Below are 57107 nucleotides of genomic sequence, written 5' to 3'. Positions count from 1 at the left end.
TTTTCCAGACTTCAGGCCCGAGCGATTCTTTCAGCGTCGTTAGCGCAATGGTCAAATCCTTGACCGTGCGCGCAAACTGGCCTTTCTGGCCCGCATGCGTATCCCAGCCATCGACCGAAAAGGCGGCGATACGGTAGTCCTCGCGCAACAGCCCGCCTGCAAGCTTGGCGACATCGCGAACGCCCTCACCGCGCTTCTGATCCTGAAACAATTGTTCGGCAGACATGTCCGTGCGCAAGGCTTCCGCCAACACGCGGTTGAAATCCGGATCGTTGGCGTAGAGCCGTTTGAAGAAGGCAACGTCGTCAGCGCCCATGGTCATATCGGAGGTGGATGCCCAAACATCGGCTTCGTTCGGACCTGCCAGGAGGAGTTCCATGGACGTGTTGATATCGATGGCCTTGCGGTCGTTGGAGCGGGGAATGGTGGATAGCGCCCGGTTCAACCAGCCCGTTCGTTCACCGTGAACGTGGTTGGCGCCGCTTTCGAGAATATCCTGCCCATCGAAGTGGCTGCGTTCATCCCGGTATGGCGTGGAAACTGCGTGAACGAAGGCAAGCTCCTTGCTCTGCCAAAGTGGCATCAAGGGCTGGGCTGCCGGGTTGAGGCCGAAGTAACCGTCGAGATCGATAAGACCAGTGTCCGGCGTCAGTGCGAGCGTCGGGCGAAAACCGGAAAAGGCTGTTTCACCATAGGGCTGAACCAGATCGAGCCCATCCATAGCACCGCGCAGAATGATCGTGACGAACCTGTTATCGCCAGGCATGGCGGCAAAACTGACGGGAGAGAACGCTGGCAATGCCGCCGCGCAGCACGCCGTCGCCAGAAAACTGCGGCGACTGATCAGCATATCCTGAGACAAAGCCATCGTCCTATCTCCTGTTGAATTCGGGCGAAGACAGCGCAAGCGTCATGCCGCTGACGCGGCTGGGGGCCTGACTGACGACGCGAATGGTATCGTCACGCGCCATATCCGCCATTGCCACTTCCAGAAGCCGCTTCGGCTCCATGTCACCACCTAGTGAATTTGACGCTTTGCGGGCCCAAAGAATACGCTCGCTCATCTGACTGGGGGAAAGCCAGGATGCGACACCCTCTTCGAAACCTGCCGGGCTGGGCGGCTGCCACACCGGCTGACCCATGCGCCTGAGGGAGGCAAGCGTCAGAGTGCGCGCGAGGCTCTGCTTGGGTTTCGGCTTTTGTGGCGACGGCTGAGCGTCCATCTTGATTTCGGATGCGGGCCTGTCCATCGTCATCTGGCTGCCGTCCGCCATCCCCGTGCTGCCTTCGGCTATCGTCGCCGGTGGCATTGGCACAGCAGCCGAAGCAACTTCGTCGTCACCGACTGGAGACAGTCTCTCCTGCCAGTTCTTCTGGGTGATACCAAACGCCCGCAGCCCGGACACGACATAGTCGAACGGCAACTTCATTTTCCGGCCTGGCTCGGCCCATGCACGGGGATGGTTGAGCATGGCGGCATAGACTTTGACGAGATTGCCCTTGCTTGCCTTCCACTCGTCCACCATCACCGAGAGCACATCCGGCGGCACGTCATCGGCGATGAAATGCGCCGCCAGCTTGCGGCAGACATGAACCGCCGTCTCCGATCGCGTTGCCAGATCATCCAGCATATCGAGACAATCATCTGCCGTGCGCGTGTCACCGCCATAGGAAACGCCGAGAACCTTGATCTGGCCCGGTTCTGCCATGCCGGGACGAAACAGCATCTCGTTTCGGTCATCCACCGTCATGCCCGTCAGAACGAGTGCCGCAGAGCGCACATCGGCCTGGGTGTAGCCGCTGCCTGCCCCCATCGTGTGAAGTTCAAGCAATTCCCGACCGAGATTTTCATTGAGGCCGCGCTTGCCCTTTGCGGCCGCCACCGATCCCGGGCCCGTCGAGCGGTTCTGGTCCAGATAGATCAACATGGCGGGATGCAGCACCGCTGCCTGCAAGAGATTGCGGAAAGGGCCAGCCAGATGTGGCCGGATCGCCTCAACCTCGTAAAGTGGGGTAACAAGGCGCATCGGCACCGCCTTGCGGGCATTGACGGAGAAGTGGTCCACCCAGAACGAGGCGAGCCGCTCGTGGAAGCCGTAAGGAGAGAAGACGGCCTGCATGACCCGCGCCATGCTGTCGCGCTGAAAACTCTGCTCGGCTTTCTGCTGGATCAGCTTGCGGCCATCGCGATCCAGTTCGCCACCATTTTTACCGGCGCTGGTCGCAACAAGCCTGTCTGCAAGGTCGTCGGATCGCTGTCGCGCTTCGAACGCGCCTCCGACGGGGAAAAACGGTTCTTTCAATGGTGCATCAGCAAGCTGCACCAACAGGTCGTCCAGATTCCGGTTCAGTACCTGGCCGGGTGAAAGCCCATAGCCATAGCGGATCGCCGCCATCGTTGGAGAAAAAGAAGCCATTTCCGGCACTCCTGCCAACAATAAGATGGTGCGAAAATCCCCTCCAATTCCGGCAAAAAAGCCGCGAAAGAATGGTCATTTTCAGACATGGACAATTTGTAATTCACGGTACGAGCAGAATGCCGCGGTGACAACGCAATCGAACTGTGGCACTCAGTTTCGCCATGACGTTCGTTCGCAAAATCATGCAGGATCGCAGTTCGGCTGGCGCTGTCGCCATGCTGGCGCTTCTCCTGTTTTTGCTGCAGGGGCTCGCCAACGGTGTCGCGAGTGGCGGCATGGCCGCCATGGCACTGTCGGCAGACGACGTCATCTGTTCCAGCCACACCCCTGCGAGCGCGACCGACAAAAAGGATTCCGGTACCAAGACTGCGGATAATTGCTGCGGTGCGCTCTGTCGCCTTGCTTCCGCGTCTACCGTCGCCCTGCTGGTCACATCGACCGAGCTCATTGCCAGCACCGTTCCGAAAGCGGACGTCGCCTCGCTTCGTCACGATGCGGGCCTTTTGCCTGCCGCGCCCAATCGCGAATCGCAACCGCGCGCCCCGCCGTTCACCCCGCAGTCCTGAGAGTACGAAACCGGTTTGAGACAGGCGCCGCGACACCGCGCGTCAGTTCTGGCCAACCATCTCATCGTCTTGCGGAGACATCTCATGTCCGTGACAACCTCTTATCAGGCGGAGCGCACGCTTTCGCAATCTGCGTCCGTCAATCTCTACCGCGCTGTCTGGCGCTGGCATTTCTACGCTGGCCTTTTTGTCCTTCCTTTCATGATAACGCTCGCCATCACCGGCGCTCTCTATCTGTTCAGGGACGAACTGGATAACGTCATCCATTCCGATCTCAAGCGCGTCGAAATGGTCCAGAACACACCCTCCGCCCGTCCGTCGGACATCGTTGCGAGCGCACTTGCGTCCGTGCCGGGCATAGCGGTCAAATACACCACGCCAGCCGATCCCGGCGCATCGACGGAAATCACGGTCACCACGCCTCAGGGCAAGCAAGCGGTCTATGTGAATGGCTATACGGGTCAGGCCCTCGGCTCCCTGCCGGATCGCGGCACCGTCATGTGGACGATCCGCTATCTCCACAGCCTGAAATATTTCGGCACCTATGCGCGCTATCTCATCGAGATCGCGGCTGGCTGGTCCATCCTTCTGGTTGCGACCGGCATTTACCTCTGGTGGCCGCGCCAGCAGAGCGGTGGCGTGATCACCGTGCGCGGAACGCCGAAAAAGCGTGTTTTCTGGCGAGATATACACGCCGTCACCGGCCTCTTCGTCGGCGCCTTTATCGTCTTTCTCGCCGTCACCGGCATGCCCTGGTCAGGCGTGTGGGGCGGAAAAGTCAACGAATGGGCCAATGGCAGCAATTACGGGTATCCGGCTGGCGTGCGCACCGATATTCCGATGTCCGGCGAAAAGCTCGATGATGTCTCCAAGACCTCGTGGTCGCTGGAACAGGCGAAAATCCCCACCTCCGCTGTTCATGATCACGGCCAGCACGACGACACCATGAACATGGCGGGTATGGACATGAGCCCGATGTCGATCGGCATCGACAAGGCCATTGCCCGCTTCAATGAACTCGGCCTTTCCGCCGGTTACACCGTCGCGCTGCCCACTACCCCGCAGGGCGTCTATAGCGGCTCTGTCTATCCTGACGATCTGTCGAAACAGCGTGTTATCCATCTGGATCAATATAGTGGCGAGCCGCTGATCGACATGAACTATGCGGATTACGGTCCGCTCGGCAAAAGTCTGGAATGGAGCATCAACGTCCATATGGGCCAGCAATATGGGCTGGCAAATCAGATCGTGCTGGCGCTCGCCTGCCTCGGCATCATGCTTCTGGCCGTCTCCGGCGGCATCATGTGGTGGAAACGCCGTCCGAAGGGCTCGCTCGGCGTGCCGCCCATGCCGCAAAGAAGGCGCACGCTTTACGGCCTCGCCGCCATCCTCGCCATCGGAGGTATCCTCTTTCCGCTGGTGGGAGTGAGCCTGTTGGTCATGCTTATCCTCGATCTCTTCGTCCAGAAACTGACGAAACGCCGCGCGGCATGAAGCGAGCGGGCCGGGAGAAGAATCCGGCCCATCCCGTCCGCACATGAACCATCAGTCCTGCTCGTAAACGACCCAGGCCTTGTCGAAGCGTTTTTTTTTCAGATCGTCCTTGCGCATCAGCACATAAATGCCGCCCGGCAGATCATGCCCTGCGGCCACGTCGGTTCCTATCTGAAGGACGAGTTGCCAGTCACCGGCATGTTCCAGTAGCGCCTTTGCGGCATCGGTCTTGTAGGCATCGGATGCTCCCGCATCGATGCCGTTCGAGGCCAACTGGCTCTGTGACTGCATGCCGGATTGGATGGCGCGCGGCCAGCCACCAAGCTGATGGTTGCCGCCGCTCGCCGCCGTCGGCCAGTCCAGCGAATAAAGCCATTGATGATAGGCTTGCGCATCGTCCCCGGATAAGGGTCGGAGATCCGTCCATGACGAACTCGCCTCCGGAATGGTGCTGACGATGGCACGCGCATGCACCGCCATGGGCAAGAATGCAGCGCGCGTCGGAAACGCGGTCAGTTCAGATGGAACCTCCACGCGTTTCAGCTTGTCACGCGGCGTCTGGTCGTAGATCACCTGCCAGCCGGGCCGGGATTGCGGCTTGAAACCCGCCGGTATCTGCGGGAGATCGTAGAAGAACAACAGCCGCCCCGTGCGCGGCAGGTCGGCATCGAAACCCGGCACCTTCGCCATGGCTTCAAGATCGATCTGCATGAGGAATGTCAGCGGAAAAGGCTTTGTAACGGCATCGGCCTTTGACCGCAGTTTCCTCGCCTCCATGTTGATATCGGCAGCAGAAGGCTTCGCCAGCTGGATCAGATGACCTCCCTCGATATCGACGCCAGCCTTCTTGAACAGAGCAAGTGTTTTGGCATTCACTTCTTCATTGAGCTTTTTGCGCGCCGTGAGGAACGCCTGTCCCTCCTCGCCCATCCAGGGCGGCACCAGCCCGGCATCGGCATAAAGATTGGCCGCCTCCGTCTCCAGCTCGCGCGCCATATCCGCCCCATCCTCATAGGCGGGCCGCACCGGCCAAAGCATGTTTTCAGGAAGATCGGGGCGGCCGCCGAACTTGCTTGCCCCCACCGAAATCATGTCCTCATCGGCAGGCATCGTATCGAGAACCTGCGCATTCCTCGCCACTGTCACGATGCTTTCGACGCCATCGCCAGAAATCCCGACCCGCGCCAGCCGTGCGGCTAGATCGGTCCGAGATGTCGGAAGTTGAACCGTCTCGGCCATCTGCGCAAATCCTCCATGGGCAGGCAAAATAATGGTCATGACGCTCACCCACACCATCAATGCCCCCAGCCTCATTCCGCCCCTCCATGAACACAGCCCATAGCTGTCAAAACCTGGGTGGAAACCTACGTGCCGAACGGCTAACGGTAAAGTTGTTTTCTAGGGAGTTGCGACATGTTTGGTGGGGCAGGAATGGGCGCCTTATCGATCTTCTTTCTGGTCGGAATGTGGATGCTCCACATGCTCGCGGTTGCCCATATCGGCTGGATCGTGAAATTTTCCATGGAAATCTTGAAACTGGCCGAGCCGACCTGGAAAAAGCTCGCCAGAATATGTGCCGTCATCGTCACACCGATTGTCGGCTTTTACGCGGACGAAGCCGTGCGCCATTATCGCACGCCACCAGCAGAGCGACCGCGACTGGAAAAACGCCGCCTGATCCTGCCCGCAATCGCGCTTTGCCTCCACATTTACTTCACGGTCATCTTGTCCATGCGTCCTGATGTGGCTGGGCAGGGCATCATCGGCATCGTCACCACGTTTCTGATGATCTGGGGCTACTATCTCGCGTTCTTCCTGCCGCATCATATCTTGGCGCGGGTTGTCACCATCAGCAAACACGGACCGATCACAACCTACGTCCACTGGCTCCCGCTGGCGATGATCGCTATCCTCGCCATCCTTCTCTAGACTTGATTGACCCGGTAAACCTTGCAAACCAAGCCGTCCGGCGAACGATACGTCCTGAACCCCATCGCCTCGTAATAGGCCTGCCCCAGCGGATTATCGGCACCAATGCTCGCATCGATGTTCTCGATTCCTGCGGCCTTGGCAGCCACCAGGGTCGCACGAAACAGCGCCTTGCCGACGCCTTGGCGGGCAGCTGTCGGGCTGACATGGGTTCCGATGATGCCCCAACCTTCCGCCACGCCATAGGGGTTGCCGGGTCTGGCATAGGTCAGAGACTGAAAGCCGAGAATTCGGCCTTCAGCACTTTCGGCAACCGTGCATTCGATGTTGTCTTCGCGCTGGAGATAAACCTTCAGGATTGTGTCGATATCCCGGGGCGACTTGCGCAGACCAGCCGCGAATATTTCGTTTTGCACGGCCGTCATCGCTGCGGCGTCTTCCAGTGTCGCTGTCCGGATGATCAGCATCGGTTCAAGACCTGAACAGGAACGACGCACCAAATGCGATCAGCGCAAAGCCGATGACGTGGTTGATCGTCAGGCTTTCCTTGAGCCAGAACACCGAAAACAGCGCGAAGACGGTCAGCGTGATGACTTCCTGCATCGTCTTCAGCTGTGCCGTCGAATAGACCTCTGAGCCCATGCGGTTGGCAGGAACGGCGAGGCAATATTCGAAGAAGGCGATGCCCCAACTCGTCATGATCGCGAAGAACAGCAGGCTGCCCTTGTGCTTGAGGTGCCCATACCAGGCGAATGTCATGAAGACGTTCGAAGCGATCAGCATGACGACCGGCCAGATGTGCGCAGGGGTGATGGAAAAAGGCATGATGCACCTTGGAATTGGGAGAGGGAAAATTGATCAGAAGGGGGAACCAGTCCCGGCTTGCGACGTATTGCTTAGCGCAGGACGCAGCAAACAGGAACAGGATTTTGACGCGCTCTTCACGGAATCGTCAGAGCGCGTGAAGAACGCAGAAGCAGATAACAGGTTCCAACGTGCCAAGACGTTTCCTGTTTGTACTCCTTTTTTCGACCCCGCCTCTTCCCTTTCAACCGGACTCTCTCCATATTCCGACCATGGCCAGATCACCTAAAACACCTTCCGCTAAAACCTCCCGCTCCGATGGCTTTGCCGAAATGCCACAGGCACCTTTCGAAGGCGCGCCGCTGTCCGGCAGCGTTTCGGATTGGGTCAAACAATTGGAAGCGGATGCCGAGGCCTCATCGGTCGAAACGCAGCGCGAAGTGGCCTCAAAGGCCGGCAAGCACCGCAAGAAGATCGAGATCGAGGCCCGTAAGCAGGCTATCGACGAGGCCGCCAAGGCCAATGCCAGCGTTAACAAGAAGGCCACCGCGCAGAAAACCTCACGTGGGTCATCCATCGGCGCCTCCAACGATCCGAAGACCCGCGCCGCCGCCGGTCTCAACCCCGTCGCGGGCATGGATGTCAGCCTTGAGGATGCCGAAAACCTTGCCACCGGCGCGGTCACCGCCACCGTCGAAGCGCTGTCCGCGCTCATCGAAAGCGGCAATCCGCTGTTCAAGGACGGCAAGATGTGGACCCCGCATCGGCCTGCCCGCCCGCCGAAATCCGAAGGCGGCATTACCATCCGCATGCAGTCGGATTTCGAACCGGCAGGTGATCAGCCGACAGCGATTGCCGATCTGGTCGAGGGCATCAATTCCGGCGAGCGGTCGCAGGTCCTGCTCGGCGTCACCGGTTCGGGCAAGACCTTCACGATGGCCAAGGTCATCGAGGCCACCCAGCGCCCGGCCGTCATTCTCGCGCCCAACAAGACGCTGGCGGCACAGCTTTATTCGGAGTTCAAGAACTTCTTCCCCGACAACGCGGTGGAATATTTCGTCTCCTACTACGATTATTACCAGCCAGAAGCCTATGTGCCACGCTCGGATACCTTCATCGAAAAGGAATCCTCGATCAACGAACAGATCGACCGCATGCGCCACTCCGCCACCCGCTCGCTGCTGGAGCGGGATGACTGCATCATCGTCGCCTCGGTGTCGTGCATTTACGGTATCGGCTCGGTGGAAACCTACACCGCCATGACCTTTCAGATGGCGATTGGCGACAGGCTGGATCAGCGCCAATTGCTGGCCGATCTGGTTGCCCAGCAATACAAGCGCCGCGATATGGATTTCCAGCGCGGCTCTTTCCGCGTGCGTGGCGATACCATCGAAATCTTCCCCGCCCACCTGGAAGATGCCGCCTGGCGCATCTCCATGTTCGGAGACGAAATCGACAGTATTACCGAGTTCGATCCCCTCACCGGCCAGAAAACCGGCGATCTGCAATCGGTGAAGATCTACGCCAACTCGCACTATGTCACCCCGCGCCCGACGCTGAACGGCGCCATCCGCTCCATCAAGGAAGAGCTGAAAGGCCGCCTCGCCGAGCTGGAAAAGGCCGGTCGCCTGCTGGAGGCACAGCGGCTGGAACAGCGTACCCGCTACGATATCGAAATGCTGGAAGCCACCGGCTCCTGCGCGGGTATCGAGAACTATTCCCGTTATCTCACGGGCCGCAGCCCCGGCGAACCGCCGCCAACCCTATTCGAATATATCCCCGATAACGCCCTGCTGTTCATCGATGAAAGCCACGTCTCCGTCAGTCAGATCGGCGGCATGTACAGGGGCGACTTCAGGCGCAAGGCGACGCTGGCCGAATACGGCTTCCGCCTGCCCTCCTGCATGGACAATCGCCCACTGCGCTTCGAGGAATGGGACGCCATGCGCCCGCCGACCGTTGCCGTGTCCGCCACCCCCGGCAATTGGGAAATGGAACAGTCCGGCGGTGTCTTTGCCGAACAGGTCATCCGCCCCACCGGCCTCATTGATCCGCCGGTCGAAATCCGCTCCGCCCGCAGCCAAGTGGATGATGTGCTGGGCGAAATCCGCGAGACAGCGCAGGCCGGATACCGCACCCTCGTCACCGTGCTGACCAAGCGCATGGCCGAAGACCTCACAGAATATCTGCATGAACAGGGCGTGCGCGTGCGCTACATGCACTCGGATATCGACACGCTGGAACGTATCGAAATCATCCGCGACCTGCGCCTCGGTGCATTCGACGTGCTGGTGGGAATCAACCTTCTGCGCGAAGGTCTCGACATCCCCGAATGCGGCTTCGTCGCCATTCTGGATGCCGACAAGGAAGGCTTCCTGCGCTCCGAAACATCCCTCATCCAGACCATTGGTCGCGCCGCCCGTAACGTCGATGGCAAGGTCATCCTCTACGCGGACAAGATCACCGGCTCGATGAAACGCGCCATGGAGGAAACCTCCCGCCGCCGTGAAAAGCAGGTAGCCTACAACACCGAACACGGCATCACGCCTGAATCCGTCAAGGCCCGCATCTCGGATATCCTCGACAGCGTCTACGAACGCGACCACGTCCGCGCCGATATCTCCGGCGCATCCGGCAAGGGTTTTGCGGATGGCGGCCACATGGTCGGCAACAATCTTCAGGCTCACCTCAACGCGCTGGAAAAATCCATGCGCGACGCCGCCGCCGATCTCGACTTTGAAAAAGCCGCCCGCCTGCGCGACGAAATCAAACGCCTCAAAGCCGCCGAACTCGCCGCCATGGACGACCCAATCGCCAAGGAAGAGGCGAAATCGCTTGAGGGTGGCGGCCGAGGTAAGCCCGGCAAAAAAAGTGGCCCGAGCACCAACCGCGAGTCGATCTCCGCCCTTGAGGGGGAGATGTCCGGCAGGACAGAGGGGGGTGAGCCAAATCCACCAGCCTCGAAATCCCTCTTCGCCAAACCCACCCTGGACAATATGGGCCCCGGCACCGACACCGCCAAACCCCTGTTCCGCAAGAATGATCTCGACGAAATGACGGTGGGACGCACGGAAAAACCGGTCAAGGGAACCACACCGGCAAAGCCCAAAACCGAAGACGGCAAACGCGTCTCACCCTTGCTGGAAGGTCAATCTGAACGCGCCACCGGCGGCAAAGACGACCCCCGCCCCATCGCACGTGGCAAGGTTGGTGTCGGCTCGTACGAAGATCCCGGCGAGCAGAAGCGGAAGGGCCGCACGAAGGGCAAGACTGGCAGGCCGGGGCGTTGAGACTCTCGTCGCTGTTTTAAATCAAGAACGGATTTTGGGATAGCTGCGACATAACAGGAAGGTGAGAGGTGAGAATGCGCGCTGTCATGTTGGCATTGTCCATAATTGCCGTCGTATCGGCAGCCTCCACCAGCATCGCCGGTACGCTCGCCGATGCCACCTTTCACAGCAAAGCGTTGAACGCTGACCTACCCGTCAACATCTACCGCCCGGATGGCGACCCGCCTGAGAATGGCTGGCCGGTCATCTACCTGCTGCATGGCCATGATGGCGACCAGAACAGCTGGCGCGATCTCGGCAACATCCAGAAAACGCTGGATGGCATGATTGCGTCAGGCATGATCCGCCCCGTGGTCGTCGTCATGCCGGGCGTGAAAAACAGCTGGTATGTCGATTCCGCCGATGTCGGAGGCCCCGGCAATTACGAGACGACGCTGACCGGCGATCTGCGGGTGCATATGGAAAAAACGCTGCCCGTGCGCAAGGACAGACAGGGACGCGCCATCATCGGCTTGTCCATGGGCGGCTTCGGCGCGCTGCATCTGGCCTATGCGCATGAAGACCTTTATGCCGCCGTCGCCAGCCTCTCGGGCGCGATTTGGCAGAACGTCCCCGCCACCGATCTCGACAAGTCGCCCGCCGAACTGAAGCTCATCCAGGACAGCGCCTTCTTCCACCGCCTCGACCGCACCACCATCACCAGCGGCATCGTGCTTCCCTCCACCGGCGATCACTTCTCCGGCTCCTTCGGCACACCCTTCGACGCCCGACGCTTCAACGAGCAGAACATCTTCACGACCGTCGCCCAGCATGTCGTCAAAAAACAGGACCTCCCCGCCACCTACCTCACCGTCGGCGACGATGACGGCTTCTCCCTATGGCGCGGAGCCATCGCCCTCCACGAAACCCTGCAAGCCGACAACCGCAAATCCGAACTGCGGATCACGGATGGGGATCATGTCTGGGATGTGTGGAAGGTGTCGATTATCGATGCGCTGAAGTTTGTGGATGGGGAGTGGGAGTGGAAAAGCAGGCGTTGAATTTGGGATCAAAGAGACAATTGGCTCCACAATTCACCGTATAAATGAACTAATTTAGAGCTATGATCAAAAGTTGTAGAAATTTAATAAGCACTTAAATACTATAGAAATGCGAGGGGAAATTTAAAAGGGAACGCAATGGAAGACAAACACGATTTGTCCTTGATGACATTGAATACGATCGACATAACAGCGATATTTATATACTATTTTCTATTGATGATATCGGCTTCATTATCGATATTTTACCAAATTATTTCCTCACACAACGTCACCGAGCTGAGTATGTTAGATAACATGTTGGCACTGGCGTCATCTGCAACATGCGGATCTACAATTTATTATAGTCGAAAGCTATACAAAGCATCGATAAATAACGACTATAATATTATACAAGACAATAAGATGACCGCAAGTAGAGTGGGAACGATCGCTTTTTTCATTCTGCGCCCGGCATTTGGAGTGATATTGGCTCTTGTAAGTTATTGCATTTGGAAAGCGTCTATAAATGTTGCAGTAGAAAACCCGTCAGAAAAGGGCAATTTTATCTACATTGTGACATTGATAGGCTTTTTCTCTGGCTTCTCCGTTGGACGCCTTATTGAGCAGTTTCAAGAGAAAAACGTTGATAGTATTACCAAAAGTGAGCATGCAAGATGACCCAAGCGGCAGAAATTGAGAAGAAAATAATTGAGCTGGAAAAACTCGCATCGACGGTGCTTGAAATCAAGCGCCGGTCACGCCCGAGGAGGCCAATAGTAATTGAATTCGCCGGCTCTCCTAAGGCTGGAAAATCTTCGTGCATAAGCTCCCTTGACATTTTCTTAAGGCGAAACAATTTTCGGACAAAAATACTGACAGAGCGCGCAAGTATCTGTCCCATCCCAAATAAATTTGATCCTATCTTTAACGTGTGGACAGCTTGTGCTGCACTCAACCAATTGTCAGAGACATTGGCAAACTCGGCAAAAAAATTAGATGTTATCATCCTAGATAGAGGATTTTTTGACGCTCTCTGCTGGTTTGAATGGCAGCGTGAGGAAAAACTACTCAGAAATGATGACTACGAGCGATTTACCAATTTTTTCACTTCCACGCGCTTTAGAATGACTATCGATTTAGTCCTAGTTTTTGAATCTTCTCCTGAAACATCAAGCGAGAGAGAGTATAAAAATCTCCTCACTAGAAAAGAGGGAAGCATTATGAGAAAAGAAGTCCTCACGTCATATCTTTCATCTATAAAATTGACCGCTAAAAAATACAAAAGTCATTTTCGTGAGATTAATGAGCACAATACCGACAAACAAGACCAAAATGAGGTAAGTTACAATGTCACCAAGGCTACACTTAGCCTTCTGAAAAATATCGCCGAAGAAAAAATAGGCTTCATTAGAAAAAATGATATTAAAAATCTTCCTACGATATTTGACTATACCGAGATAAGCGATTTAATAGACAATACATTGAGTTTTGATGACCGAAGTAAAGTCGAAAATAATGACGAACTACTACAACTAATTCCGATAGCCGTAATAAAAGAGAAAGGCAAGGACGATTTCTTAGTCGGAACTAAAGCACAAAAAGCCACTTCCAGCTCTTCGCCTGAAAAAGGCAAAACTCTCTGTTATTTTGGAGGGCATATTCGCGAAGAGGATTCAAACCTAATGGGGATGAGCAGCAAATTGGATGTGCTCAAACAATGCGTTTATCGAGAAGTCAAAGAGGAAATTGGAATAGACCTCGACCCTTCCGGCTCCAATCCGAAGTGCCTATGGGTTCGTGACGGGACTAAATCAGAACATCACCTTGCCATCGTATTCGTAATTGAACTCTCATTGTCTAGAATCAAATTGAGTGTCGATGGTGAAGAATTTGCGCGTTACGAGAAAAAGGGAAGAACTGGAACTGGTGACATCGTTTCGGCATATGACTTGGTGAACTCGAAAATTGATTCATGGACCGAAAACATCGTGAAGAAAATCACGAACGTGAATTATAATGAGCGTTTTCCGTCTCAACCCAGTTTGTTTAAGTAATTGCGTCAAACTAGCGAGTTAATCGTCTGGTCGCTTTCGGAACCAAATCCACCCCCACCCGTTCTTTCCCCGAACACCATGTTCAGCATACAAAGGGAAGAAACATCATGAAAAACAAGATCTTCGCACTGGCTGCCGTTGCAGCCCTGACGTCTTCTGTTGCCTTCGCACAGACAGCAACGACGGCTCCATCTGCCGCACCTGCTGCTGGTGCAGATGCTATGCTTTCGGGTCCTGGGATTACCATGGGCACCAAGGCCAACGGCCCTTTGAAGTTCGTCAACGTGCAGAAGACCGACCTCACAGCTTCGCAGCTGGATGGTCTGGATATCTACAACGCAAAGAACGAGAACATCGGTGAGATCGAAGACGTCGTGATCGGCGATGGCAAGTCTGTCATCGGTCTGGTTGCCAGCGTTGGTGGCTTCCTCGGCATCGACAAGAGCTATGTGGTTCTCGATCCGGCATCCGTCGCCATCAACAACGACAACGGCACATGGAAGGCCTATGTCGACACGACCAAGGAAGCGCTCGAAGCTGCTCCAAAGCTCGACTACGACAAGATGGACGACTAATCCCGTGAGATAGGCGGGTTTATCCCGCCGGTCTTCAAGCCCACCGATTGTTGGATTGCTCCATCAGTCGGTGGGCTTTTTTGCGGGTGTTGGTGGGGCTGCACCGGCAGAGGGTATCTGCCCCGTTCTGCTCGTGGTGATGGGGTTGGATCCTCGGCACAAGGCCGAGGATGACGTCGAGAGGCGGTTGCCGTCGCGAGATACGGCGTCCCTGCCCTTACCCGCCGAACTTGCCGCTACGCGGAAAACCCTTGGGCACGCTGCGGCCAGCGGTGGCGCGGTCGGCCATCCATTCCAGCAGCTCGTCACCCACCTTGGAGAAGGAGCGCCCGGCGCTGTCTTCCCATGTCAGGCCGGTGGCCAGCGCAAAGCACTTGATGTCCGAAATGCCGCCGTCCTTGTAGCGTTGCAGGCGCACGCCCTTGCCGCGTGACATCTCAGGCACTTGCGACAGCGGGAAGGTCAGCATCTTGCGGTTTTCGCCGACGACGGCGACGTGATCGCCCGTCACAGGTACCAGCAGCTTCATCTCGTCGGGCATGGCAACATTCATGATCTGCTTGCCCTTGCGGGTGTTGGCGACCATTTCCGTTTCCGCGATCACGAAGCCGTTGCCAGCAGTGGAGGCCAGCAACAGTTTGCGTGATGGGTCGTGGACGAAGGCGCTCAGAATATCCTGATCGTTTTCCATATCCACCATGATCCGCACCGGCTCTCCATGGCCGCGCCCGCCCGGCAGCTTGTCGGCACCCAGCGTGTAGGCCTTGCCACCTGTCGTCACCAGCAGCAGCTTGTCGGTGGTCTGCGCCGGGAAGGCCAGCTTCGGGCCGTCGCCTTCCTTGAAGGTCAAAGCAGACGTGTCGGTCATGTGGCCCTTCAGCGCCCTGATCCAACCCTTTTGCGAGATGACGATGGTGACGGGTTCTTTCTCGATCATCGACTGCTGGATGGCATCCATATCGGCCGTCGGCGCCATGGCAAACAGGGTGCGACGTGCGCCCAGCTTGGTCACCTTGGCGTATTTCTTTTTGACCTCTTCGACTTCCCAGGCCACCGTCTTCCACTGCTTGTCCGGCGACGCCAGCAGCGACTCGATCTCGGCCTTCTCGCTGCTCAGGCCTTCGAATTCCGTGCGGATTTCGAATTCTTCCAGCTTGCGCAAGGAGCGCAGGCGCATGTTGAGAATGGCTTCGGCCTGAATATCGGTCAGCTTGAAGCGCGCAACCATCACCGGCTTCGGCTCGTCCTCCTCGCGGATGATGGCGATGATCTCATCGATGTTGAGATAGGCGATGAGGAAACCGCCAAGAATTTCAAGACGACGGTCGATAGCGGCCAGACGGAAACGCGAACGGCGCAGCAGCACGTCGCGGCGGTGGTCCAGCCATTCCTTCAGCACATCGTTCAGCGCCATGACCTTGGGCACCCGGCCCATGGACAGAACGTTCATGTTGAGCGGAATGCGGTTTTCCAGATCGGACAGGCGGAACAGCGATTCCATCAGCAGCGTGGCGTCGACGGTGCGGTTCTTCGGTACCAGCACGACGCGCACGTCTTCGGCGGATTCGTCACGCACGTCTTCCAGCAGCGGCAGGCGGCGCGCCAGCAGAAGCTCGGCAATCTTCTCGATCAGCCGTGATTTCTGAACCTGATAGGGAATTTCGGTGATGACGATCTGATAGCCGCCACGGCCCAGATCCTCGATTTCCCACTTGGCCCGCACGCGGAAGCCGCCACGACCGGTCTTGTAGGCATCGATAATGCTTTCGCGGCTCTCGATGATGATGCCGCCTGTCGGCAGGTCAGGCCCTTCGATACCGCCCTTTTCGGGGTGGGCGGGATCAAACATCAGATCCTCGACGCTCGCCTCGGGGTTCTTGATCAGGCGCAGCGCGGCATCGCACAGCTCATGGGCGTTGTGCGGCGGAATGGAGGTCGCCATGCCCACGGCAATGCCGGAAGAGCCGTTGGCCAGAAGGTTGGGAAACGCGCCAGGCATGACGACCGGCTCGTTATCTTCTTCATTATAGGTCGGGCGAAAATCGACGGCGTCCTGCTCGATGCCTTCCAGCAAAAGCGCGGCGACATCGGTCATGCGCGCTTCGGTGTAACGATACGCGGCAGCGCCATCGCCATCGATGTTGCCGAAGTTGCCCTGCCCGTCCACGATGGGATAGCGCTGGGAGAAATCCTGAGCGAGGCGCACCAGCGCATCATAGACCGACTGGTCGCCATGCGGGTGGAACTTACCGATGACGTCACCAACGATACGGGCGCATTTCTTGAACGCGGAGTTCGGGCGAATCCCCATCTCGCTCATGGCGTGAATGATGCGGCGGTGCACCGGCTTCAAACCATCACGAACGTCCGGCAGCGCACGGTGCATGATGGTCGATAGCGCATAGGCCAGATAGCGCTCTTCCAACGCCGCCTTCAGATCGATCGGCACAATATTGTTGTCGTCTCCGCCGGACGGAGGAAGAAGATTTTTTCCCATAGCGCTTGACTAGCGGAAAGGGTGATTCCCAGCAAGGAATCACCGCTCTTCCGCTGTGGATGACGGGTGCCAAGCGTATATTTTTTGTTAATCTTGTTTTTATGCCGCAATTCGGCCATTCGTTGCAAAGTACGAATGCAGTAGACCGTCGCTATGCCTCGGATATAAATGCATGATTCCAGTTTTCGATAAGCCAACGTCCACTATCCATCAGGGAAGAGACATAATGAGACTTCAATCCACACGGCATTTTCTGCTCGCAGGCGTTGCGGCCGTCGCGTTCGCATCACCCGCTTTTGCACTCGATGGTGCAGACGTGCTCAAGAAGATCAACGATTCCTATCGCGTCCAGGGCGCTGAAATCGGTGCGAAGTCGATTGCCGTCGATGGGTCGACCGTCACGATGAGCGGCGTGACCTTCAACGCAACAACAGCCAAGGAACAGGTCATTCCCCTCGGCAACGTCAAGCTTGAGGGTGTCGAGGAAGCCAATGGTGGCTACACGATCGAGAAGATGAGCTTCGACAACGTCAAGTACGCTCAGGAAAATGTCGCGATCGATGTCAGCGACATCTACGTGTCCGGCATTGTCGTGCCGGCAGACGCAACCACCGGCAAGGTGGATTCGATGTTGCTGTACGATGAGGCCCACAGTGGTCCGGTGTCCGTCAAGATCGATGGCAAGGAAACCTTCGCTCTCGAAGAAACAACGACGACGATGACCAAGAGCGAAGACGACAACACCATCAGCTTCGATCTGAACGCAACCGGCTTCAAAGCCGATCTCAGCAACGTTCAAGACCCGAAGTCGAAGGAAGCCATCGACAAGCTGAAGGTTCAGTCGCTGAGTGGCGAAATGAACATGAGCGGCTCCTGGGAAATCGCACCAGGTACGCTGACGATTGATGAATATGCCCTCGATCTGAAAGATGTCGGTCGCCTCAATATGGCCTTCAGCTTCTCCGGCTACACGCTGAACTTCATCAAGTCGATGCAGGATGCCGTCAAGGCGCAGGCGGCCAACCCGAACAAGGAACAGGCCGACCAGGCGGCCGGTCTCGCGATGCTCGGCCTCATGCAGCAGTTGAGCTTCAATAGCGCCGAAATCAGCTTTGAAGATGCCAGCATCACCAAGCGCGCCATCGATTATGCGGCCGGTGAGCAGGGCATGTCCGGCGAGCAGTTGGCGCAGACCATCAAGGGCATGGTTCCGATCATGATGGCACAGCTCAACGTGCCTGAGCTGCAGAACGCAGTTTCAGCAGCCGTCAACACCTATATCGACGACCCGAAGAACTTCACCATCTCGGCAGCACCGGCAAAGCCCGTGCCTTTCCCCATGATCATGGGTGCGGCCATGGGTGCACCGAACACCATTCCGCAGGTGTTGGGCGTTACGGTTTCGGCCAACGAATAGTCTCACCCTTTCAGAACGACGAAAGCCCCGGATCGCTCCGGGGCTTTCTTTTTTTCAATCGAGGTATTGTTGTTAATGCAGCGCCTGTGGTGCCGCATCCGGCTTGTCGTGCAGAGCGAAGCGGTCGATCATGTGGGCGCTTGCGTCATTGGCACCGATGACCTCAACCTGTTTGCCCGCCTTGCGGAATTTCAGAACGACCTTGTCAAGTGCGCCAACGGCGGAAATATCCCACAGATGCGCCTGGGTCACATCTATGACCACCCGCTCCACCGGCTCGGCAAAATCGAAGGCTGCGACGAAGCTCTCCGTCGAGGCAAAGAAAATCTGACCATCGACACGATAGACACGCTCGTTGTCATCCACACCTGTCGCGCTGCGAACATGGAACAGTTTTGCGACTTTGCCGGCAAAGAAAACGCCCGACAGCAACACACCCGCCAGAACACCCTGCGCCAGATCATGCGTCGCAAGCACGGTGCCGACCGTGACCAGCATGACGATGCTAGACGACGGCGGGTTGCGGCGAAGATCGAGGATCGAGCGCCATGAAAACGTGCCAATGGATACCATGATCATCACCGCGACCAATGCTGCCATGGGAATGATGCGAACCACATCATCCAGCACCAGAATGAGGAACAGCAGGAACGAACCCGCGACGAAGGTGGAAAGCCGCCCTCGCCCACCGGACGAAACGTTGATGACCGATTGACCGATCATGGCGCAACCGCCCATGCCGCCAATCAATGCCGACGCGATGTTGCCAGCGCCCTGCCCGATGCACTCCTGGCTCTTGTTGCTGGGCGTATCCGTCATGTCATCAACGATCTGCGCCGTCAGAAGCGATTCCAGCAGACCGACGGCAGCAAGCGCAACGGAATAAGGAAAGATGATCTGTAGCGTTTCCCACGTCAGCGGCAACTGCGGCAACGCGAAGATTGGCAGCGTGGACGGCAATTCGCCAAGATCGCCGACAAGGCGGATATCCATGCCGAAATACATGGACGCAATCGTCAGAACTGCAATTGCAACCAATGGAGATGGAATGGCGCGAGTCAGCAGCGGGAACAGGTAGATGATACCAAGTCCGGCAGCGATCATGACATAGGTCGCGACGGGCACACCGATCAGCTCCGGCAATTGCGCCATGAAGATGAGGATGGCCAGAGCGTTGACGAAACCCGTCATGACGGACCGCGACACAAACCGCATGACACGGCCAAGCTTCACGATACCGGCCAAAATCTGCAGCACGCCCATCAGGATGGTGGCTGCAAAGAGATATTGCAGGCCATGTTCCTTGACGAGCGTGACCATCAGAACGGCCGTTGCAGCCGTTGCCGCTGAGATCATACCCGGCCTGCCGCCCGTAAACGCCGAGACGCAGGCGATGGCAAAGGAGGCAAACAGTCCGACCTTGGGATCGACACCTGCGATGACGGAAAAGCCGATGGCTTCGGGAATGAGAGCGAGCGCCACGACGATACCGGAGAGAACGTCTCCGCGGATGTTCGAAAACCACTCACGTTTGTAAGTTTGAAATCTGTTCATGGGGATTTTTCGCAAATCTATGCGCACCGGCCCGGCATATCTGTTGAACAGCCTATGCAGCTAAACGAAAAGACGAAACGGTGCTTTGCGTTGTCTGGCGGATCGGCGGCCAGAAGAGCCACCCGGGTTTACACCGGGTCCGTGGTGAATGCGTTCTCTATAAAGATATAATGCTCCTGTCGCAAGGCAGAATGCCCAAGACGGCAGGATCGGCACAAAAGCAAAGGGCGGCAGCCGAAGCCACCGCCCTTTTCTGTATGAGTCTCGAGAGAGCACAATCGCTCAAGGCGACGTTCTCAATCCTTCTTCGGCGTAGGCACCACGCGTAGCGCCAGTTCGCGAAGTTGCGTTGGCGATGCTGGCGCTGGTGCGTTCATCAGAAGATCCTGCGCCTGCTGGTTCATCGGGAACAGCGTGATTTCACGCAGGTTCTTCGTGCCGGTCAGCAACATGACGACGCGGTCCACACCGGCTGCCATGCCGCCATGCGGAGGCGCGCCGTACTGGAAGGCACGGTAGAGGCCACCGAAGCGGTCTTCCACGTCCTGCTGGCTCAAGCCCACCTTCTCGAATGCCTTGACCATCAGTTCAGGCGACTGGTTACGAATGGAGCCGGAGGCGATCTCGTAACCGTTGCAGACCATGTCGTACTGGTAGGCCTTGATGGTCAGCGGGTCCTGATTCTCAAGCGCATCCATTCCGCCCTGCGGCATGGAGAACGGGTTGTGGGCGAAATCGATCTTTTTTTCTTCTTCGTTGTATTCGAAGAACGGGAAATCGACGATCCAGCACAGCTCGAAACGGTCGCGGTCAACGAGGTTCAGCTCCTCACCGGCGCGGGTGCGGGCTTCGCCTGCGAACTTGTAGAACTTGGCAGGATCACCAGCGACGAAGAAGGACGCATCGCCTGCTTCAAGACCCAGCTGAACGCGCAGCGCTTCGGTGCGCTCTTCGCCGATGTTCTTGGCCAGCGGGCCGGAGCCGACGACCTTGCCGTCTTCTTCCTTCCAGAAGATATAACCGAGGCCGGGCTGGCCCTGTCCCTGCGCCCATGCGTTCATGCGGTCGCAGAATGCTCTGCTGCCGCCGGTCTTGGCTGGAATTCCCCAGACTTCAACCTTCGGGTTGGATGCGATCATGCCCGCGAAGACCTTGAAGCCGGAACCGGCGAAATGGTCTGTGACGGCCTGCATTTCGATCGGGTTACGCAGGTCCGGCTTGTCGGAGCCGTAAGTGCGGAGCGCGTCGTCATAGGCGATGCGGCGGAACGTCTGCGTAACTGGCTTGCCTTCGGCAAACTGCTCGAACACGCCGCGAATGACCGGCTCCATGGTTTCCCAGACGTCTTCCTGCGTGACGAAGCTCATTTCCAGGTCGAGCTGGTAGAATTCGCCCGGCAGACGGTCCGCACGTGGGTCTTCATCACGGAAGCAAGGTGCGATCTGGAAGTAACGGTCGAAACCGGCCACCATGAGAAGCTGCTTGTACTGCTGCGGCGCCTGCGGCAGCGCGAAGAACTTGCCTTCGTGGATGCGGCTCGGCACGAGGAAGTCGCGTGCGCCTTCTGGTGAAGACGCCGTCAGAATCGGCGTGGAATATTCTGCAAAACCAATATCGCCCATGCGGCGGCGCATATCGGAGATGATCTGCGTGCGCTTGACGATGTTCTTGTGCAGGGTATCGCGGCGCAGGTCGAGGAAGCGGTACTTCAGGCGCACATCTTCAGGATAGTCAGGCTCGCCGAATACCGGCAGCGGCAGTTCCTTGGACGCGGCCAGCACTTCGATTTCCTGCGCGTAAAGCTCGATTTCGCCCGTTGCCATGGTCTTATTTGTGGTCTCGTCCGAACGGGCCTTGACCAGACCGTCGATGCGGATGACCCATTCGCCACGAACGACTTCCGCAGATTTGAACGCGGGGCTATCAGGGTCTGCGACCACCTGCGTGATGCCGTAATGGTCACGAAGGTCGATGAAGAGAACGCCGCCGTGATCTCGCACACGGTGAACCCAGCCAGAGAGGCGGACAGTCGCGCCAACGTCGGACTTGCGGAGAGCGGCACAGGTGTGGCTGCGGTAACGATGCATTTTGTTATCCTGAAACATAGCGGCGATCGCCAAGTGGATCGCGTATTCTAAATCGGGCGGAAAAGCGCATGACAGACCCGATTTGTCAAGGCGAAGCGCAATAATGTCCCGAATAGCGCCGCGTTTAAGCGTATTCGTTCAGCGAGAATCGGTTATCGATAGTCTCAGCTTCCAAAGCCCTCCAGACACGCGATGTATGCCGCATGAGCCAAATAAGACCCCTCATTCCACTGCTGCTGACGGCGGGTATTCTGATCGGCGGAAATGGCTTGCAAGGCACATTCATCGCACTTCGTGGATCGTCGGAAGGTTTTTCGGCCAGCACCATCGGCCTCATCAGCGCCGGTTATAGCCTGGGGTTTGCCGTAGGCTGCGTCAACGTCACGCGCCTGTTGCGAAAGATCGGCCACATCAGGGCCTTTTCCACCATGGCCGCCGTCGCGTCCGCAGCCTCCATCACGATGATCCTGATTACGGATCCGTTTTTCTGGTTTGCGATGCGCTTCGTCATCGGCATTGCGGTGGCGTGTCTGTTCGCCACCATCGAAAGCTGGATCAATGCACAGGTCACGAATTCCAACCGTGCGAAAACGCTGTCTATCTACCGTTTCGTTGATCTCGGTTCGGTGACGCTGGCGCAATACGTGATTCCGGCTGTCGGCATAGAGGGACCTGCGATCTTCTCGTTGATCGCCATGGCCCTGACGCTTTCGCTGGTCCCCATTTCGCTTGCCGACAAATCGAACCCGGCCCCTCCCAAACAGGTGCCGTTCGATCTCTTTGCCGTCTGGCGCATTTCGCCACTCGCGGTCATAGGCTGTATTGCCGTCGGCCTGAGCATGTCGGCCTTCCGCAACATCGGCCCGATCTATGCCGAACAGATCGGTATGTCTGTGACCTCGATTGCCACCTTCATGAGTGCTGGCATCATCGGCGGCGTGGTGTTGCAATATCCGCTGGGTGCCTATTCCGACCGGTACGACCGGCGCATCGTCATCGTCGCGACCACCGCCTGCTCCGTCGTGACGGGCCTGTTTCTGTCTTTCTTTGCTGGAACTGACGAGTTCAGAAACGTCATCGGCGTCTTTGTCTTCGGCGCTTTCGCGCTGCCGCTTTATTCGCTCAGCTCGGCGCACGGCAACGACCATGCCAAGGAGGGCGAGCACGCGATGATGTCGGCCGGGCTTTTGTTCTTCTGGTCGATGGGGGCAACGGTTGGCCCGCTCCTCGCTTCGCTTCTCATCGATCTTTTCGGCCCCAAGGCGCTGTTTGCCTATACGGCAGCCATCCAGGTCGTTTTCATGATCTACACCCTTTACCGCCTAACCGTGCGGGCGGCAGTGCCCGTGGAGGAACGCGACTGGCGCTTCCGCTCGCTCTTGCGCACGTCTGCCTATTTTACCAGGCTTGCCGCCCCACCTGCTTCGGAACGGGACAAAAAAGACGGATAGCCGTCTTCTCCACCCGATAAAGATGTGACAGAGAGCCAAGAAGAGCCGTGCCTGTATTGACACGGGCGCTTCAAAGGGAAAGTAAGTTTGATACTTTCCATGAGCGGCAAAAAGATAATGATTGAGACGACAACAGCACTCGCCGAAGCCTGCAAGGAACTGGCGAAATCCGATTTCATCACCATCGATACGGAATTTCTCCGCGAAACGACTTTCTGGCCTCAGCTTTGTCTCGTCCAAATGGCCAGCACGACGCTCGAAGTGCTGGTCGATCCTCTCGCGAAAGATCTCGATCTGACGCCGCTGTTCGAACTGATGGCAGATACCAGTGTCATCAAGGTTTTCCATGCCGCCCGCCAGGACATCGAAATCATCCATCATCTCGGCGGTCTCATCCCGCACCCGATCTTCGATACACAGGTCGCGGCGATGGTCTGCGGCTTCGGTGATTCCATTTCCTATGATCAGCTTGTCCAGCGCATCAAGAACGTGCAGATCGACAAATCGTCGCGCTTCACCGACTGGAGCCGCCGTCCGCTGACGGAAAAGCAGCTGGATTATGCGCTGGCCGATGTCACCCACCTGCGTGACGTCTATCTGGCACTGCAAGCGCAACTGGACCGTGAAGGCCGCTCTTCCTGGCTGAAGGAAGAAATGGACGTGCTCGAATCGGTGGAAACCTATGACATGCATCCCGACGATGCCTGGCTGCGGTTGAAATCGCGGCTTCGCAAGCCGACCGAGCTCGCAATTCTGAAATTCATCGCCGCCTGGCGTGAGCGCGAGGCGCGGTCGCGCAACGTGCCGCGCTCGCGCGTGTTGAAAGACGATGCCATCTTCGAAATCGCGCAGCAGCAGCCCAAGGACACGGAGGCCTTGTCACGGCTGCGCACCGTTCCAAAGGGTTGGGAGCGTTCGTCCTCCGGCGCTGCCATCATCGATACGGTCAATGCAGCGCTTGCTTTGCCGAAAGGCGACATGCCGCACCCGCCTCGTCAAAGCCATTCGCCGGAAGGTTCGGTGGCCGCTGTTGAACTCCTCAAGGTTTTGCTGAAGCTGACGGCCGACAAGCACGGCGTTGCGGCCAAAGTCATCGCCAACAGCGAAGACCTCGACAAGATCGCATCGGAAGGTGAAGAGGCGTCGGTACCGGCTCTTTCTGGCTGGCGTCGTGATTTGTTCGGCGAACCGGCGTTGAAACTGATTCGCGGCGAAGTGGCGCTTCGCTTTGCAGGCAAGAAGGTCGAAGCATTGGAACTGCCGCAACAGGGCTCATGTGCCAAAGCTGCCGACTGAACCTCCACAACAACAATATTGATCTTCATGGCTGATCGCGACGTGTAACCGATGCAACTCGGTCACAGCTTTCACCCATACACGCTACCTTACCAAAACATCACTTTTTGACCTTCAGTTTCCACAATATGGTCGCAACCGTCGGGAATGAGATGCCCGGCCCGATATAGTCGCAGACCAGCCGTAACGTCCAAGCAAAGAGCCTTCATGAGAAAACTTCTAGCGATGCTGGACTATGTGATGCTGTTTCTGGCGGTGGCCGGAAGCGGTGTGGCATATGCATTTTTAGAATATGGCGGTGGCGCATTGATCGGGGCGACCTACGCCTTGTTCTCCTGCGCGCCAATTCTGGCCTTCGAGCGCGGCTATATCATGCCAGGCCTGTCACGCAGAATCAGCATGCTGCCGACACCCGCTTATATTCTCTCTGCGTTTTCGGCCTATGCCGTTTTGGTGTTCTGCGGCTTCGGTTTCGGCGGCACGATTTTGTGGGCGACCGGCGTGTTGCCGGTGACATGGCAAAAAGCCGTCCATGCGGAAATGCAGTCGCTTTTGTTCATCCTGTGCGTCTGCGCCATTATCGTTTTCGTGATGCGTGTCCGTGAACTCCTGGGTCGGGATATTTTTATCGACCTCATTCTCGGACGATACCGCCGTCCGGTCAGCGAAGAACGCGTTTTCCTGTTCGTTGATCTCGTGGGATCGACGTCCTTTGCCGAAATGCACGGCGATTTGCGCGCGCAGGAGTATCTCGGCGAATTGTTCTCGGTTTACGCTGGCCCCGTCAGACGACACGGCGGCGTCATCGATGACTATATCGGCGATGCCGCCATCATCACCTGGCCGTACCACATGGCGATCCGGCGTGCCGCCTGCATCAACTGCGTTTTCGATATTCTCAAAACCATAGAAGACGGCCGCGCCGATTGGCTGTTGCGGTTTGGGGCGGTCCCGAAACTGCGTTTCGCCATTCATGGCGGGCCTGTCATCACCGCTGAAATCGGTGTCGACCACCACAAGATTACCTATTTCGGCGACACGGTGAACACGACGGCGCGGCTGGAGTCGTTGAGCAAGATGCTGGGGCATCCCGTCCTCATATCATCCGATCTCGCGCATCAGCTGCTTTTGCCAAAAGGTGTGAAAAGCGAGTATCTGGGTGAGCATGCCGTGAAGGGCCGTGGGCAGACATTGGGCGTCTGCGCGCTTAGCCGTCTGGCTGTCATGAGCTAACGCTTATGTTTTCGATCAGCGTCATCAAATCTTCAACAACGCATCAACCAGCTGTCATGAAGCTTGCCTAACGGTCCCTGCATTGCAGATGCAAACCCAAAGGTAATTCCATGAAAAAGACCCTCCTCGCCTCGGTTGCCCTTCTGGCACTCGGCACCATCTCCGCCTTTGCAGCGGAAAAGGAGTTTCCAGCAAAGCTCGTGTCGCAGGCCGTGTTGCCCGCAAACACGATCATCCCGGCGCCATCGGATGCGTCCCAGCATCTGAAGACGTCCGCAAAATTCACGACGCCGGATCGGAAGCGCGCAGAAGGGCTGGGAACGGTTCCCGGCAAGGACGGTGTTCGCACCACGGGATTGTCGATGCCGTTCGACGGACAGGCCATGCAGGGCTTTTCCGGCATCAAGACGATGAGCGACGGCACGTTCTGGAGCCTGTCGGACAACGGCTTCGGCTCCAAGACCAACTCCAGCGATTCCATGCTGATGCTGCATCACCTGAAGCTTGACTGGGATGCCGGTAAGGTCAACGCACTCGAAACGGTGTTCCTGTCCGATCCGGACAAGAAGGCACCCTTTCCGATCGTCATGGAAGGCTCCGACAAGCGCTATCTCACCGGCGCGGATTTCGACGTGGAATCCATCCAGCCAACGGAAGATGGCTTCTGGGTCGGCGAAGAATTCGGCCCATACATTCTGAAATTCACCCGCGACGGCAAACTGACGGATGTGATCGCAACAAAGGCTGGCGATATCGAAGTCAAATCGCCCGATCATCCAACCCTGTCGCTGCCCGGCAATCCAACGCAGAAACTCCCAGCCTTCAACCTGAAGCGCTCGGGTGGTTTCGAAGGCATGGCGATGTCCAAGGACGGCAGCAAGATTTACGGCCTTCTCGAAGGTCCGCTCTATAATGCGGAAGGTCAGGTCGAAAAGACCGAAGACGGCAAAACCGGGCTCCGGATCATCGAACTCGATGTCGCATCCAAAAGCTGGACGGGCCGCACTTGGCTTTATCCGCTGGCAGAAGGCGGCGAAGCGATTGGCGACTTCAACATGCTGGATGACAGCACGGCGCTGGTGATCGAGCGTGACAATGGCGCGGGCACCAGCGACAAGGCCTGTGCGGACGCCAAGAAGCCTGAGGCCAATTGCTTTGCCGTTCCAGCCAAATTGAAGCGCATCTACAAGATCGAATTCAATGATGCGACTGTCGGCAAGGCAGCGCGCAAGATTGGCTACATCGACCTGATGAAGATTGCCGATCCCGACAAGAAGGCCATGCAGGGCAATGAGAACGGCACCTACACAATGCCGTTCGTCACCATCGAAAATGTCGATCGCGTCGATGCCACGCACATCATCGTCGGCAACGACAACAACCTTCCCTTCTCGGCGGGCCGGGCGTTGGACAAGGCCGATGATAACGAGTTCGTTCTGCTTGAGGTAAAAGATTTGCTGGACGCCAAGTAACCAAGATTTGGGTAGCGCCTTCGACCGCTGTCGAAGGCGCTACTTGATCCGTCACTCGAACACGAAGGCCAGCTTCTTGCCCGTCAGCTTCGATAGCTGCTGCAAACGGCCTTCGAGGCGTTCACCGGCAAAGTCGTGATACTCATGCGGCACGACGAATTCGAGGTCGACATCGCTGCGTTCCGAACGACGGAACTTCAGGTGATCGACGACGCCGGGCATGGATGCCGAAAACAGATAGACCACGCGCAACAGACCGCCGAGCAGCTTGGCCAGTTCCTGCATTCTGTCACCGGCAATCGACGTCAGGTGCTGGGTCGTGCCGTTATCGTTCAATCCTTCGAAGCGATAATAATTCGCCAGAGCGATATAGGCGCGACCCGGATGCGTGATGGCGATGAAGGACGAGTGGGCAATGATGTTGAGCGCCTGCAAACCGCGATAATCCGGGTGCGCGCGCCAGCTGATATCGGCCAACAGGCAGGCTGCCTGGCGATAGCGCGTTTCATCTTCTGTTTCCGTAATGCCGAACACCGGCACGGTCCGCCCGCTCCAATCGGCAAGCTCGCGCGCATGTTCGGGTGAGCGGGCGCGAAGAATGGCCAGTTCGTCAGCCACCACCAGCAAGGGATCGGCCTTCTGCTCGGCTTCCGGCAGCAGCGAATAGAGATAGCCTTCGCGAACGCCTTGTGCGGAGAATGCGATCTTGGAGGGCTTCATCACCTCAAGCACTTCACGCATGGCGACAGCGCCGAAAGGCAGCAATGTCCGACGGTTCTTGGAAACCGCCTGCCATGCCGGGTCCTTGCTGTCCTTGGAAGCGATCACCTCATCGAGGAAACTCAGCATATCGGCCAGCGGCATCTCGTAGCCCTGCATCATGTGCAGCGAATAACCGGTGATTTCCATATGCAGTTTGGCGATGTTTCGCCACGTGCCGCCAACGGCGTAGAACGTCCGCCCTTCGCCCTTAGAAAGCAGCTTGGCGGTCTTGACCTGTTTTTTCGTAAAAATTGTGGCCTTCTCGATGGAGCCACCGGAATGTTCGGACAGTCGCAGGCCACCCAAAGGCAAGGTAATTCCTTCGCCGCAGGTTTTGCCCTTGATGTCGATCAGTTCCAGCGAGCCACCGCCAAGATCACCGGCGATACCATCGGCATCGTGGAAGCCGCTGATGACGCCGTAAGCGGAATAGAGCGCTTCCTTCTCACCGGAGAGAACCTCGATCTCGCACCCGAGAATGGCTTCCGCATCACGGATGAAATCGGGACCGTTGCTCGCCTCGCGCGCGGCAGCGGTCGCCAGCACATAAAGCTTTTGCGCCTGCGCCTGCTGCGACAATGCATGGAAACGACGTAATGCGGCAAGCGCACGCGTTACGCCTTCCTCATCCATTCGACCGGTCAGAGCCAAGCCCTTACCAAGCCCGCACAGGACTTTTTCATTGAAAAGCACCGCAGGGGCGCGCGAAAGACCTTCATATACAACGAGACGAACGGAGTTCGAGCCAATATCTATGACGGAAACGGGGGCTAAGCCAGCAAGCCGCCCCTGTGCTTCTGATCGTGTCATTCAGCCTGTTTCTTGCGGGATGATATCAGCCCGGCTATCAATTTGGGCGCACTGGACTTCAAGGCTTCACCGCGTCCCGAAAGGCTTGGGTTGGTCATGAAGTAGTGCTGCGCGTTGAACGGTTCCTCGCCTTTGCGCACCTCGATGCGCCTCGACGTTCCGTCCGGCAGTATCTCGTAGCTCTGCTGGTTGTCAATGAGATTGCCCAGCATGATTTGCGAAAGCACCTGTTCATGCACCGTTGGGTTGACCAAGGGGACCATGGTTTCCACACGTCGATCCAGATTGCGCGGCATCATATCGGCAGATCCGATATAGACCAGCGCCTTGTCGGACGGCAGGCCGTAACCATTGCCGAAGCAGAAGATACGGCTATGCTCCAGGAAGCGGCCAACAATGGATTTGACGCGGATGTTGTCGGACAGGCCCGGTACCTGTGGCCGCAGGCAGCAAATGCCACGGATGACCAGATCGATTTCCACACCCGCAGCACTTGCATGATACAGCGCATCGATGATCTCGGGATCAACCAGCGAATTCATCTTCATCCAGATGGCCGCTGGCGCACCGTTTCTGGCGTGTTCCGCTTCATCATTGATGTGCTTGAGAATGCGCGAGCGCATCGTATAGGGCGAAACAGCCAGCTTCATCCCCTCTTCGGGCTCGCCGTAGCCGGTGATGAAGTTGAAGATGTTGGCCATGTCATGGGCAATCTTCGGATTGCAGGTGAAGAAGGACAGATCGGTGTAGATCTTTGCCGTCACCGGATGGTAATTGCCGGTTCCAAGGTGGCAATAGGTGCGCAGCTTGCCATCTTCACGGCGCACTACCATCGACATCTTGGAGTGGGTCTTCAGCTCGATGAAGCCGAACACGACCTGAACGCCTGCGCGCTCAAGGTCACGGGCCCAACGAATATTCGCCTCTTCATCGAACCGCGCCTTCAGTTCCACCAGCGCAGTCACCGACTTGCCGGCATCGGCCGCGTCGATCAGGGCGCGCACGATCGGGCTGTCGTTGGACGTGCGGTACAAGGTCTGTTTGATGGCGAGAACGTTCGGGTCGCGGGCGGCCTGCAGCAGGAACTGAACCACCACATCGAAGCTCTCATAGGGGTGGTGAACCACCATGTCCTTCTCGCGGATCGCGGCAAGGCAATCGCCCGCATGCTCGCGCACACGCTCCGGAAAGCGGGCGTTGTAGGGCTCGAACTTCAGATCGTCACGCGGCGCTTTGGTCAGTTCGGAAACGGTGTTGAGCGCCAGAAGCCCAGGCAGGACCGCCACGCGGTTGTCTGGCACGTTGAGCTCATGGACCACGAACTGGCGCAGGGATGCGGGCATTTCGCTGTCGGTCTCGATGCGGATCACCGAGCCGCGACGGCGCCGCTTCAGGGCGCTTTCGAAGTAGCGCACCAGATCTTCCGCTTCTTCTTCAAGCTCGATATCGCTATCTCTGATAATGCGGAAGGTGCCGAGTCCACGCACGGTGTAACCGGGATAAAGCCGGTGGATGAACAGGCCGACGACATCCTCCAGCGTGATGTAGCGGACTGTCGTCTTGTCGTCCGGCAAGCGAATGAACCGGTCGAGCGCAGGCGGCAGGCGCAGAAGCGCCGTCATCGGCTCGCGGCCGTTCACGCTATCCAGCTGCAAACCCATGGAAAAGCCGAGGTTCGGAATGAAGGGGAACGGATGCGCGGGATCGATAGACAGCGGCGTCAAAACCGGGAAGATCAGTTCCTCGAATTCGTTCTCCAGCCAGACGCGGTCCTCATCGGACAGCGACGCCGGGCGAACGATATAGATGTCTTCCTTGGCGAGGTATTGCTGCAGCACCGCAAGCGAAGCCTGCTGCTCCATCTGGAGATTGTCGATTTCCTTGAGGATGTCTTCAAGCTGTTCGGCCGGCGTCTTACCATCCGGCGTACGCACGGTCACATTCTGGCGAACCTGGCCTTCGAGACCGGCCACGCGGACCATGAAGAATTCATCGAGGTTGGCGGCGGATATCGACAGAAAGCGCAGACGCTCCAGCAGAGGATGGGCGGTGTTCAGCGTCTCCTCGAGAACGCGGCGGTTGAATTGCAGCCACGAAAACTCCCGGTTGATGAAACGCTCCGGGCTGTCCCACAGGTTCTTCTCCTCCGGTGTCACTTTACCGTTTTCGTCGAGATTATCCTGCAACACCGAATCCATCGAATTTTCCGCCCTTCATCTCCGGTTCGGCAGGAACACCCATGGGGTCGTGCCGCTCCGGTTGCTTGTTTCAAATATCCCAGCGACTTGAAATCGCTCCGCACTTTCGGTCAGATACCCCATTGCCCGTATAACAGTTTGACGACGGAACTGTGACAGTCAATCCTCTTCGGGGGCGCCGCCAAGCTCCGTCAGCACCTCTGCCGCCATGGCCCGACTGATGCGCGTGCCTCTCGACAGGCCCAAACGGTCCAGTCTTTCGACGATCGTCTGCGCTGCATTGAGAGAGCGCTCCATACGCGCCACGATATAGCTGACAAGTTTGTCATCCATATAAAGCTGACGGTCGGCGAACAGCTTCATCAGAACTTGCGCCAGCAAATCCTCGTCCGGCTCGCCAATTTCCACCACCGTTGCCGCCTTGAGGCGCGACCGCAGATCCGGCAATGTCACCGGCCATGCAGCGGGCCACTCACGCGAGGTTATCAGCAGCGAGGTACCGTTCTCGCGTACGCTGTTGATCACATGGAACAGCTCCGTGTCATCAAAACCGTTTCTGTCTGCATCTTCGAACAGAACCGGGGTATTTTCCGCAGCACGTGCGGCTGATGTACCCGGCTCGGGCCTGATATCCACAGCACCGCTGGTCTGTTTCCAAATGCTGGCAAGGTGCGATTTTCCGGAACCCTGTGGCCCGACGAGAATAACGACCGGCGACGACCAGCGCGGCCATTCATCCACGATGGTGACGGCCGCATTCAAAGGTGCGGCTACCAGCAAATCATCGCGGCCAGTCGCTGCCTTGTGAGAAAACGCCAAAGGAAGCTGCTCGGCTTTCGACCTGCTGGCTGTGGGTTTATGGTTATCGCTCATCTTTCAGCTCTGGGAATCGATCCGCTTGGGCGGCAGCGCCTGCACCGGCCCCTCTTCGGCATCCCAGGGCAAATTGGCGGCACGGCCATGGTAGAGATCGCTCTCAAGATAACGAGACAACGCAAAGCGAACGAGCACACCGACCGCAGCCGCCGCTGGTACTGCGACCAGAAGGCCGACGAACCCGAACAGAACGCCAAATGCAAACAAGGCAAACATCAGCCAGACGGGGTGAAGGCCAACGCTGCTACCGACAAGCTTCGGCTGCAGAATGTTGCCTTCGATGAACTGACCGGAAAAGAAAACGGCCAGCACAAGAATGACGTTGACGTAATCCGGCAGGAACTGGACCAGCGCCACACCAACCGCCAGCACAAGGCCGATCATGGAGCCGACATAGGGGATGAAGCTGATTGCGCCAGCAAAAAAGCCAATCAAGAGGCCAAAATTCAATCCGACCAGCGAGAGGCCCACGGCATAATAGACGCCGAGAATGAGGCACAGCGAGCCCTGACCTCGAATGAAGCCCGCAATCGTGCTGTCCATATCGCGCGCGATCTGGCGCACCGTGGCGACGTGATCACGGGGGATCCAGCTATCGACTTTTTCGATCATCCGGTCCCAGTCCAGCAAGAGGTAGAATGCCACGACGGGTGTCACCACCAGAAGCGAGATCACATCCACCAGCGATTTGCCGGAGTTCCAGATTTGCGTCAGGAGCGTACCGATGAAGCCGGCACCTTCTGTCAGCAATTTCGAGAAGTTTTCCTTGACGGTGTCGATCTGCGCACTGACCCAACCCGGCAGCAGATTGGTGTCGGCACCGGCGATCAACTGCTGCAAGGACGAGATATATTGCGGAATGCGGGAGATGAATTCCGACGCCTGCGCGACAATCAACGGTATGATGATAATGAGCGACAGCGCAAACAGCAGCACGAAGGACACGAGGATCATGACGCTCGCCATCATCCGGCTCAAACCACGCCGTTCCAGCCAGTCTGCGATGGGGTCAAGGAAATAGGCGAGCGCCATGCCTGCTACGAAAGGCAAAAGAATGGAGCTGAAAACCATCAGGAACACGACAAAAACCACGAAGGCACCCAGCCAGAAAAAGGCCTGGCGTCTCAGATTCATACCTCTGATATGTGGTTGCATCGTCTGCTCCTTTAAGCGCCCATACGCGTAACGCTTTGATTAGGAAATAGGATGCGTGGGCAGGACTGGTCAAGTGGGACACCTTTGCCAAATTGGCCAAGGCTGATCTTTCCCGTGACAATAGGACGAAAACATCCAAAAGGCGTGAAAAACATGAGTTTTACAGCGCCCATACTTGCATCGTCACCCGTCTCATGCGAATGGCGACGCCAAACGGAACCAGTGGAGACGACAGCCATGAGCGAGCAAGGCAAGAACGGTCTTACCTACAGCGATGCAGGCGTGGATATCGACGCCGGAAACCTGATGGTCGAAAAGATCAAGCCCGCCGTGCGCTCCACCCGCCGCCCCGGTGCGGATGGTGAAATCGGTGGTTTCGGTGGCCTGTTCGATCTCAAGGCCGCGGGTTTCACCGACCCGGTTCTCGTCGCTGCCAATGACGGCGTCGGCACCAAGCTCAAAATCGCCATCGATGCTGATTACCATGACACCGTCGGTATCGACCTTGTTGCCATGTGCGTCAACGATCTGGTCGTGCAGGGCGCCGAGCCGCTGTTCTTCCTCGACTACTTCGCGACCGGCAAGCTCGACCCGGATCAGGGTGCGGCCATCGTCACCGGCATCGCCGCCGGTTGCCGCGAATCCGGTTGTGCATTGATCGGCGGCGAGACCGCTGAAATGCCCGGCATGTATTCGGATGGAGACTACGATCTCGCCGGATTTGCCGTGGGTGCTGCCGAACGTGGCCAGCTTCTGCCCAAGGGCGACATTGCCGAAGGCGACGTCATTCTCGGCCTCTCGTCATCGGGCGTTCACTCCAATGGCTTCTCGCTGGTGCGCAAGATCGTCGAGCTTTCCGGTCTTGGCTGGGATGCGCCGGCCCCATTCGCAGACGGCAAGAAGCTGGGAGAAGCTCTGCTGACACCAACCCGCATTTACGTGAAGCCGCTCTTGAAGGCCATTCGCGAAACCGGCGCTTTGAAGGCGCTGGCGCACATCACCGGCGGCGGTTTCCCGGAAAACATTCCACGCGTTCTGCCGAAGCATCTGGCTGCTGAAATCGATCTTGAAACCATCGAGGTTCCCACCGTCTTCTCATGGCTTGCCAAGACCGGCGGCGTCGTACAGAGCGAAATGCTGCGAACCTTCAACTGTGGCGTCGGCATGATCGTCGTCGTTGCGGCTGAGAACGCACAACAGGTAACGGACGCCCTGACAGCCGAAGGCGAAACCGTCTTCGCGCTCGGCCGCATGGTCGCTCGCGCGGAAGATGGGCACGGCACGATCTACAAGGGCACGCTCGGACTATGAGCGCCACCCCTGCCCGCAGCAAAGTCGTCGTTTTCATCTCCGGCAGCGGCTCCAACATGATGGCGCTGGCAAACGCTTGTCAGGCACAGGATTTCCCCGCTGAGATCGCCTGCGTGATCTCCGACAAGGCGACCGCAGGCGGGCTTGCGAAGGCTCAAACGCTGGGCATTCCCACGCTGGTCTTCGAGCGCAAGACCTATGCGAGCAAGGCTGAACACGAAGCATCCATTCTGGCGGCGCTGAGCGAGATCGCCCCTGACATCATCTGTCTCGCCGGCTACATGCGCCTCATCTCCGGGGATTTCATCGCACCCTATGCCGGTCGCATCATCAACATCCACCCCTCTCTCCTGCCCCTCTTCCCTGGCCTGCATACCCACGAACGCGCCATCGAAAGCGGCATGAAAATCACCGGCTGCACGGTGCATTTCGTCACCGAAGGCATGGACGAAGGCCCGGTCATCGGCCAGGCGGCGGTGCCTGTCCTTGCAGACGATGACGCAGACGCCCTCGCCGCACGTGTTCTGACCGTGGAACACCAACTCTATCCTTTGGCACTCAAGCTGCTTGCAGAGGGCAAAGTGCGGATGGACGGCGGCAAAGCGCATCGTAGTGAAGATGCCTGTGACGTGGGGCAACAGCTTATTTCGGCCTGAATACCGACAACTTGGCCAACCGCTTGACCAAGCACTCTAACGTTTGTACTTTTAGGTTCGGTTGGAGTGAAAGCCATGACGCTTACGGTTAAAGTCGGTGAAGCCAAAACACATCTTTCGGAGCTCCTCGCGAAAGTCGAAGCCGGTGAAGACGTTATCATTGCGCGTGGCAACGAGCCTGTTGCGCGGCTTGTGAAAGCGACCGATATGCGAGAGCGCCGTCTACTTCTCGGTGCTTTGAAGGCAGAGAGATCACAGAGGCAAATCGTTGCTGCCGAGGAAATCAACACCTGGAAAAACGAAGGCAGACGTTAATGCCGTTCGTCGTCGATGCCTCCATTGTCGCCGCTTGGTTCCTGCCAGATGAGTCGAGCGAGATTGCAGACAGAGCGCTGGAAATGCTCGAAACAGACGACGCCATCGCGCCCGATCTCCTGTCTCACGAATTGCGGAACATCCTCATTTCCGCGGAAAAACGAAAACGTATCGATCAGGACGCGGTTTTCTCGATCCTTTTGCGCTTTACCAGCCTGCCTCTGACTCTTGTTAGCGGTAGCGATCATATTACCATCATGCGTCTGGCTAAAAAGTATTCGCTGTCCGCCTATGACGCGGCTTATTTGGCGCTCGCGGTCTCACGCGCAATTCCACTGGCCACGAGTGATAAAAAACTGGCAAACGCTGCGGCTTCCGAACATGTCGCGTTCGACTGACTTGCCGTGAGGGTCACAAACGCTCGCGGTTCAGCATCGCCCATTGCAACAAGATGATCGTCTTCGCATCCGTGATGTCACCGGTTGCGATCATTTCGAATGCCTGGTCCAGTCCGATCGACATGACCTCGATGTCCTCGCCCTCTGTTGCGAGCCCACCGCCGAGACCGGCTTTTTCTTCCAGATCGACCCGCGCGTAAAACAGGGCGACCTTTTCCGTCAACGTGCCGGGGCTTGCATAGGTCTCGAAAAGATAGTGCACGTCTTTCACCGCATAACCGGTCTCTTCCATCGCCTCGCGGCGGATGGCTTCGTCCGGCTGGTCGTCATCGATCAGGCCTGCGGGCACTTCGAGCATGAAACTCGGATCACCGTTGACGAAGGCGGCGGGGCGAAATTGGCGGACCAGAACAACGGCATTTTTCGAAGGATCGAATAACAGGATCGCGGCAGCGCTGCCATGGTCGTGCACTTCACGGTCGATGCGGATCACCCGGCCATCCGGCATCCGCTGATCAAACACCAGTGTCTGGAGGTGGACGAAACGTTTCCAGACGGTCTCCTTCGAGACAAGCTTGACCCTGTCATCGTCGCGCTTCGTCGCCGATGTCTCTGTTGCCATTTCGTCCACACCAAACTCCATCCGTCTTTTATGATCGCGTCAGGGCTGCACGGTTGAGCGCTGCCCATTGCAACAGCATGATGGTTTTGCCATCGCAGATATCGCCGTCCTCGATCATTTTCATAGCGTCAGCCAAGGGGATCACGACGACCTCGATGTCCTCGTCCTCATGGGCAGCACCGCCACCCTCCTCCACCCGATCGGACGCATCGACGATCGCGGCGAAGAAATGCAGAACTTCCGTGACAGATCCCGGCGACATGAAGGACTTGAACAGGAACCGCGTGTCGCGCAGCTTGTAGCCGGTTTCCTCCATCACCTCCCGGGCAATGGCATCTGCCGGGTTGTCGCCATCCAGCAAACCTGCGGGCGTTTCCAGCAGCCAGCCATGATAGCCGTTCACATAGGTCGGCACTCTGAACTGACGAACCAGAATGACGCTGTCGATTTTCGGATCGTAGAGCAGAATGGTCGCGCCGTTGCCGCGGTCATAGGCTTCGCGCTTGAGCGTTTTCGTCTCGCCCCTGGAATTGGTGTAATTGTAGGTGATGTTGCGAAGGTGATACCAGTTTTTTGAAAGCGTCTCGTCTTTAAGAATTTCAATCGTTGCATTGCCGAATTTCTGCATTCCGTCTTCCTGTCAAAATGTCTTAAGCCAAACCTTGTTGTCGTGAAAAGCCGCGCCGCCATAGGGCGCTACGGCATCACCACCGGTCAGCACATTGATGCCCTCGCCATCCAGATGCGCCTTGTTGGGCCACAGTCCTTCAGCAATCAGCACGCCTGGCTTTGCACCCTCAACGATCTTCGCGTGAATGCGCACCTGCCCGCGTCCATTGCCGATCTGCACGATATCGCCATCCGCTATGTTCAAGCGTGCGGCATCGGTGGGACAGATCATCAGTTCAGGGCGACCTTCCTTCTGAACGGACGTCTTCGTCTCGGCAAAGGTCGAGTTCAGGAAGTTGCGGGCGGGCGATGTCGCCAGACGGAACGGATGCTCGGCATCGGCCACTTCGATAACATCCACCTGATCGGGAAATGCCGGTAGTTCGGCAACCGGCCCCATGACCGGCACGTTCTTCGGTGGCTTGTTGGGTGACGGACCGTTCTCCCAATCCGGGCTGAAGCGGAATTTGCCGTCTGGATATCCAAAGCCTTCGAGATAATGTGCGACGTCGAAGGACGGCTGTGCGTCGATCCATTTTTCTTCAGCGAGACTATCGAAATCACCCCATCCACCCGGGCCGAGAATACCATCGATATGCTCACGCTCCGTCAGTCCAAAACCCGGCATGTCAGACACACCGAGGCGCTTGGCCAGTTCTTCGATCACGAAGAGGTTGGTGCGAACGGTGTCGGGCGGCTCCACCAGTTTCGGTCCTAAAAGAATATGGTTCTGGCCCCCGGCACGGTAAATGTCATCATGCTCCAGGAACATGGTGGCGGGCAGCACGATATCGGCCATTTCAGCCGTCTCGGTCATAAACTGCTCATGCACGGCAACGAAGAGATCGTCGCGCAGGAAGCCCTGCTTCACCAGCCGCTGTTCTGGGCACACATTGACCGGATTGGTGTTCTGGATCAGCAGTGCTGTTACAGGTCCGCCATATCGCAGCGCCTCGGCATCGCCGGTCAGAACACGGCCTATCTGGGATTGGTCGAGCTGGCGCACATTGGGGTCAGCATAGGCGGTGCCCATCAGTTCGGCCTTGTTCAGCCGGAAGATGTCGCCATTGTTGTGGAACGCACCACCGCCCTCATATTGCCAGGAGCCGAGCACGGTAGTGATAGACAGCGCCGCATGCATCGCAACCGCACCGTTGCGCTGGCGGGCGAAACCGTAGCCCAGACGGAAGAAGCTTTTCTGCGTGGTGCCGACGAGCTTTGCAAAAGCCTCGATTTCCTCGACTGAAAGCCCGGTGATATCGGCGGCCCATTGCGGCGTTCTGGATACGAGATGCGCTTCTAGCCCGGCAGGATCATCCGCGAATTTCGCCATATAGGCGCGGTCGGCGTAGCCATCGCGAAAGGCGATGTGCATGACGGCGCAGGCCAACGCGGCATCCGTTCCGGGCCGCACGATCAGCTTCATATCCGCCTGTTTCATCGTCGGATTGTCGTAGATATCGACGACCACGATCTTGGCACCGCGCTCCTTGCGGGCTCTGATCGCATGGGTCATGACGTTGACCTGCGTGGCCACCGCATTGGTGCCCCAGATGACGACGACATCGGCCTTCGCCATCTCGCGCGGGTCGGGACCGCGCAGCGCGCCGGTGCCCATCACGTAACCTGTCCAGGCCATGTTGGTGCAGATCGAGCCAAAGAAGCCGGAATATTTCCTGGCGTGGCGCAGCCGCTCTATGCTGTCGCGCTGCACCTGCCCCATGGTTCCGGCATAAAAATACGGCCAGATGGCTTCCGCACCATGCTTTGCTTCCGCCTTGACGAAAGCATTGGCGATCTCATCCAGCGCATCGTCCCAATTGGTCTCCTGCCACTCGCCCGCCCCTTTGGCACCTTTGCGGCGCTTGGGCGTCAGCAACCTGTCGGGATGATAGATACGCTCGGAATAGCGCGCCACCTTGGCGCAGATGACGCCGGCCGTGTAGGTGTTGGAATTGGCACCCCGCACGCGGCCGATACGACCATCCGTGGTGATGTCAACCTCCAGTGCGCAGGCACTTGGACAGTCATGGGGGCAAACGGTGTGTCCGATGCTGAGAGCACCAGTCACGGCTTTGGCGGAAATCGGGGTCGCATCATTCATCGCTTTTGTATATTGCAAAGATAATGCGGCCAAAAGGGCCAAGTGACGACCATCAAGAATATTCATAAAAGGCATCGGCGCGCATGAACTATCGGCACATCTACCACGCTGGCAATTTTGCCGATGTCCTCAAGCATGCGGTCATGGCGCGGCTCGTGCGCTACCTGCAAAACAAGGACAAGGCCTTTCGCGTTCTGGATACCCATGCGGGCACAGGCCTCTATGACCTGTCGTCCGAGGAAGCGCAGAAGACCGGTGAATGGCAGACCGGCATCGGGAAGGTGCTGGAGGCGGATTTGTCGCCAGCGGTGGCGGAACTGCTGGAGCCTTACCTGACGGCGGTGAAAGACCTCAATCCAGACGGCGGCTTGCAATACTACCCCGGCTCGCCAAAGCTCGCACGCATGCTGTTTCGTCCGCAGGACCGGCTGTCGGCCATGGAACTGCACCCGGATGATTTCCGAGCCCTGTCACGCCTTTTCGAAAGCGATTATCAGGCACGCGTGACGGAGTTGGACGGCTGGCTTTCATTGGGTGCGCATCTGCCACCAAAGGAAAAGCGCGGCCTCGTGCTGGTCGATCCACCATTCGAGAAAGAAAATGAATACGAGCGGATGGCTGAAGGCTTTCACAAGGCCTATCGCCGCTTTTCAACCGGCACCTATTGCCTTTGGTATCCCCTGAAGAAGGGCGCTCCGATCAAGGACTTCCACGAGCTTCTGCAATCCTACGACATTCCGAAAATGCTTTGTGCGGAACTGTCGGTTCGCAGTGACCGGCTGGAAGGCCTCAGCGGCTCCGGTCTCATTATCGTCAATCCACCCTTCACGCTGAAGGATGAGCTGCACACGCTCATGCCGGTTCTGAAAACCATCATGGCGCAGGATCGGTATGCGTCGCAGCGCGCGTTCTGGCTGCGCGGAGAATAGCTACTTCTGCTCCGCGCACCGCTCTTTTCGTTCTGCCACGGCCAGTTGTGACCTCTCGAAAAAGAGAATGATGAACAGGCCGAAGATGAAGGGAATGATCAGGTAAAAAAGGCGGAAGACCAGAAGTGCCGCAATAACGTCTGCCGGGTTCATATCCGGCAGTCCGGTGACGAAGACCAGTTCCAGAACGCCGAGCCCGCCCGGGGCATGGGAAATCAGTGCGGCTGAGAATGACACCAGGAAGATGCCCAGGATAATCATGAAGCCGGGGTTTCCCGCCTCCGGCAGGGCGAAATAGATGATACCCGCAGCGCCCAGCAATTCGATCGGACCGATGACCAGTTGCTGGATGACGAGGCGCGGCACCGGGTAAAACAGAGTGAAGGCGCCGATCTTTAACGGCCTCAGCTTCATCAGACTGCCGATAACGTACAATCCGACGATGGCAAGCAGGATAAAGCCTGTCGTTCTTGATGCTTCCACCGGTAGGATATCGACGAAGCGCTCGGTAATGTCGGGCTCATAAACCAGCACGAGGCCGATCAGCATGATGGTGCCGATGGCGAAGGTGAAGGAGCAGAGAGCGACGAGAACGCCGATTTCCGCGACGCTCAGGCCCTTCGAGGTATAGGCCCTATATCTGACGACTGCGCCGGAGAAGACCGATGCCCCGACATTGTGTGATAGCGCATAGGTGGTGAACGACGTCAGCGTGATGAAGACCCAACCGACCTTGCGCTTGAGATGTTGAAGCGCGATTCGGTCGTATCCGGCCAAGGCGGCATAGGCGACGAGCGTACACAGACCGGACATGAGCCAGTGGTGCGGATCGATCGCGACCAGACTGCCCCAGACATCATCGAGCGAAAGATGTCGCAATTCCTTGTATAGCAGCCATATGGAAAAACCGATGGTTGCCACGCCGACGAGGGGCCAGATGTATTTCTTCCATTTCATACGGACATGCCCGGGTATTCTCCTCTTCCGTCAGCGTGGCGACTGACGGATTCGCAAAGCTTAGTCGTTATTCAAGCATTGTGACAACTAAGACTGTGGCCCTGTTTGATTTTTCGAAGGCCTGTTTGCCATACGGGCGAGATGGTATAAAACCCCATATATATCAAGACTTCGTCATTGCCGCGTGGAAAGACAGTTGGCCCGATGAAACAATATGCCGGTTTTATCGCGTTGGCTGCACTCTCGCTTGCTGCGGCAGGCTGGATGACGTTTGGCCAACCCTCTCAAAACGAGCCCTCTCAAAACGCAACGGCACCTCAGGAAACCGAACGAACAGAACCGGCGACGGCTTCTCCCGCAAACGCTGTCCCTCGCGCGCAAGGCTCAGGTTTCGATTTTTATGTCCTGGCGCTGTCATGGTCACCAGCATTTTGCGCCAGCGACGCAGGCCGCAACAGCCGTCAGCAATGTGGTACGGATCGCAAGCATGGCTTTATCGTCCATGGTCTGTGGCCACAAAACGAGTCCGGTTATCCAGAATTTTGTGGCAAGGACCGCAATGAGCGTGTCCCGGATGCACTCGGTCGCGCGATGTTCGACATCATGCCGTCGATGGGTCTCATCGGGCATCAGTGGCGCAAGCATGGAACATGCAGCGGGCTGTCACAGTCCGATTATCTGGACACCATCCGCGCCGCCTATCAGCGCGTCACCCTGCCGAAAGATATCGCGTCAGGAGCGGCCCCGCGAACGCTTTCTGCAGATGCCATCGAAGGTGCGTTCATCTCGGTCAATCCCGCCATGACGAAGCAAGGCATAGCCATCAGTTGTGATGGGCCGAAGCTGGAAGAGGTGCGCATCTGCATGAACAAAGATCTCAGCTTTCGGACCTGCCCGCAGGTCGACCGCAGAGGTTGCCAGTCCAAGGCCGCTGACATCATTCCCATCCGTTAAACTCCAAAGGTAGATATTATGGAATTGCTTTACTCGCCCGCCTCCCCCTACTCCGCAAAAGTTCGTATGGCCGCGCGCCATCTGGACCTCGACGTCAAGGCCATCCGCGTCGATACAAATGCCGAACCGGCATCGCTGATGGAGAACAACCCTCTCGGTAAAATTCCCGTTCTGCTTCTGGACGATGGCGGCTCGGTTTATGACAGCGTTGCCATCATGCATTATCTCGACAGGCTTTCTGGCCATGCGCTTTACCCGAAGAAGGATCAGAAGCGCACGGAAGCGGAAATACTGGAAGCATTGTGTGATGGAATCACGGACTGCCTTCTGGCCATCGTCTATGAACGCCGCTCCCGTCCCGAAGATAAAGTTCACCAGCCATGGATCGACAAGCAATGGTCCAAGGTCGTCAGAGGGCTCGATTATCTGAACGCCAACCTGCCAAAGACGGAAAAGAAGCTGCATGGCGGCCACTTCGCACTCGCAGCCCTGATCGGCTATCTGGAGCTTCGGTTTGCAGGCGAGTGGGCTGATGGTCGCAAGACGCTCGCGGACTGGCCCGAAACATTCGGCAAACGCTTCAAGGACTATGCCGAGATGAAAGCTTCAGCGTAACAGGTCAATCCGGACACGCGGCGAAAGCCGCGTTTCTCTTGACAACAGACAAAAAAAGCCGGGGCGAAGCCCCAGCTTTTCTGATTCAATCCGTTAAAGGATTAGAACTTTACGCCGATACCAGCCTTGACGCTGTGATCGTCGAAGCCGCGTGAAACGGTTCCAGAGTCAAGCGAGAAGTCCTTGTCCTGGTAATCGCTGTAACGGTATTCGACGCGGGCGGTGATGTTGTTGGTCACCATGGCTTCTACGCCGGCACCGACTGTGTAACCGAGTGCTGTGGCGTTGTCGCTGGATGTCGAGTTGCTGACCTTGTTGTCAGAAATCGCGAGACCACCTGTGCCGTACAGCAGGAACGGGTTCATATCGTAACCGACGCGGGCACGAATGGAGCCGTTGACGCCCTGCTTGCCATCAAGCGATTCGCCGAAGTTACCTGTACCGGCGGAGCCCTTTTCGTCACCGAGGTTGACGTCGGCTTCTGCACCGTAGACCAGCTGGCCGCTCTGCCAGTTGTAACCACCGTAGAGGCCGCCGCCGAAGCCGTCGGCGTCACGATCGCCGCCGTTGCCGGTGAAACGACCCCAGTCGTAGTTACCAGTCGCACCGAGATACGCGCCAGACCAGTTGCTGATCGGTGCTGGCTGCTCGTAAGCGACAGGTGCCTGCGGCACTTCGTTTACAGCGTCGGCTGCCTTCGCTGCAGAAAATGCTGCAGCTGCCATTGTGGTCGCCAGTAGTGTTGCAACGATAGTACGCATGCTATTCTCCTTTTCAAACCCGCGGGGTGCTCAAACACTTGTTCCCAAACGCGGTGTAAAACAGTTGGTTCCCTGCCCGTCTGACAATCAAAATGATGGGTGATTGAGGAGATCACACAGCCAAAATGTGAATTGATTGGGGCAGCGTCGTGACGGAAATTGGACGTTGCTAAAATGACACAAAAATCTATTAAGGATAACGAGGCGTTAACTGAAGAACAGTCAAACTTTACATGTATTTAAATGAAATTACTTCGACTGCATCGTCAGGGCTTAAATCTGTATAATGAGAGCCTGCTCTGGGCAAACTTGGATTTTTCGCTTTATATCGGGCGCTAAAACCGATGTCAGCAATGTGCAGGTCAGCCTTGAACGAGAATATACCCAAAACTGTCTTGATCACCGGCGCCGCCCGACGCATGGGCCGCGCGATAGCGGAATATCTTGCTGCCGAGGGCTTTGCGGTTGCTCTGCACGCTCGCTCCTCAATGGAAGAAGCTGAGACTTTCGCTAACACAATACGGCAAAATGGTGGAAAAGCGGCTGTTGTCCAGGCCGACCTCGAAAATACCGAGTCGACAGAAAAATTGATGGAAAGCGCACATTCAGCGCTCGGACCCATCGGAATTCTGGTCAATAACGCATCCGTGTTCCGTCACGACAGCCTGGAAGATTTCGATTCTGCGGCATTCGACGCGCATTTTGCGGTCCATGTCCGCGCTCCGTCAATTTTGGGCGCGGCTCTGGTCAAGCAACTGCCTGAGAACGCGTCGGGCCTGATCGTCAATGTCATCGATCAGCGTGTGCTCAAACTTACCCCGCGTTTCTATTCCTATACCTTATCGAAATCCGCCATGTGGACGGCGACGAAAACCATGGCGCAGAGCCTTGCGCCGCGGGTGCGGGTCAACGCCATCGGCCCCGGCCCTTCCTTCCAAAGTGAAAGACAAGCGCCTGAGGACTTTCAGGCGCAGATCGACGCCCTTATATTAAAGCGTGGGCCGACCCCGGACGAATTCGGGCGGACCGTTCGCTTTCTATACGATACCCCGTCGATGACCGGCCAAATGATCGCACTCGATGGTGGCCAGCACCTGGGCTGGGAAACCCCTGATGTGGCGGAGATAACTGAATGAACGGAAAGAAGCTGCCGGATGGCGGTGTTCTCTTCGATGATAACGACGATGACGATGACGACGTAACCTCCTCCACCTCTGTCGTGGCGGCGGATGGCGTTGTCGTGCCCGTGGACTGGAATGCCGGCTGGCAGAACGAATCCGGTCTCAAGGGCATGGAGTTGATCGCCGAATTCGTCAAACACCTGCCCAACAATCCCGGCGTCTACCGTATGTTCAACGAAGCGGGCGACGTGATGTATGTGGGCAAGGCGCGCTCGCTGAAAAAGCGCGTCGGTAATTACGCGCAGGGACGTTTCCACTCCAACCGCATCGGCCAGATGGTGCGGCTGACGACCCATATGGAATTCGTGACGACCCGCACGGAAATTGAAGCGCTGTTGCTGGAAGCGAATCTGATCAAGCGCTTGCGTCCACGCTTTAATGTTCTGCTTCGTGACGACAAGTCCTTCCCCTACATAATGATCACGGCAGACAACCGCGCTCCCGCCATTTTCAAGCACCGTGGCGCGAGAGCGCGCAAGGGTGATTATTTTGGTCCTTTCGCTTCGGCTGGCGCTGTCGGCCGCACGATCAATTCGCTGCAACGGGCCTTTCTCATTCGAACCTGCACCGACAGTGTTTTTGAAAGCCGCACCCGTCCCTGTCTTCTTCACCAGATCAAACGCTGTTCGGCGCCCTGTACCCATGAGATCAGCGACGAAGGCTATGCGGAACTGGTGACCGAGGCGAAGGACTTTCTTTCCGGCAAGAGCCAGAGCGTCAAGGCGACGATTGCAGCCCAGATGAATGAGGCTTCTGACGACCTCGATTTCGAGCGCGCGGCCGTCTACCGCGACCGGCTGGCGGCGCTCTCGCACGTGCAGAGCCATCAGGGCATCAACCCCGCGGGGATCGAAGAAGCGGATGTCTTCGCCATTCACCACGAGGGCGGCATCTCCTGTATTCAGGTGTTCTTTTTCCGCACCGGGCAGAACTGGGGCAACCGTGCCTATTTCCCCAAGGCTGACCCATCGCTTCCCGGCTCCGAGATCCTTTCCGCTTTTCTGGCGCAATTCTACGACGACAAGCCGGTGCCAAAACAAATTCTGCTGTCCGAAGTGGTGGAGGAGCAGGAGTTGCTTGCCGCCGCGCTCGCAGAAAAGGCAAACCACAAAGTCAGCATCTCGGTGCCGCAGCGCGGAGAGAAGAAGGATGTCGTTGACCATGTTCTGGGCAATGCGCGTGAAGCCCATGGCCGCAAGCTCGCGGAAACATCGTCACAGGCCAGACTGCTGAAGGGTTTTGCCGAAACCTTCGCCCTGCCCTATGTGCCCCGCCGCATCGAGATCTACGACAACTCGCATATGATGGGCACCAATGCCGTCGGCGGCATGGTGGTCGCCGGTCCCGATGGTTTCACCAAGAGCCACTATCGCAAGTTCAACATCAAATCGACGGATATCACTCCCGGCGATGACTTCGGCATGATGCGCGAAGTCATGACGCGCCGCTTTTCGCGCCTGTTGAAGGAAGATGGCAGGCCAGACCGCAGCCAGACCGTCTCGCCGGAAGATGCCGCCGACACACCGTTTCCCGCGTGGCCAGACGTTATCCTCATCGATGGTGGCCAAGGGCAGATGACGGCGGTGCGGACCATATTGGACGAACTCGGCATCCGCGATTGCGTTATCGCCATCGGCGTGGCCAAGGGCGTGGATCGCGATGCAGGCCGCGAACGCTTCTTTACCGATAGCCGCAGCGACTTCTCCTTGCCGCCGCGCGACCCTGTCCTTTATTTCGTCCAGCGCCTGCGGGATGAGGCACACCGTTTCGCCATCGGCTCGCACCGCGCGCGTCGCAAGAAGGAATTGATCAAAAACCCGCTGGATGAAATCAGCGGGATCGGCCCCGGCCGCAAACGGGCGTTGCTGCAACATTTCGGCACCGCAAAGGCCGTGTCTCGCGCGGCCTTGAGTGACCTCATGGTGGTCGCTGGAATTTCAGAAGCCGTTGCCAGACAGGTTTACAATCACTTCCATGAGAGCGGCAAAGACTGACGCGATGCTTTCGGGCTGCACCCGCAAAAAAACACAATGAGGTGTTGACGCTTACGTACTAGGGCTGCAACAACGCATTGACATCGAATGACAGGTTCCCAATGGCTTCGCGCACCTACAATATCCCGAATCTTCTGACCTACGCCCGTATTCTTGCGGTACCGGTCATCGTGTTGTGCTTCTACATCGAAGGGAAGCTCGAAAGTTCGGATTTCGCGCGCTGGACCGCACTCTGGCTTTTCATTATCGCCTCGCTGACGGACTTCCTGGACGGTTATCTTGCCCGCATCTGGAACCAGACGTCGAACATAGGGCGCATGCTGGACCCCATCGCAGACAAGCTGCTGATCGCCTCGATCCTGCTGTTGCTGGCCGCGGATGGCACTATTGCTGGCTGGTCTCTCTGGGCAGCGATTACCATTCTTTGCCGCGAAATTCTGGTGTCGGGCTTGCGCGAATATCTCGCTGCCCTGAAAGTCTCGGTTCCGGTCACACAGATCGCAAAGTGGAAGACCACCATCCAGATGGTCGCCATCGCGTTTCTTCTGGCCGGTCCGGCGGGCGACAAGGTGATTCCTTACACGACCGAAATGGGCATCGGCCTGCTGTGGATCGCAGCGGCGCTGACGATCTACACCGGCTATGATTATTTCAAAGCAGGCCTCAAGCACATCGTGGACGAAGAATGATGGTTCGCATCGTCTACTTCGCCTGGGTCAGAGAGCGGATCGGCAAGTCGGAAGAGGATATCGATCTCCCCGCAAACGTGACAACCGCGCGGGAATTGATCAGCTATCTCACGACGCTTGGAGACGAATATGAAGCTGCGTTCGAATTTCCGGACGTGATCCGCGTTGCGGTCGATCAGGAACACATCGATCACGGTGAGAGCATCCTCGGTGCACGCGAAATCGGCATCTTCCCACCGATGACCGGCGGCTGATCATTGGGAAGCCAGCCGACCATTCGCGTACAGGCGCAGGATTTTGATGCCGCAGTCGAAGCGCGGCTTCTGACTGAAGCGAACACGTCCATCGGTGCCATCGTCACCTTCACCGGCCTTTGCCGTGATGACGGCGGCACGCTATCCGCCCTCGAACTGGAGCACTATCCCGGCATGGCCGAGGCAGAAATGCATCGTATCGCCAAACTCGCCATTGAACGTTTCCAGCTTCTCGGCCTCACCGCCATCCACCGCTACGGCAAAATCGCCACCGGCGAAAACATCGTCCTCGTGATCGCCGCCTCCCGCCACCGGCAGGCAGCTTTCGACGGTGCGAATTTCGTGATGGACTACCTGAAGACCGCTGCACCGTTCTGGAAGAAAGAACATGGCAAGGACGGCGTGGCTGGTGAGTGGATATCGGCCAAGGATGCTGACGAAAGCGCCAAGGATAAGTGGCGTTAGGGCGTTTCGCGCTCGCCTCGCGTCACAATGAGCCATAGAACCAGCATCGCAAGAACTGCCGCATCCCGCCAAGCGACGGGACCGTAAGCGGCCCAGAATGTCTCGCCGAAGCCAATAGCGGCGGCGCCTGCAGCGCATTTGAGCGGGCTGGTATATCCACCGGCCGCGGAAATCAGCACCACTTTCAGGCCGAACACCAGCCCCGCGCCAAAGTCCATATTGCCATAGTAGAACGTTGCCAACACCCCGCAAATGGAGGCAAAGAGCGCTGCCACACCATATGAAACCAAAAAAATGCGCGCGGAATTGATGCCGAGCAGAGACGCGGCAGATGCGTCCTCGGACACGGCTTTCCAGTATAGCCCCATACTGGACTTTCTCAGAAACACATATCCTCCGACGACCATTGTCAGAAAGACAGCAGAGTTGATGATTTGCATCGGGGTGGTGGTCACGGCAAAATCGGCGCTTTGCCAGACATAAATCGGATCATTCAGAAAAGGCGGCAGCCAAAGGGAGCGTGTGTTTGCGGCAAGCCTTGCGCTTTCCATCAGGGCAATCAAAGCGCCGATGGACGCAACCGTAACGGCATTGGGGGAAGCTGCGGCCAGCGGTCGCATGACGGCCCGGCCGATGAAGATGCCAGCCCAAAGCCCTCCCATCAGGCCCGCCGCCGCCCCAAGCGCCAAAGTTGCCGGCAGAATGAGCCAGAGTTGGTTCCAACCAAAATCAGCAAACAAGAGACTGGTCAGTCCGGCGAACGCGAAGATGGCACCGAAGGTCACGTCGGCGCGCTTGGTGATGCAGAACGCGATCGCATAACCAAAGGCAAGAGCAGCGTAGAGTGCGGCCACAGGCACTGCATTGATAAACTGCTGAAGAAAATAAGCCATACGAACCCCCAGCTGTTTTTATAACTGGTAAAATTGATTTTGCTAGTTATATTTGTGATATGAACTTCAGCTGGACACCCCATCGTTTTGTCGGAGGAGCCTTGGCGCTCGATGTCGCCAACAGCGTCATTCTGCGTCTTGCACCAGAAAAATCAGTGGACCGCTTTGCGGACACTGAGCAAGTGGCGAGCTTCTGTGCGGCGGCTGTTCTGCTGTCGGCAGAGCGCGAGACATGGCCTGCACTCGTGCCACCCCTGCCCGAAGACAGGCGTTCGCTGATTGATCTGCGCGAAGCGACTGATCGGTATTTCCGCCGGTTGATAGAAGCGGGGATGGATGACGATCATCTTCTGGCAGACCTTCTCATGGCGTCTGCCACATCGCTCAGAACCGCGCGAACCAAACAGTGCCTTCAGGCGGCAACGGCCCGTTCCGTGCTGACCCTTTTGGCAGGGCCCGACCGACAGCGATTACGGATCTGCGGGAACTGTGGCTGGCTTTTCATCGATCGAAGCAAGAACCGCAGCCGTATCTGGTGCGATATGGCTATCTGCGGAAACCGTCAGAAAGCGGCCAAGCACTACAGGCGAAAAAAGGAGACGGTTTCATGAAGGGGCTCGTCACTCTCATCACCGCCGCTCTCCTGCTAGCGGCCTGCCAACGTGAAGAGCAGCGGGAAGTGGTCAGCGTGTCCGGCCGCATGTTCGTCTTCAATTATCGTGTGGCCACGGCGACCTATCTGGTGACGCTGCAGCCAACGTCCCCCATCAAGGACGGAAGCACCATCGAGGCCAGCTTCGAAAACCCCCGTGGTGGAGAGGCTTTTGCCGTGACGGAAAGGCTGTTTCCCAAGAGCCTGAAAATCGTGCTGCAAAGCCCGCCGGTTGAATGCGTGAAAGAAGGCCGTCCCTATACCGTTACGATACGCATTCGAGCGCCGGATGGTCATGTCATGCAAGCCATAGACACCAGTGTCACGTCGGATACCGATCAGTCTCTGCTGCCCGCAAAACCTTTGGTCGTTGGCCCACTCTACACGCCAAACCCGGATGTGTTCAAAGCCGATGGGACGACAGATATGGCACCTGTTCAAGGATGTCCGGCACATTGATCATGGCTTTGCGCCTTAGCCGACGCATGGGCACAAAAAAACGGAGCCTATCGGCCCCGTTTTCCAATTCATTTCATCACCTTAAAGCGCTGGCCTCATAAAATGAGTCCGCCTCTTCGAAAACTGAATCAACCGACGATTTCGGTTTCTGCGAACCAGTAGGCGATTTCCTGAGCAGCGGTTTCAGGAGCATCGGAACCGTGAACGGAGTTTTCGCCGATCGACAGGGCGAAGCTCTTGCGGATCGTGCCTTCGTCTGCGTTTGCAGGGTTGGTCGCACCCATGATTTCGCGGTTCTTGAGGATGGCGTTTTCGCCTTCCAGAACCTGAACGATGGTCGGTCCGGATGTCATGCCGTCAACCAGTTCGCCGAAGAAAGGACGTTCCTTGTGAACGGCGTAGAAGCCTTCCGCTTCGCGCTTGCTCATCCAGACGCGCTTGGATGCGATGACGCGCAGGCCGTTGTCTTCGAATACCTTGGTGATGGCACCCGTGAGGTTACGCTTGGTTGCGTCCGGCTTGATCATCGAAAATGTGCGTTCAATCGCCATGTGTCCGTATCCTTATTCTTGAAGAAAGTGGGCGGTGTTTACCCGCCCGAAGACCTGAAAACAAGGGGTATGGCCGGATTTGGCAACGCGCTTGTCACATTTCACGCGGCTGTCACACTCCGCCCGCGTGCGCCATGCAGATCGAGGCAGCGATCGAACCAGTCGCGGACAGGATCGTTTTGACCGAAAAGGTCGATGCCGGAGGCGATGCGCACCCATTGCAGTGCACCGAAAACGATATAGTCAGCAAACAGTGGATTTTCCCCGCCGATAAAAGGCTGAAAGGCGAGCATACGGCGGATGGGCTCCAGCTTTGCCGGAAATGCAGCGATCTCGGCATCACGATTGGCTGCTACCTCTTCGAGCGTGCGTCCGAACAGCTTGGTGCGGCTGTCGCGGAAATAGGTCCTGTCCTGCTCGTCCAGGATGTCGTGGATATCCACAATAGCAAATTTCGTGATGGCGGAATGCAGCGTGGTCTGTGACCAGCTTTCCACGAAGCGAGCCAGCGACTTGCCACCCTCGCCATTGAACAGGGATGGAGCGTCCGGATAGGCATCATCCAGATAAAGCGCGATCTCGAAGCTATCCTTTACAAGCCGGTCGCCGTCACGGAGGATCGGCACTGTTTTCGAAAAGCCGTTCTCCACGCCCGGAATGGCCGTGAACGCCAAAGGGCGCTCTTCGAAATCCAATCCCTTATGCGCCAGCGAAAGAACCGTTTTCCAGCAATGGGGAGAAAACGGGCGGCTGTTGTCACTGCCGCATAGCGAATAGAGGGTTCTGGAGGTCATGGTCGGTCCTTTCGAAGCGTCTGAATGAGGCCATACAAACAGGCGCTCCCGGTTTAATCAAATAACGAAAACTGATGGGACGCATCAACGCGACGCCGGGCTTGGCCCCTCCTGCCCGGTGAGGGAAATGGATCAGCGCATAAACGGTGGAAACTGTGGCTTTCGCGCTCTTGCGTTCACAACTGAGTTCGGCCAAAACGGCGCCATGATTACCATCTCAGACGTTTCCGCCCGTATTGCCGGGCGCCTCCTCCTCGATCACGCCAGCGTGTCGCTTCCAGCGGGCACGAAGGCGGGCCTCGTGGGCCGCAATGGCGCGGGCAAATCCACCCTTTTTCGCATCATCACCGGCGACCTTGGCGCCGAAACCGGCGAGGTCTTCATTCCCAAGAATGCCCGCATGGGACAGGTCGCGCAGGAAGCACCAGCGACGGAAGAAAGCCTGATCGACATCGTGCTGGCCGCCGACAAGGAACGCGCGGCCCTGATGCTGGAATCAGAGACGGCGACCGATCCGGGCCGCATTGCGGATATCCAGATGCGCCTTGTCGATATTGACGCGCATTCCGCCGAAGCGCGTGCCTCAAGCATTCTCGCGGGTCTCGGCTTCGATCAGGACGCCCAGTTCCGCCCGGCCTCGTCCTTTTCGGGCGGTTGGCGCATGCGCGTGGCACTGGCGTCCGTTCTGTTCGCAGAACCGGACCTGCTACTGCTGGATGAGCCGACCAACTATCTCGACCTTGAAGGCACCTTGTGGCTGGAAGATTATATCCGCCGTTATCCCTACACCGTCATCATCATCAGCCATGACCGCGATCTCTTGAACAACGCCGTCAACGCAATCGTCCATCTGGATCAGAAGAAGCTGACCTTCTATCGCGGCGGATACGATCAGTTCGAGCGTCAGAAGGCCGAGGCCGACGAATTGCAGACCAAGGCGAAGGTCAAGAACGATGCGGCCCGCAAGCATTTGCAGAGCTTCATCGATCGCTTCAAGGCAAAAGCCTCCAAAGCCAAGCAGGCGCAGAGCCGCGTGAAAGCACTGGAACGCATGGGCACGGTCTCGTCGGTCATCGAAGACCACGTTCAGCCGATTACCTTCCCGGAGCCGGAAAAGCAGCCCGCCTCGCCCATCGTCGCCATCAACGGCGGCGCGGTTGGTTACGAGCCGGGAAAGCCCATCCTCAAGGGTTTGAACCTGCGTATCGATAATGATGACCGCATCGCGTTGCTGGGTTCGAACGGTAACGGCAAATCGACCTTCGCCAAGTTCATCTCCGGCCGTCTTGCGCCGGAAACGGGTGATTTGCGCTTGGCACCATCGCTGAAGATCGGCTTCTTCGCCCAGCATCAGCTGGATGATCTCGTGCCGGAAGACAATCCGGTCGAGCATGTGCGCAAGCTGATGCCGCAGGCACCGGAAGCCAAGGTCCGTGCCCGCGTGGCACAGATGGGTCTGGCGACTGAAAAAATGTCAACGCCCGCCAAGGATCTGTCGGGTGGCGAAAAGGCGCGTCTGTTGATGGGTCTGGCTGCGTTCCACGCACCGAACCTGCTCATCCTCGACGAGCCGACAAACCATCTGGACATCGACAGCCGCCGTGCCTTGATCGAGGCTCTGAACGATTACAACGGCGCCGTGATCCTCATCTCGCATGACCGCCACTTGATCGAAGCAACCGTTGACCGGCTCTGGCTCGTCAACAATGGTACGGTGACGACCTTCGAAGGCGATATGGATGAATATCGCGACCTCATTGTCTCCTCGGGTAAAAAAAAAGACGAAAAAATTGAAGTTGTCCTAGACGGTGCTTCAAAGGCGGACCAGCGCAAGGCGAATGCTGAAAAGCGCGCCTCGCTCGCTCCGCTCAAGAAAAAGATCAACGATATCGAGTCTTTGACGGCAAAGCTTGAGAAGCTGATTCAGACGCTCGACAAGGAGCTTGGAGATGCGAGCCTTTACGAAAAGGCTCCTGCCAAGGCCGCGCTGAAAGTCAAGGAACGCGGAGAAGCCGCAGCCAAACTCTCCGAGGCGGAGGAGCAGTGGCTGCTGCTTTCCAGTGAATATGAAGAGACAATGGCGGGTTGAATCCGCCACGGTGTCAGGAGCCAGGCATTTCGATCCGTCCAGAGCGGCGAAGAATACCCCATTCGACCCGTCCCCCCGACACATACCGGTAGAGCGCCTTCAAGGTGGAATAGTAAAGGATCTGCCTGAACATGAAACGTTGGCTGACGTAATACAGGAACGGAAACCTGTCCTGCCGGTAATCCAGCTTATAAGCGATCAGCCCATAGGCTATTTCAATGATCATATGCACTGCCATACAAAAAAACACGAAGTGAAAAACCGGGGCTCCCTCACCGATGCCAGTCAGCAACTGGAACAAGAATGTCGCCAGTGACGCCAGCGCCACAAAGTCCACGATCGGAGAGACAAGCGCGGCGAGCACTTGAAACAGCCATACCTGCGGTATGGCGATCAATGCGATACCCGCTGAGAACCGGTCTCGACGGATTGACGTGTGCTTCAAAAGGCACTGAAGCGTTCCATATGACCAGCGCAATCGCTGCTTGATGAAGTCGCGAACGGTGTCAGGCGCTTCCGTCCAGGCTATCGCAGAGGGCTCATACAAGGCTTTCCAGCCCATACGTTGAAGAAGGATCGTCAAATCCTGGTCTTCAGCGATCGTGTCTTCCGGAAAGCCGCCGGCATCCAATATTGCCTGCCTGCGCCAAGCTCCGACAGCACCGGACACGACCATCATTGCGCCCAGGGAGGAAAGGGCTATCCGCTCCATATTCTGCGACGTCACATATTCCACCGACTGCCAACTGGTGAGAATATTATGCCGATTGCCGACCTTCACGTTACCCGCAACAACCCCGACGGAGGGATCGCCGAAATGCTGAAGCAATCGAACCACGGTTTCCGGTTCGAAATGCGTGTCTGCGTCGAGCGCTATGATGATGTCGCTCGTGGCCAGACGCATGCCATGGTTCAGCGCCGCCGCCTTGCCGGCGTTGGGTTGGGTAACAAGTGTCACGCGCTCGTCGTGGCCGAAGCTCTCAAGCACGCGCGAGGCTGTTCCATCCGACGAGCCATCATCGATCACGATAATGTCCGGCAGAATGTGCCTGCTTTCAAGAAGCCTCGTTATCGTACCGACAATCACTTTTTCTTCATTGTGGCACGGGATGATGACGCTGATCATCTCTTGATTCTGATCATCCCAGACTCTGCCCGCGGGCGGGCTCCCCGCCTTTTCGGAAACGGCTCGTAGGCGTATTCCCAATGCCGCTAGAACGAGTATTCGACCCAATCCTAACGCCATCATAATGATTAAGAACCATCGTAAAATTTTTTCAAAATATGATATTTTTAGATTATCATCAACTGAGTTTGAATACGAAACCGTTACACCTAACAACAGAGAATAAGAAACCAAACAAAAAAACAACAAAAAGTAAAGAAGGAGGGTGGATTTCTCCACCCTCTGAATTTTTATATTCATAGTTGTAAGTCCTATCTTAATAAAAATTTTTTCTTAAAAAATTTATCCGTATAATTCGCACGATCTCTAAAATATTTACTGTGTGCGTATTCTCTAAAATTAGTCTATGCTTCAAGTGACGGCAGAAAATTACCGTCACTTCGATTTATATCAAAAGGAGAATAATATCAAGTAAGCTCTTTTAAGTTGTATTCGCGGGTAAACTGCGACGATTCAATGACTTATGATATTGCTCACGTTTGGCTTTTAATAAGAGATTCATCACGGCTTGGAAAAACCGCATCCCTGATTGCCAGAAAGTGCCGCAATACCAACGCGAATTTCAGGTCATGCCGTACAGACTGACGGTCCTTTGCCGCGACAAATTCAGACAACGTACCTCCCGGTGTCGGCTTGCCGCCTATCGGGTTTCTGTTACAAAGGCACGGATCAAGCCTTCCTCACTGAATCAGCCAAACGGATTTCTTTCATGTCAGCTACCAAGCTCGCTATCGTCGGCGTCGGCAAAATTGTTCGCGATCAGCACCTCCCGGCCATTGCGGCCAATCCGGATTTCGATCTGGTTGCCACAGCAAGCCGCCATGGCACCGTGGATGGCGTCGCTTCCTACGGCACCATCGAAGCACTGATCGAAGCCGTACCCGAGGTTCAGGCCGTATCTCTGTGCATGCCACCGCAATATCGCTATACAGCGGCTTATGCAGCATTGAATGCAGGCAAGCATGTCTTTCTCGAAAAACCACCGGGTGCCACACTGTCCGAAGTGCAGGATCTGGTTCGACTGGCGGATTCCAAGGGACTTTCGCTGTTTGCCAGCTGGCATTCCCGTTATGCGCCTGCCGTCGAGGCTGCCAAGAGCTTCCTGGCCTCTACCAAAATCAACAGCGTTCACGTCATCTGGAAGGAAGACGTCCGGCATTGGCATCCCAACCAGGACTGGATCTGGCAGGCAGGCGGCCTTGGCGTCTTCGATCCGGGTATCAACGCCCTATCGATCATCACGCATATTCTTCCACGCGGGCTGTTCATCACCAAGGCAACGCTTGAATTCCCCGAGAACCGCGATGCGCCGATTGCAGCCGACATTCAGTTTTCGGATGTAACGCAGATGCCCGTTCATGCCGAGTTCGACTGGCGTCAGACAGGCAAGCAAAGCTGGGATATCGTGGCTGAAACCGAGGCTGGTCAGATGGTTCTCTCCGACGGCGGTTCGAAGCTCTCCATCAACGCAGAGCAGACGCCTGTCCAGCCCGAACGCGAATACCCTGCTCTTTACGAGCGCTTCGCCGAGATCATCAAGGCGAAGACATCGGATGTCGATCTTGCACCGCTGATGCATGTCGCCGACGCATTTCTGCTCGGCCGTCACAAGTTCGTGGATTCGTTCTTCGATTGATCACGTTTACAAGGCGCGATTGACGAAACGGTCGCGCCCTTCTTTCTTGGCCTGATACAAGGCTTCATCGACGCTTTGCAAAAGCGATAGACGGTCGCTGCCCGCCTGCGGAGCAATGGCGCCACCGATGCTGAGCGGCGCATGCACCAGCCGACCATCGATATTGAACGGATGACGAAACGCTTCAAGCAGCCGCTCGGCCAGCGTTGACAGGTCATGTGATGTGGCCGGTCGCGGAACAAAGACGGCAAACTCGTCTCCACCCATGCGCACGGCGATATCTTCAGGCCTGATCACATTGCGGATGCGGTTTGCAGCTTCGTGAAGAACACGGTCTCCGACACTATGGCCGAGCGTATCGTTGATCGCCTTGAAACCATCCATATCCAAATAGAGAGCGCCAAAGGTTTCGTTGGACTGCAGCGCGGCATACATCTGCGAATCCACCAGCACACTCAAGGCCTCGCGATTGTAGAAACCCGTAAGCGGGTCGGTCATGGCGGCATCACGCAAGGCGCGCTCCGCAAGGCTCATGGTGAAATTGGCTTTTTGCAGTCGAAGCAATGCACCAGCCAGGACAGCGAAACGCTTCAGGCTCGCGACTTCGCCCGGCTGCAACTGGCGCGGATATGTATCGAGAATGCAAAATGCCCCGACAATCAGTCCCGGCTCCAGCTCGATGGGTGCTCCGGCATAGAAACGGAACTTTGGGCCGCCTTGAACATAGGGAAAAGCAGACAATTCCCGGTGAGCACTCAGATCAGGAACCACCAGCACATCGTTGGAAAGCACCACGCGCGTGCAGATGGAAATGTCCCGGGGACATTCGCCCACCTGGATACCCGCTTGATGCGCGATGTGCAGCCAGTCCTCGTCAACGATATGAACCGCAGCGCGCGAGGTTTCAAACACGCCTTTCGCAAGCTCGGAGAGAGCAGCCAGTTCCGGCGTCGGGCCCGATCCCAGAATGGAACGCACGCCCACAAGACGCTCAGTTTCATTTGCAGGCCA

General features: G+C 57.1%; 52 protein-coding genes and 1 other annotated feature (2 of these 53 only partly in view). Of the genes, 30 read left to right on the top strand and 22 right to left on the bottom strand.

The window, feature by feature from the left end:
• Positions 1–868, bottom strand: the 5' portion of a protein-coding gene (locus RMR21_RS05090) for a DUF1501 domain-containing protein (RefSeq protein WP_498669623.1). It extends 314 nt beyond the left edge of the window; 868 of the gene's 1182 nt are visible here — the first part of the coding sequence; the start codon lies at positions 866–868; the stop codon falls past the left edge of the window.
• A 4-nt stretch (positions 869–872) separates the two neighbouring features.
• On the bottom strand, positions 873–2417 hold the full coding sequence (locus tag RMR21_RS05085; RefSeq protein ID WP_498669622.1) for a DUF1800 domain-containing protein: 1545 nt from the start codon (positions 2415–2417) through the stop codon (positions 873–875).
• Between the two features lie 146 nt (positions 2418–2563).
• Here RMR21_RS05085 and RMR21_RS05080 point away from each other — a divergent pair, with 146 nt between their 5' ends.
• Together RMR21_RS05080 and RMR21_RS05075 are read left to right on the top strand one after the other, a co-directional pair.
• Positions 2564–2986 (top strand): DUF2946 family protein, encoded by a 423-nt coding sequence (locus tag RMR21_RS05080; RefSeq protein WP_498669621.1) that lies wholly within the window; start codon positions 2564–2566, stop codon positions 2984–2986.
• 84 nt (positions 2987–3070) lie between these two features.
• Positions 3071–4480, top strand: a complete 1410-nt coding sequence (locus RMR21_RS05075; RefSeq protein WP_498669620.1) for a PepSY-associated TM helix domain-containing protein — start codon at positions 3071–3073, stop codon at positions 4478–4480.
• Between the two features lie 51 nt (positions 4481–4531).
• On the opposite strand, the gene RMR21_RS05070 is transcribed toward RMR21_RS05075, so the two are convergent.
• On the bottom strand, positions 4532–5758 hold the full coding sequence (locus tag RMR21_RS05070) for a DUF1963 domain-containing protein (protein WP_498669619.1): 1227 nt from the start codon (positions 5756–5758) through the stop codon (positions 4532–4534).
• A 135-nt stretch (positions 5759–5893) separates the two neighbouring features.
• Here RMR21_RS05070 and RMR21_RS05065 point away from each other — a divergent pair, with 135 nt between their 5' ends.
• A complete protein-coding gene (locus tag RMR21_RS05065; RefSeq protein WP_498669618.1) occupies positions 5894–6409 on the top strand; it encodes a hypothetical protein in 516 nt (171 codons plus the stop codon).
• Here the strand turns inward: RMR21_RS05065 and RMR21_RS05060 are convergent.
• Complete coding sequence (locus tag RMR21_RS05060) at positions 6406–6834, bottom strand: GNAT family N-acetyltransferase (protein WP_498670078.1); 429 nt, start codon at positions 6832–6834, stop codon at positions 6406–6408. The two genes, RMR21_RS05065 and RMR21_RS05060, sit on opposite strands and share 4 nt — an antisense overlap.
• Positions 6835–6880: 46 nt before the next feature.
• Positions 6881–7234, bottom strand: a complete 354-nt coding sequence (locus RMR21_RS05055) for a DMT family protein (RefSeq protein WP_498669617.1) — start codon at positions 7232–7234, stop codon at positions 6881–6883.
• On the opposite strand from RMR21_RS05055, the gene RMR21_RS05050 reads away from it, so the two are divergent.
• From RMR21_RS05050 to RMR21_RS05025, 6 genes are all read left to right on the top strand, one after another.
• Positions 7167–7502 carry a hypothetical protein gene (locus RMR21_RS05050; RefSeq protein ID WP_498670241.1) on the top strand — a complete coding sequence of 112 codons (336 nt, stop codon included), beginning with the start codon at positions 7167–7169 and terminating at the stop codon, positions 7500–7502. The two genes, RMR21_RS05055 and RMR21_RS05050, sit on opposite strands and share 68 nt — an antisense overlap.
• On the top strand, positions 7486–10503 hold the full coding sequence (gene uvrB, locus RMR21_RS05045; RefSeq protein WP_498669616.1) for an excinuclease ABC subunit UvrB: 3018 nt from the start codon (positions 7486–7488) through the stop codon (positions 10501–10503). The genes RMR21_RS05050 and uvrB overlap by 17 nt, the downstream gene beginning before the upstream one ends.
• 86 nt (positions 10504–10589) lie before the next feature.
• Positions 10590–11543, top strand: coding sequence for an alpha/beta hydrolase (locus tag RMR21_RS05040; protein WP_498670077.1), 954 nt, complete (start codon positions 10590–10592; stop codon positions 11541–11543).
• A gap of 138 nt (positions 11544–11681) precedes the next feature.
• The gene (locus RMR21_RS05035; RefSeq protein ID WP_498669615.1) at positions 11682–12203 is read left to right on the top strand and encodes a hypothetical protein; all 522 of its coding nucleotides are present in this window, start codon (positions 11682–11684) and stop codon (positions 12201–12203) included.
• Positions 12200–13579: an NUDIX hydrolase gene (locus tag RMR21_RS05030; RefSeq protein ID WP_498669614.1), complete on the top strand. Its 1380-nt coding sequence runs from the start codon at positions 12200–12202 to the stop codon at positions 13577–13579. The genes RMR21_RS05035 and RMR21_RS05030 overlap by 4 nt, the downstream gene beginning before the upstream one ends.
• 107 nt (positions 13580–13686) lie before the next feature.
• Positions 13687–14154, top strand: coding sequence for a PRC-barrel domain-containing protein (locus RMR21_RS05025; protein WP_498669613.1), 468 nt, complete (start codon positions 13687–13689; stop codon positions 14152–14154).
• A gap of 217 nt (positions 14155–14371) precedes the next feature.
• Here the strand turns inward: RMR21_RS05025 and parC are convergent, their stop codons facing one another.
• The gene (parC, locus tag RMR21_RS05020) at positions 14372–16651 is read right to left on the bottom strand and encodes a DNA topoisomerase IV subunit A (protein ID WP_498669612.1); all 2280 of its coding nucleotides are present in this window, start codon (positions 16649–16651) and stop codon (positions 14372–14374) included.
• Positions 16652–16877: 226 nt separating this feature from the next.
• Between parC and RMR21_RS05015 the strand changes: the two genes are divergently transcribed.
• The gene (locus RMR21_RS05015; RefSeq protein ID WP_498669611.1) at positions 16878–18068 is read left to right on the top strand and encodes an aq_1923 C-terminal domain; all 1191 of its coding nucleotides are present in this window, start codon (positions 16878–16880) and stop codon (positions 18066–18068) included.
• A gap of 72 nt (positions 18069–18140) precedes the next feature.
• On the opposite strand, the gene RMR21_RS05010 is transcribed toward RMR21_RS05015, so the two are convergent.
• Together RMR21_RS05010 and aspS are read right to left on the bottom strand one after the other, a co-directional pair.
• Positions 18141–19622 carry a SulP family inorganic anion transporter gene (locus RMR21_RS05010; protein ID WP_498669610.1) on the bottom strand — a complete coding sequence of 494 codons (1482 nt, stop codon included), beginning with the start codon at positions 19620–19622 and terminating at the stop codon, positions 18141–18143.
• Positions 19623–19710: 88 nt separating this feature from the next.
• Positions 19711–19766: a sequence feature (sul1 is cis-regulatory element that is thought to sense ions involved in sulfur or methionine metabolism; They are found in Alphaproteobacteria), on the bottom strand.
• 152 nt (positions 19767–19918) lie between these two features.
• Positions 19919–21709 carry an aspartate--tRNA ligase gene (aspS, locus tag RMR21_RS05005; RefSeq protein WP_498669609.1) on the bottom strand — a complete coding sequence of 597 codons (1791 nt, stop codon included), beginning with the start codon at positions 21707–21709 and terminating at the stop codon, positions 19919–19921.
• A 203-nt stretch (positions 21710–21912) separates the two neighbouring features.
• Here aspS and RMR21_RS05000 point away from each other — a divergent pair, with 203 nt between their 5' ends.
• From RMR21_RS05000 to RMR21_RS04985, 4 genes are all read left to right on the top strand, one after another.
• Positions 21913–23160 carry an MFS transporter gene (locus RMR21_RS05000; RefSeq protein WP_498669608.1) on the top strand — a complete coding sequence of 416 codons (1248 nt, stop codon included), beginning with the start codon at positions 21913–21915 and terminating at the stop codon, positions 23158–23160.
• Positions 23161–23277: 117 nt separating this feature from the next.
• A complete protein-coding gene (rnd, locus tag RMR21_RS04995; protein WP_498669607.1) occupies positions 23278–24456 on the top strand; it encodes a ribonuclease D in 1179 nt (392 codons plus the stop codon).
• Between the two features lie 207 nt (positions 24457–24663).
• Positions 24664–25689 (top strand): adenylate/guanylate cyclase domain-containing protein, encoded by a 1026-nt coding sequence (locus RMR21_RS04990; protein ID WP_498669606.1) that lies wholly within the window; start codon positions 24664–24666, stop codon positions 25687–25689.
• Between the two features lie 110 nt (positions 25690–25799).
• Entirely contained in the window at positions 25800–27161 is a 1362-nt protein-coding gene (locus RMR21_RS04985) for an esterase-like activity of phytase family protein (RefSeq protein ID WP_498669605.1), read from the top strand.
• Positions 27162–27212: 51 nt separating this feature from the next.
• Here RMR21_RS04985 and ppx read toward each other — a convergent pair whose 3' ends face one another.
• The 4 genes from ppx to RMR21_RS04965 form a co-directional block, all read right to left on the bottom strand.
• Positions 27213–28733 carry an exopolyphosphatase gene (gene ppx, locus RMR21_RS04980; RefSeq protein ID WP_498669604.1) on the bottom strand — a complete coding sequence of 507 codons (1521 nt, stop codon included), beginning with the start codon at positions 28731–28733 and terminating at the stop codon, positions 27213–27215.
• The gene (locus RMR21_RS04975; protein ID WP_498669603.1) at positions 28730–30931 is read right to left on the bottom strand and encodes an RNA degradosome polyphosphate kinase; all 2202 of its coding nucleotides are present in this window, start codon (positions 30929–30931) and stop codon (positions 28730–28732) included. Before RMR21_RS04975 ends, ppx begins: the two co-directional genes overlap by 4 nt.
• A 159-nt stretch (positions 30932–31090) precedes the next feature.
• Positions 31091–31804: a DnaA regulatory inactivator HdaA gene (gene hdaA / locus RMR21_RS04970; protein WP_498669602.1), complete on the bottom strand. Its 714-nt coding sequence runs from the start codon at positions 31802–31804 to the stop codon at positions 31091–31093.
• A gap of 3 nt (positions 31805–31807) precedes the next feature.
• Positions 31808–32962, bottom strand: coding sequence for an AI-2E family transporter (locus tag RMR21_RS04965; protein ID WP_498669601.1), 1155 nt, complete (start codon positions 32960–32962; stop codon positions 31808–31810).
• Positions 32963–33199: 237 nt separating this feature from the next.
• On the opposite strand from RMR21_RS04965, the gene purM reads away from it, so the two are divergent.
• From purM to RMR21_RS04945, 4 genes are all read left to right on the top strand, one after another.
• Entirely contained in the window at positions 33200–34273 is a 1074-nt protein-coding gene (gene purM / locus RMR21_RS04960) for a phosphoribosylformylglycinamidine cyclo-ligase (RefSeq protein ID WP_498669600.1), read from the top strand.
• A complete protein-coding gene (gene purN / locus RMR21_RS04955) occupies positions 34270–34929 on the top strand; it encodes a phosphoribosylglycinamide formyltransferase (RefSeq protein ID WP_498669599.1) in 660 nt (219 codons plus the stop codon). Before purM ends, purN begins: the two co-directional genes overlap by 4 nt.
• Positions 34930–35004: 75 nt before the next feature.
• Positions 35005–35244: a type II toxin-antitoxin system Phd/YefM family antitoxin gene (locus RMR21_RS04950; RefSeq protein WP_498669598.1), complete on the top strand. Its 240-nt coding sequence runs from the start codon at positions 35005–35007 to the stop codon at positions 35242–35244.
• Complete coding sequence (locus RMR21_RS04945) at positions 35244–35642, top strand: type II toxin-antitoxin system VapC family toxin (RefSeq protein ID WP_498669597.1); 399 nt, start codon at positions 35244–35246, stop codon at positions 35640–35642. The genes RMR21_RS04950 and RMR21_RS04945 overlap by 1 nt, the downstream gene beginning before the upstream one ends.
• Positions 35643–35655: 13 nt before the next feature.
• Here the strand turns inward: RMR21_RS04945 and RMR21_RS04940 are convergent, their stop codons facing one another.
• The 3 genes from RMR21_RS04940 to RMR21_RS04930 are packed head-to-tail and all read right to left on the bottom strand — an operon-like array spanning position 35656 to position 39103.
• Complete coding sequence (locus RMR21_RS04940) at positions 35656–36264, bottom strand: NUDIX domain-containing protein (RefSeq protein WP_498669596.1); 609 nt, start codon at positions 36262–36264, stop codon at positions 35656–35658.
• A 28-nt stretch (positions 36265–36292) separates the two neighbouring features.
• Positions 36293–36892 carry an NUDIX domain-containing protein gene (locus tag RMR21_RS04935; protein ID WP_498669595.1) on the bottom strand — a complete coding sequence of 200 codons (600 nt, stop codon included), beginning with the start codon at positions 36890–36892 and terminating at the stop codon, positions 36293–36295.
• Positions 36893–36904: 12 nt separating this feature from the next.
• Positions 36905–39103 carry a molybdopterin-containing oxidoreductase family protein gene (locus RMR21_RS04930; RefSeq protein WP_498669594.1) on the bottom strand — a complete coding sequence of 733 codons (2199 nt, stop codon included), beginning with the start codon at positions 39101–39103 and terminating at the stop codon, positions 36905–36907.
• A 17-nt stretch (positions 39104–39120) separates the two neighbouring features.
• On the opposite strand from RMR21_RS04930, the gene RMR21_RS04925 reads away from it, so the two are divergent.
• On the top strand, positions 39121–39966 hold the full coding sequence (locus RMR21_RS04925; protein WP_498669593.1) for a 23S rRNA (adenine(2030)-N(6))-methyltransferase RlmJ: 846 nt from the start codon (positions 39121–39123) through the stop codon (positions 39964–39966).
• On the opposite strand, the gene RMR21_RS04920 is transcribed toward RMR21_RS04925, so the two are convergent.
• On the bottom strand, positions 39967–40923 hold the full coding sequence (locus RMR21_RS04920; protein WP_498669592.1) for a lysylphosphatidylglycerol synthase domain-containing protein: 957 nt from the start codon (positions 40921–40923) through the stop codon (positions 39967–39969).
• A 204-nt stretch (positions 40924–41127) separates the two neighbouring features.
• Here RMR21_RS04920 and RMR21_RS04915 point away from each other — a divergent pair, with 204 nt between their 5' ends.
• A complete protein-coding gene (locus RMR21_RS04915) occupies positions 41128–41877 on the top strand; it encodes a ribonuclease T2 family protein (protein WP_498669591.1) in 750 nt (249 codons plus the stop codon).
• 18 nt (positions 41878–41895) lie between these two features.
• Positions 41896–42492 (top strand): glutathione S-transferase, encoded by a 597-nt coding sequence (locus tag RMR21_RS04910; RefSeq protein ID WP_498669590.1) that lies wholly within the window; start codon positions 41896–41898, stop codon positions 42490–42492.
• A gap of 101 nt (positions 42493–42593) precedes the next feature.
• On the opposite strand, the gene RMR21_RS04905 is transcribed toward RMR21_RS04910, so the two are convergent.
• Positions 42594–43253 (bottom strand): outer membrane protein, encoded by a 660-nt coding sequence (locus RMR21_RS04905; RefSeq protein ID WP_498669589.1) that lies wholly within the window; start codon positions 43251–43253, stop codon positions 42594–42596.
• Positions 43254–43621: 368 nt separating this feature from the next.
• Between RMR21_RS04905 and RMR21_RS04900 the strand changes: the two genes are divergently transcribed.
• The 5 genes from RMR21_RS04900 (at position 43622) to RMR21_RS04880 (ending at position 47836) form a co-directional block, all read left to right on the top strand.
• Complete coding sequence (locus RMR21_RS04900) at positions 43622–44389, top strand: SDR family oxidoreductase (protein WP_498669588.1); 768 nt, start codon at positions 43622–43624, stop codon at positions 44387–44389.
• Positions 44386–46428 carry an excinuclease ABC subunit UvrC gene (gene uvrC, locus RMR21_RS04895; RefSeq protein ID WP_498669587.1) on the top strand — a complete coding sequence of 681 codons (2043 nt, stop codon included), beginning with the start codon at positions 44386–44388 and terminating at the stop codon, positions 46426–46428. The genes RMR21_RS04900 and uvrC overlap by 4 nt, the downstream gene beginning before the upstream one ends.
• A gap of 101 nt (positions 46429–46529) precedes the next feature.
• Entirely contained in the window at positions 46530–47117 is a 588-nt protein-coding gene (gene pgsA, locus RMR21_RS04890) for a CDP-diacylglycerol--glycerol-3-phosphate 3-phosphatidyltransferase (protein ID WP_498669586.1), read from the top strand.
• Entirely contained in the window at positions 47117–47371 is a 255-nt protein-coding gene (gene moaD / locus RMR21_RS04885) for a molybdopterin converting factor subunit 1 (RefSeq protein ID WP_498670076.1), read from the top strand. Before pgsA ends, moaD begins: the two co-directional genes overlap by 1 nt.
• Before the next feature lie 3 nt (positions 47372–47374).
• A complete protein-coding gene (locus tag RMR21_RS04880; protein WP_498669585.1) occupies positions 47375–47836 on the top strand; it encodes a molybdenum cofactor biosynthesis protein MoaE in 462 nt (153 codons plus the stop codon).
• On the opposite strand, the gene RMR21_RS04875 is transcribed toward RMR21_RS04880, so the two are convergent.
• Positions 47833–48729 carry a branched-chain amino acid ABC transporter permease gene (locus RMR21_RS04875; protein WP_498669584.1) on the bottom strand — a complete coding sequence of 299 codons (897 nt, stop codon included), beginning with the start codon at positions 48727–48729 and terminating at the stop codon, positions 47833–47835. The two genes, RMR21_RS04880 and RMR21_RS04875, sit on opposite strands and share 4 nt — an antisense overlap.
• Positions 48730–48788: 59 nt before the next feature.
• Between RMR21_RS04875 and RMR21_RS04870 the strand changes: the two genes are divergently transcribed.
• A complete protein-coding gene (locus RMR21_RS04870) occupies positions 48789–49340 on the top strand; it encodes a CGNR zinc finger domain-containing protein (RefSeq protein ID WP_498669583.1) in 552 nt (183 codons plus the stop codon).
• Positions 49337–49840 (top strand): hypothetical protein, encoded by a 504-nt coding sequence (locus RMR21_RS04865; protein ID WP_498669582.1) that lies wholly within the window; start codon positions 49337–49339, stop codon positions 49838–49840. The genes RMR21_RS04870 and RMR21_RS04865 overlap by 4 nt, the downstream gene beginning before the upstream one ends.
• A 128-nt stretch (positions 49841–49968) precedes the next feature.
• Here RMR21_RS04865 and ndk read toward each other — a convergent pair whose 3' ends face one another.
• Together ndk and RMR21_RS04855 are read right to left on the bottom strand one after the other, a co-directional pair.
• Entirely contained in the window at positions 49969–50391 is a 423-nt protein-coding gene (ndk, locus tag RMR21_RS04860) for a nucleoside-diphosphate kinase (protein ID WP_498669580.1), read from the bottom strand.
• 101 nt (positions 50392–50492) lie between these two features.
• Positions 50493–51185 carry a glutathione S-transferase family protein gene (locus RMR21_RS04855; protein WP_498669579.1) on the bottom strand — a complete coding sequence of 231 codons (693 nt, stop codon included), beginning with the start codon at positions 51183–51185 and terminating at the stop codon, positions 50493–50495.
• A 205-nt stretch (positions 51186–51390) separates the two neighbouring features.
• On the opposite strand from RMR21_RS04855, the gene RMR21_RS04850 reads away from it, so the two are divergent.
• Complete coding sequence (locus RMR21_RS04850; protein WP_498670075.1) at positions 51391–53274, top strand: ABC-F family ATP-binding cassette domain-containing protein; 1884 nt, start codon at positions 51391–51393, stop codon at positions 53272–53274.
• A gap of 13 nt (positions 53275–53287) precedes the next feature.
• Here the strand turns inward: RMR21_RS04850 and RMR21_RS04845 are convergent, their stop codons facing one another.
• Positions 53288–54700: a glycosyltransferase family 2 protein gene (locus RMR21_RS04845; RefSeq protein ID WP_498669578.1), complete on the bottom strand. Its 1413-nt coding sequence runs from the start codon at positions 54698–54700 to the stop codon at positions 53288–53290.
• Between the two features lie 469 nt (positions 54701–55169).
• Between RMR21_RS04845 and RMR21_RS04840 the strand changes: the two genes are divergently transcribed.
• Positions 55170–56096 (top strand): Gfo/Idh/MocA family protein, encoded by a 927-nt coding sequence (locus RMR21_RS04840; RefSeq protein ID WP_498669576.1) that lies wholly within the window; start codon positions 55170–55172, stop codon positions 56094–56096.
• Positions 56097–56102: 6 nt separating this feature from the next.
• Here RMR21_RS04840 and RMR21_RS04835 read toward each other — a convergent pair whose 3' ends face one another.
• A protein-coding gene (locus RMR21_RS04835) for a sensor domain-containing diguanylate cyclase (protein ID WP_498669575.1) crosses the window boundary here: on the bottom strand, positions 56103–57107 show its 3' portion. Its footprint extends 18 nt past the window's final position; 1005 of the gene's 1023 nt are visible here — the last part of the coding sequence; its start codon lies beyond the right edge, outside the window — the gene reads right to left on this strand; the stop codon is at positions 56103–56105.

Origin of the sequence: Agrobacterium sp. rho-8.1, assembly GCF_033957725.1 — a bacterium.
In the GTDB taxonomy this organism is placed as follows: Bacteria; Pseudomonadota; Alphaproteobacteria; order Rhizobiales; family Rhizobiaceae; genus Agrobacterium.
Note: the sequence above shows the minus strand (reverse complement) of the source record. Positions and strands in the feature narration are given on the sequence as shown.

Excerpts from the sequence above, each read along its gene's own strand:
- RMR21_RS05085 (WP_498669622.1), bottom strand. The coding sequence starts at position 2,417 with ATGGCTTCTTTTTCTCCAACGATGGCGGCGATCCGCTATGGCTATGGG.
- RMR21_RS05075 (WP_498669620.1), top strand. The coding sequence starts at position 3,071 with ATGTCCGTGACAACCTCTTATCAGGCGGAGCGCACGCTTTCGCAATCT.
- RMR21_RS05070 (WP_498669619.1), bottom strand. The coding sequence starts at position 5,758 with ATGACCATTATTTTGCCTGCCCATGGAGGATTTGCGCAGATGGCCGAG.
- RMR21_RS05065 (WP_498669618.1), top strand. The coding sequence starts at position 5,894 with ATGTTTGGTGGGGCAGGAATGGGCGCCTTATCGATCTTCTTTCTGGTC.
- RMR21_RS05060 (WP_498670078.1), bottom strand. The coding sequence starts at position 6,834 with ATGACGGCCGTGCAAAACGAAATATTCGCGGCTGGTCTGCGCAAGTCG.
- RMR21_RS05050 (WP_498670241.1), top strand. The coding sequence starts at position 7,167 with ATGAAGACGTTCGAAGCGATCAGCATGACGACCGGCCAGATGTGCGCA.
- RMR21_RS05055 (WP_498669617.1), bottom strand. The coding sequence starts at position 7,234 with ATGCCTTTTTCCATCACCCCTGCGCACATCTGGCCGGTCGTCATGCTG.
- uvrB (WP_498669616.1), top strand. The coding sequence starts at position 7,486 with ATGGCCAGATCACCTAAAACACCTTCCGCTAAAACCTCCCGCTCCGAT.
- RMR21_RS05040 (WP_498670077.1), top strand. The coding sequence starts at position 10,590 with ATGTTGGCATTGTCCATAATTGCCGTCGTATCGGCAGCCTCCACCAGC.
- RMR21_RS05035 (WP_498669615.1), top strand. The coding sequence starts at position 11,682 with ATGGAAGACAAACACGATTTGTCCTTGATGACATTGAATACGATCGAC.
- RMR21_RS05030 (WP_498669614.1), top strand. The coding sequence starts at position 12,200 with ATGACCCAAGCGGCAGAAATTGAGAAGAAAATAATTGAGCTGGAAAAA.
- RMR21_RS05025 (WP_498669613.1), top strand. The coding sequence starts at position 13,687 with ATGAAAAACAAGATCTTCGCACTGGCTGCCGTTGCAGCCCTGACGTCT.
- parC (WP_498669612.1), bottom strand. The coding sequence starts at position 16,651 with ATGGGAAAAAATCTTCTTCCTCCGTCCGGCGGAGACGACAACAATATT.
- RMR21_RS05015 (WP_498669611.1), top strand. The coding sequence starts at position 16,878 with ATGAGACTTCAATCCACACGGCATTTTCTGCTCGCAGGCGTTGCGGCC.
- RMR21_RS05010 (WP_498669610.1), bottom strand. The coding sequence starts at position 19,622 with ATGAACAGATTTCAAACTTACAAACGTGAGTGGTTTTCGAACATCCGC.
- aspS (WP_498669609.1), bottom strand. The coding sequence starts at position 21,709 with ATGCATCGTTACCGCAGCCACACCTGTGCCGCTCTCCGCAAGTCCGAC.
- RMR21_RS05000 (WP_498669608.1), top strand. The coding sequence starts at position 21,913 with ATGAGCCAAATAAGACCCCTCATTCCACTGCTGCTGACGGCGGGTATT.
- rnd (WP_498669607.1), top strand. The coding sequence starts at position 23,278 with ATGATTGAGACGACAACAGCACTCGCCGAAGCCTGCAAGGAACTGGCG.
- RMR21_RS04990 (WP_498669606.1), top strand. The coding sequence starts at position 24,664 with ATGAGAAAACTTCTAGCGATGCTGGACTATGTGATGCTGTTTCTGGCG.
- RMR21_RS04985 (WP_498669605.1), top strand. The coding sequence starts at position 25,800 with ATGAAAAAGACCCTCCTCGCCTCGGTTGCCCTTCTGGCACTCGGCACC.
- ppx (WP_498669604.1), bottom strand. The coding sequence starts at position 28,733 with ATGACACGATCAGAAGCACAGGGGCGGCTTGCTGGCTTAGCCCCCGTT.
- RMR21_RS04975 (WP_498669603.1), bottom strand. The coding sequence starts at position 30,931 with ATGGATTCGGTGTTGCAGGATAATCTCGACGAAAACGGTAAAGTGACA.
- hdaA (WP_498669602.1), bottom strand. The coding sequence starts at position 31,804 with ATGAGCGATAACCATAAACCCACAGCCAGCAGGTCGAAAGCCGAGCAG.
- RMR21_RS04965 (WP_498669601.1), bottom strand. The coding sequence starts at position 32,962 with ATGCAACCACATATCAGAGGTATGAATCTGAGACGCCAGGCCTTTTTC.
- purM (WP_498669600.1), top strand. The coding sequence starts at position 33,200 with ATGAGCGAGCAAGGCAAGAACGGTCTTACCTACAGCGATGCAGGCGTG.
- purN (WP_498669599.1), top strand. The coding sequence starts at position 34,270 with ATGAGCGCCACCCCTGCCCGCAGCAAAGTCGTCGTTTTCATCTCCGGC.
- RMR21_RS04950 (WP_498669598.1), top strand. The coding sequence starts at position 35,005 with ATGACGCTTACGGTTAAAGTCGGTGAAGCCAAAACACATCTTTCGGAG.
- RMR21_RS04945 (WP_498669597.1), top strand. The coding sequence starts at position 35,244 with ATGCCGTTCGTCGTCGATGCCTCCATTGTCGCCGCTTGGTTCCTGCCA.
- RMR21_RS04940 (WP_498669596.1), bottom strand. The coding sequence starts at position 36,264 with ATGGCAACAGAGACATCGGCGACGAAGCGCGACGATGACAGGGTCAAG.
- RMR21_RS04935 (WP_498669595.1), bottom strand. The coding sequence starts at position 36,892 with ATGCAGAAATTCGGCAATGCAACGATTGAAATTCTTAAAGACGAGACG.
- RMR21_RS04930 (WP_498669594.1), bottom strand. The coding sequence starts at position 39,103 with ATGAATATTCTTGATGGTCGTCACTTGGCCCTTTTGGCCGCATTATCT.
- RMR21_RS04925 (WP_498669593.1), top strand. The coding sequence starts at position 39,121 with ATGAACTATCGGCACATCTACCACGCTGGCAATTTTGCCGATGTCCTC.
- RMR21_RS04920 (WP_498669592.1), bottom strand. The coding sequence starts at position 40,923 with ATGAAATGGAAGAAATACATCTGGCCCCTCGTCGGCGTGGCAACCATC.
- RMR21_RS04915 (WP_498669591.1), top strand. The coding sequence starts at position 41,128 with ATGAAACAATATGCCGGTTTTATCGCGTTGGCTGCACTCTCGCTTGCT.
- RMR21_RS04910 (WP_498669590.1), top strand. The coding sequence starts at position 41,896 with ATGGAATTGCTTTACTCGCCCGCCTCCCCCTACTCCGCAAAAGTTCGT.
- RMR21_RS04905 (WP_498669589.1), bottom strand. The coding sequence starts at position 43,253 with ATGCGTACTATCGTTGCAACACTACTGGCGACCACAATGGCAGCTGCA.
- uvrC (WP_498669587.1), top strand. The coding sequence starts at position 44,386 with ATGAACGGAAAGAAGCTGCCGGATGGCGGTGTTCTCTTCGATGATAAC.
- pgsA (WP_498669586.1), top strand. The coding sequence starts at position 46,530 with ATGGCTTCGCGCACCTACAATATCCCGAATCTTCTGACCTACGCCCGT.
- moaD (WP_498670076.1), top strand. The coding sequence starts at position 47,117 with ATGGTTCGCATCGTCTACTTCGCCTGGGTCAGAGAGCGGATCGGCAAG.
- RMR21_RS04875 (WP_498669584.1), bottom strand. The coding sequence starts at position 48,729 with ATGGCTTATTTTCTTCAGCAGTTTATCAATGCAGTGCCTGTGGCCGCA.
- RMR21_RS04870 (WP_498669583.1), top strand. The coding sequence starts at position 48,789 with ATGAACTTCAGCTGGACACCCCATCGTTTTGTCGGAGGAGCCTTGGCG.
- RMR21_RS04865 (WP_498669582.1), top strand. The coding sequence starts at position 49,337 with ATGAAGGGGCTCGTCACTCTCATCACCGCCGCTCTCCTGCTAGCGGCC.
- ndk (WP_498669580.1), bottom strand. The coding sequence starts at position 50,391 with ATGGCGATTGAACGCACATTTTCGATGATCAAGCCGGACGCAACCAAG.
- RMR21_RS04855 (WP_498669579.1), bottom strand. The coding sequence starts at position 51,185 with ATGACCTCCAGAACCCTCTATTCGCTATGCGGCAGTGACAACAGCCGC.
- RMR21_RS04850 (WP_498670075.1), top strand. The coding sequence starts at position 51,391 with ATGATTACCATCTCAGACGTTTCCGCCCGTATTGCCGGGCGCCTCCTC.
- RMR21_RS04845 (WP_498669578.1), bottom strand. The coding sequence starts at position 54,700 with ATGAATATAAAAATTCAGAGGGTGGAGAAATCCACCCTCCTTCTTTAC.
- RMR21_RS04840 (WP_498669576.1), top strand. The coding sequence starts at position 55,170 with ATGTCAGCTACCAAGCTCGCTATCGTCGGCGTCGGCAAAATTGTTCGC.